Here is a 56,704-nt window from a genome sequence, read left to right on the forward strand (position 1 = left end):
CAGATGCTGACTGGGCTGGCCTCATCGCTGGCAAGCCAGCTCCCACAGGGTTTGCGCTGATCAGCAATGATGGATGCACCACCGAATACTGTGGGAGCGAGCCTGCTCGCGAAAGCGGTTTGTCTGCGCCGAAGATATTGGCTGACCCACCGCCATCGCTTGCAGGCAAGCTCCAACACGGATTGGAGCGGTTTTTCAGAACTTCTCGGCCACGCGCCGGTATGGATAATCGGGATCCCGGTACTTGCCCGGTTTCTGCCGTTTGGGCAGTTCGATTTTCTCGCGCTTAACATCCTCATACGGAATGCGGCTGAGCACATCGGTGATGATATTCAGCCGCGCACGGCGCTTGTCGTTGGAGTCGGCCACCAGCCATGGCGCGTGTTCGGTATCGGAGTGTTTGAACATTTCATCCCGCGCCCGTGAGTAGTCGTACCAGCGGCTGTAGGACTTCAAGTCCATGGGTGTCAGTTTCCAGGTCTTGCGACCGTCGTTGATTCGCGCCTCGAGCCGGCGGGTCTGCTCTTCGGGGCTGACTTCCAGCCAGTACTTGAGCAGGATCACTCCCGATTGGACGATGGCGTGCTCGACCAAGGGGATCGATTTGAGGAATTTGTCAGCCTGCTCCTCGGTGCAAAAACCCATCACCCGCTCGACACCGGCGCGGTTATACCAACTGCGATCGAAGATCACCACTTCGCCGGCCGCCGGTAGATGCGGCAGATAACGCTGTACATGCATCTGGCTTTTCTCGCGATCGGTCGGCGCCGGCAGCGCCACCACGCGAAAGACCCGCGGGCTGACACGCTCGGTCAGCGCCTTGATGGTCCCGCCCTTACCGGCGCCATCGCGGCCTTCGAAAACGATGCAGACCTTGACGCCTTTAGCGATCACCCATTCCTGCAACTTGACCAGTTCGACGTGCAGCTTGCGCAACTGGTCGAGGTAATCCTTGTTTTTCAGCTTCGGACTTTCAGGCGCCCTGACGGCCTTCTTTTTGTCTTTTGCCATGACCTTGGCCCTCTCCATTAAATGCAGAAACAGACTGTTGATTGACGGGATACACCAGACACGTGAGGTTAGTTCATGACGTGCTGTTTGCCATTGCCGGGTAAAAAGCAAAATTGCCATGTGTTTCCTTCGTTCTTTCTTGCGTCGCACTGTTCATTGCCCTGCCCTTGTCTGCCTGGAGTTTTCTTGATGTCCGCGTCCAAATCACTGCCCGCCGCCCTGCTAGGCCTGGCTCTCGCCTGCCCGGCGATGGCCGAGACCCAAGGCCTGGAACTGGGGCAAGTGCTGATTTCGGCCGAGGATCGAGACGGCGCCGATGCCGCTGTCGAAGAGGCCAAAACCCGTCTCGAGCAGGTCCCCGGCGGCACCAACGTGGTTGACATGCGTCAACCGTTGCAGGGTCGCGTGGCGAGCAATCAGGATGTGCTGGCGTATCAGCCGGGGGTTTATGCGCAGTCGGCGGGCAACGAAGGCGTGAAAATCTCGGTGCGTGGCTCGGGCATCAACCGCGCGCCGGGCGCCCATGCGTCGGGGCTGTACACCCTGCTCGATGGCCTGCCACTGACCGGCCCGGGCGGCACGCCGTATGAATTGCTTGAACCGCTGTGGGTCGATCACGTTGAAGTACTGCGCGGCGCCAACGGTTTTGATCGCGGCTCGCTGGCACTCGGCGGCGCCATCGATTACGTCAGCCACACCGGCTACAACGCGCCGAAACTGCAAGTGCGCTACGCCACCGGCAGCCACGGCTATCAGCAGCGTCAGGTCAGCTCCGGGCAAGCGCTCGGCGATTTCGATTACTACGTGTCGCTCACCGATTCCAACGCCGACGGCTATCAGGATCACACCGCCAGCGAGAGCAAAGGCCTGATCGCCAACTTCGGCTATCGTTTCAACCCGAACCTGGAAACGCGCTTCTACATCCGCTACCGCGAGACCGACAACGACCTCGCCGGCCGCGTGACCAAGCACTCCATCGAACACTCGCCTCGCGCGGCCAACCCGTCCTATGTGGCACGCGATGACAACCGCAAGCAGCCGGGCAGCACCTTCATCGGCAACAAGACCACCTATTACATCGACGACGATTCAAGCATTCAGACCGGCCTCGTCTACCATGACTACCCGATGGACCTGCGCGAAGGCCCGAACCGCTTGAAAGTCGCCTACACCGACGTCAGCGGTACGTTCGACTACAAACGCCGCGACACGATTTTCAGCATGGAAAGCCGCAGCAACGTCGGCCTGAGCGTGACCAAACACCTGCCCAACGATGGCGCCAGCGAATTTGTGCGCATTCCCACTGGCAACACCGCCAGCTACGCGCCGGGCACACGCATGCGTAACTTCACCTACCAGGGTTCGGACACCGTTCTGCACTTCGGCAACGACCTGGAAATTGCCGACGACCTCTGGCTGACCACCGGTCTCGCCGCCATCTACACCCGCCGCGAAAGCGCCGTGACCTATCCGCAGAGCGGCGGCAAAACCAGCATGAACGACTGGGATTACGCGCCACGCCTCGGCCTGCGTTACCAGATCAGCCCGGATCTGCAAGTGTTCGGCAACCTCAGCCGCTCGGTCGAGGCGCCGCATCCGTGGTCGCTGATCTACAGCTCCAACGTACGCTTCCCCGCCGGCAATGGCGCTGCGACCGGTACGCAGAAAGACCCGATCAAACTGCAGAACCAGACCGCGACCACGCTGGAGCTGGGCGGTCGTGGCGACAGCGTTGTTGGCGAATGGAGTCTGGCGTGGTACTACGCGCAGGTGCGGCATGAACTGCTGTCGGTGTTGCCGGATGCCAACGCCGTCACCCCGTACGAACTCAACGCCAGCCCGACCGTGCACCAAGGCATCGAAGCGAGCCTGAACAGCAAACTCTGGTCAGCGGCCGATGGCCGTCAGTTGAGTTTGCGTCAGGCGTATACCTTCAGCGACTTCCACTATCGCGATGACGATCGCTTCGGCGACAACCGCCTCCCCGGCCTGCCGATGCATTACTACCAGGGTGAGTTGCGTTATGACTGGCCGCAGGGTTTCTTCGCGGCGGTAAATACGCAGTTGGTGTCCAAGGTTGCCGTGGATTATGCCAACAGCTACTACGCCGATCCTTACGCACTGTTTGGCGCGACGCTGGGTTACAACGCGCCGAAAGGTGACTGGCAGGGTTGGGTGGATATGCGCAATTTGACCAACAAGCACTACGCGGCGACTGTGACGCCGGGGTATGACGACAAAGGGCTGGATGCCGCGCGGTCTACGCCGGGTGAAGGGATGGGGGTTTATGTCGGGGTGTCGTGGAGTTTGCTCTGAAGCCTTCCCCCTGCTAGCGATGGCGGATAGGCTGTGCCAACGAAGTTGACTGACCCACCGCAATCGCTGGCAAGCCAGCTCTCACAATGATCTGCGCTGTACCGCAACCTTGTGAGCGACCCAGAAACCTGTGGGAGCGGGCTTGCCCGCGAAGGCGTCAGTAGAACCAGCGTCGGTGTAACTGATCGACGCTTTGCTCTGTTTTAGACCGAGTCAGGGATGAACACCATGGATACCCAACCAGAAAACCTGCTGGAAAAAAGCCTCAAACTGGCCGCCGACGAACCGGCACATCGTCCCGAGTTTTTCAACACCCTGTTGAATTCAAACGTTTACATTCTCGGCACCGCCGGTGAGGCAGACGGCCACGTCAATCTCGAAGCCGGCAGCAACATCAGCATCGCCCATTGGCAAAAACCGGACGGCACCCCGGTCATCCCGTTTTTCTCGTCCCTGCAAACACTGCAACAGTCCATCGACAGCGAGCAGACCTACCTCGAAATACCCGCCCGATCGTTGTTCGAAATCACACTGGGTGCCCTGCTCTGTCTGAATCCGAAGTCGCCGTACGGCAAAGAGTTTTTCCCGCAAGAGGTGCACAATTTGCTCGCCGATGCCGTTGGCCAGACCGCCACGCAACGCACGGTCGAGAAAGAAACCAATGTGCTGCTAGGCCAGCCTGCCGAATACCCGTCACAAATGGTCCACTCGCTCACGCAACTACTTGCCAAACATTCCAATGTGAAGCGCGCGTTTCTGGCATTGATGCATGACACCTCGGTGGACGAAAAACCGCACTTGATCGTGGGTATCGAGGCGGACGGCGATATTGACCGTGTTATGCGTGAGGCGGGCAATGTTGCCGGGGATACCGCGCCGCAGGGCGAGCCGGTTGATTTGTGCCGGGTGTCCCAAGGTGAAGCTGGCCTGAGTGATTACTTTCTCAGGGAGACCACGCCGTTCTATGAGCGCAAGTGGGGCCATAAACTGCGTTCTTTTCTGGGGTTTGGTAAAGCATGATTGAACATACACCGGGACCTTGGGTTCTGGACAAGACCGCCGAGGTCACCGGAACCCAACCCTCTCCAATGCCCGCCGAGTCAGGAAATGAATGAACTTCACCGATGAAATGGCGGCCGCTTTTCCTGCGGGCAATCCGCTGCCCACACGCCTTCGCCAAGCACTTGAGTTGTTGGAAGAACATGGCTGCGTGCGCAGTCACCGCGATGGCACGCGCTACATGACGCTGCATCCGGACCCGGCACATAGCGATGTGGCGACAACCGCTTTTTACCTGCCAGTACCTGCCGACACCGCCCGCTGGACTAATAGCGATGATCCTGACGTAAACCAGCGCCTGACCCTGTTCCTCAGAACCGGTGGGGACGGCTCGTGGGCCGGGCTGTGGCTGGACGACATCGGGCAACAGCGATTCGTCCATCTGGGATCAGGGTCCGGGTCAACGATGCTTTGCGTCCTGACCGACACGATTGAAGACTTGTTGAGGCTGTTGGCTATCGGTTACGACGAACTCTGCTGGCCGGAGCAGTTTCAACTGACCCCGGATGAAGTACGCGAAGAAGAATACGCCGAAGACGATTACCCTCCTCCGCCTCTTCTGTTGCGAAGCCACGTCGCGCGAACGCTCGGGCTGAGCATACCCGCGCGCGCAGCGGAACTGGTCCGCGGTACAGAGTGCATGGATGTGAGCGAATCGAACGACCCCTTCTGGAACTGGCTCAAGCAGGTCAGTCGGCATTAATGGCGACACTGCTCGATCACTTCCACTCCAAACCAGTCCTCGCCCCTCCCAAGGAAGGCATGTTGTGAATGACGGCAAAACCGACAATCGAAACACCCTGAATCGCGCTTGGCCGCTGTTTTTGCTGCTGGTATCGACAGCTCTGCTTAACACGGGCTGCTCCCATCCCCCGCCACCGATCGAACGCGACCCATGCCTGGATGAAGGCCCACTCCACAGTGCCGCTTACGATGACTGCGTGGTTGACCGTAATGACGAACGCGCTGCTGCACTCAATGCCATTCTTGGCAATGGCCCAGATCTTTACCCGCAAATGCGCCTAGCCGAGCCGGGCGAGGACACTTTTCAGGAGTCCGACTATCCGGACACCCCCAGCCCCATGAGTTACCGGACTGCTCGCTCAATTTCCGCGACGGAGCAGCAGGCGCTACCGTTCAAGATGAAAGTCCGCTGGAATTACACCTCCAGGAAACTCCTGCCGAGACCTCGTGATCTTGTACGCATGAATGAGATGGAGGCCCTTTTACTGTCGGCCGCGGCGGATGACGGGCTCGCGAAGTGGATCTTCTACGCCCGAAGTGACACTGATTTCATGAACCAAATGCAGGCGCTGCTGGCACCGAGCGGACCTTATCCTGTCGAATGGAGCGGTCGTAAAGAGCCTGCGCGCAATGCCGAGAGGGCCAATAGTGCCGACCCGTCCGGAGAAATCCGCATTACCCCGAAACGGTGTTTGGAGTGAGAGACAGGGACACTTGTGGCGCTCTCTGCACTTACAGATCATTAAAGGAAAAATGCTCATGGGCATGAAAAAAATTATGCTGGCTGTATTGGCCGCAGCGGCGCTGGCGGGTTGTGGGGGTAACAAGGACAAGGCGCAGGCGTTCGTCGAGTCCAGTGGCATGACCAAGCAATACACCAGCATGGTCGAGACCGCGTCCAGCGGTTATGCCTCCCGCTACCCGATGCTCGAACACGAGCAAATTCGCAACGTCGTGCGAGAGAACATCGATCCTGACGACCTGAAGGGCATGGTCGTGGAAATCTATGCCAATCACTTCAACAACGAGGAGCTTGACCTGCTGACTCGCGCCAACCAGCATCCCGAGCAGGCGATGACGATCATCCTGAGTTCGAAAAAGGGCCGCGATCTGGCCGAAAAATTCATGGCCGTCCAGAGCACCCTCGCTAAAGATATGCGAGATGCAATGGCCGACAGCGATGAGGCGATCATCGATGCGCTGGATGATTTGAAGGATGAAGCGCAGGGCTAAAACGGTGCCATGGGCACTCGCCTCTTCGCGGGCTTGCCCGCGAAGTCGGAAACTCATTCAGCCTTACAACCAATGAAGTGTCGCTGAAAGAAAGGCGCGTGCCCCTCACCCGCGTTTCGGCAACTTCCAGTTCGGCCGAATGAAATGGCAGGTGTAGCCATTCGGAATGCGCTCAAGGTAATCCTGATGCTCCGGCTCCGCTTCCCAGAACGGCCCCGCCGGTTCGATTTCAGTCACCACGCGGCCCGGCCACAGTTTTGAGGCGTCGACATCGGCGGCGGTGTCCTCGGCAATATCGCGCTGCGCTTCGTTGAGGTAATAAATGGCCGAACGATAGCTCCGGCCAAGGTCGTTACCCTGCCGGTTGGGCGTGCTCGGGTCGTGGATCTGGAAAAAGAATTCAAGGATCTGTCGATAGCTGATCACCGCCGGGTCGAAGGTGATCTCGATGGCTTCGGCGTGGTTGCCGTGGTTGCGGTAGGTGGCGTTCGGCACATCACCGCCGGTGTAACCGACGCGGGTCTGCAACACACCGGGATAACGCCGCAGCAGATCCTGCATGCCCCAGAAGCAGCCGCCGGCGAGGATGGCGGTTTCGGTTTGAGTGGTCATGGCGTGTCGTTCCTCTTCGGGATGTTGGGTATAGCGATGGTTATGAGGGCGGGTTGGTGGATTCCAAGGGGCTGAGCCAATAGAACTACTGACGCGCTGAAACCTGATTGGCTTCCTCGAGCAAAGAACCCGTAATCCTTCGGCCGCTGTAATCACTGACAAAATAATTGATTCGGTTAGCCAGATGCTGAATCGATAACCAGCCCAAACCGTGGTAGTCACGCATTTCCTCGGCGTTGAGCTTGATCATGGACTGGTACCCCACAAAAGACGCTTCACATTCAACGAGGATGTAGACAGAACCATCTGCGACCTTGAAAAGTCGCCAGTAGCTGTCGTTGGTGTGATATTCCGCGGGGGTGAGTCGAACCAGTTCCATGATTGAATTCCGTGGGCTTTCTTTTGGTTTCGAGACCATAACATGGCTGCAAAGCCACGGTTTTAGATGAGACGCTTCTGGCCGGTTGCCGACGTCGACGACATTCAGATTCAGGTCAAAAGCGCTAAGCGTGCCATGGTCGCCCTCGAGGCTCACGCAGTGCGCGCATCCGGGCATCAGTGCCCGGCAACCGCAACCGCTCCAGCAACACGCGGCCCCGATCTGAACCCATGCACCCGCGCTCCGAAGGCAATGGCAAACCCTACGCTCACCAGCACCACCATCGCCCACGGAAAAGAGGCAACGCCCCAGCGGTCGAGCAACACCCCGCCGACCACCCCGCTGCCGGCAATCGCGCTGTTCCAAGCCACCACATTCAACGACAGCGCGACATCCGCGCCGTCACCGGCAGCATCCGCCAGTGCCGTCTGCAACAAAGTCGCCGCGCCGCCAAAACTCAATCCCCACACCGACACGCCGATGTAAATCACCTGCGGCACATGCCCCATAAATCCCAGCACCACGCAAACACCAGCGAAGGTAGCGAGGCTCACCAACACCGTTTTGCGCAACAGCGGCTCAACCAGTTTCGCGGTCAGCCAGATCCCCGCCAGCGCGGCGATGCCGAACACCAGCAACACCAGATCCACGCGATCGGCCAGCCCCGCCGGCGCCACAAACGGTGCGATGTAGGTGTAGAGAATGTTGTGCGCCAGCATCCAGCTGATCACCACCGCCAGCACCGGTCGGACGCCCGGCGTCGTCAGCACATCGCGCAGCGACAGGCGCTGATGCGCAGGCTGTGGTGGATAGTCGGGGACTTTCACCAGCACCCAGACGATCAAAATCAAGGTCAGCCCCGACATGATGCCGAACGTCGTACGCCAACCGACCAGCCCTCCCAGCCATGTGCCCAGCGGTACACCCAAAGACAGCGCGATGGGTGTACCGACCATGGCCAACGCCAACGCCTTGCCTTGTTGATCAGGCTCGACCATCCGCCGCGCATAACCAGCCAACAGACTCCACGCCAACCCTGCCGCCACCCCCGCAAAGAAACGCGCCACCAGCGTCACGCCATAGTGCGACGACAGCGCCGTGATCGAGTTGAACAGCAGAAAACCAACGATGGTCAGCAACAACACATTGCGCCGACGCCAGCCGCGCGTGGCAATGGTCATCGGGATCACCGCCAGCACCGAGCCCAGCGCATACGCGGTGACCATCTGCCCGGCCATCGAAGGCGAAATCGCCAGGCCTTCGCTGATCAGCGGCAACAGCCCGGCGGGCAGGGTTTCGGTGACGATGCAGATGAATCCGGTCATGGCCAGCGCAAGCAGCGCGCCGATGGGCAGGCGTTTGGGTGCCGCCGATAGAGTCAATGAAGGTGTCACGGGAAACTCCTTGAGAGCAGAATGTCAGACTTAAATACCGATCGATATAAAATACTGACGGCATCGGATGCACGTTGTCAACGACTTATGTATCGACTAGTATCCAAATCACTTTCCGAGGAGTCTTTGCTATGGCCAGAACCGGCCGCCCCCGCGCATTCAATCGCGACAACGCCGTCGACCAGGCCATGCAATTGTTCTGGCAACACGGCTACGACTCGACATCCCTTTCACTGTTGAAGGCTGAACTGGGCGGCGGCATTTCCGCACCGAGCTTCTACGCCGCGTTCGGCTCCAAAGAAGCCCTGTTCGACGAATGCGTGCAGCGCTACCTGACGACCTTCGCCCAAGTCACCGAATGCCTGTGGGACCAAACCCTGCCGCCGCGCCAAGCCATCGAAACCGCCCTGCGCCAGTCAGCACGCATGCAGTGCGACGACGGCCACCCGAAAGGCTGCATGGTCACCCTTGGCGTCATGAGCGCGCCGAGTCCGGAAAACGCCCACGTCGCTCAAGCCCTCACCCACTCCCGTGCACGAACCCGCGCCGGGATTGTTGCGTGTGTGGAGCGTGGAGTGCGTGAGGGTTTGTTAGCGGACGACACGAACGCAGCCGCCATGGCGACAGTGTTCGACAGTTTCCTGCAGGGGATTTCCATACTTGCTCGGGATGACACGCCGATTGAGAACATTGATGCGGCGATTACGCAGGTGATGCGGACGTGGGATGTGATGGCGAAGAGTTGACGTCTACATTGCCCCCACTTAATCTGCTCCCATCTCGCCCAAGGCAGTACGCGGTCCTAACCATCCAGGACACGCCAAACCCTTGGGCGTTTTCTTATCAAAAAAATGCACGCCTGAAGCGGATGATCTGCGAGCCTCACTCGTAAAACTTCCCAGCCAACAAAATCTCCGCGCACCGTTGCCAGACATTAGAAACGGTAGCATCCGCCTGAGCATTCCTCGAAGTAGCCATCGCCCAAGCAGCCGCAGCATCAAGAAACGTATCGACCGATCCATTTTCCCAGCCTAACGCACCCGCCTGATAAGCAGACGATGGTGTCGCCTTCTCCAGTGCCCGCTCACGGGAGAAATCAGCGCTCAGCGCCGCGACGAAATCGATGAACGATTGCTCATCGGTGACACGTTCCAGCAACTCATCAAGATCTACAGACATAGCCATCCTTGCGTTGAAAGATTAGTGCCGAGCAGCACGCGATAATCACAAGATGCCCCATCGCTAAGCGACCACCTCAACATAACTCGACTCCCCGCCACCCTCGGCCCCCGACAACCACCCCCACACAAACCGCAACGTCGTTTGCCCCGCCTCATCAACCCCCACCATGCCCCGCGACCAACCCGCGAGAATCTCGCCATCCGTGGTGATGCACTGATAAAGCAGCTCGATACTATCCGGCCCGGTCACCCGCCCAACCTGGTTGCCCATGCGAATATGCCCACCCGCATAAGTCCCCCAAACTGCCGCGCCTTCCACGAAGTAATGAAACACCGTGCGCGCATCGGACAAGCCCTGAGCGTTATTCGCCACGGAAAACCGGCGGTTGTTCAAACGCTCCGTGACTTGCGAAAAAGCAGATTCCATAAACACACATCCTTAGTCGAGAAGATCCATTCCAGCCTGCGGGCATCCTAATCCATTACCTCCGCGCAGCAAGGCTCTACAGCCGTTTTCTGCCAACCCAACCGCACAGCCACGTTTGACGGTCCTACCCGCCCCACCTAGTCTGCCCAAACACCCTGACAGCCAAAACCGAGTTCACGAGAGGCAAGATGAGCAACTTCCCAATCGTCGCCACCGTTCTCTCGATGATCCTCGGACTCTCCGTCACCCGCCTGCTGCTCGGCGCATTAACGGTGTTCCGCATCCGCCGCGTCGCCAAGCCAGACTGGGTGGCGCTGGTCTGGGCGGCGATGCTGTTTACCATGCAGCTGCAATTCTAGTGGGCCGTCAACGCACTGTCGGCGGTAAAACAGACCTTCTCTTTTCTCGAATTTCTACTGTTGGTGATGCTGACACTGTCGTTGTTCGTCACGGCGGCGTTGCTGCTGCCGAGCCGCAGTGAGGATGAGCAGAACGGGTTGCGCGTGTATTTCGAACAGGATGGGCGCTATGCATTGCTGTCGCTGTCCACGTATCTGTGCCTGGGGCTGATCGTCAATGTCACGTTGTTTGAGGCATCGCCGGTGGCGCTTTGGGGGTTGCTGGATGTGATCATGATTGTGTTGCCGATTGGCGCGTTTTTGGCTCGGTCGCGTAGAGTGTATGCGGGGATTACGCTGATTTATGTGCCGATTAATGTGATCGATACGCTGATTTCGCTGGCGAATTAAATCTCCCTGTAGCGAAGGGACTTGCTCCGATGGATCGCGAAACGGCTCTCGCTCCTCCAGTCCACAAAGACATCGCAAACACAGCGCGAACTGCCCTGTTGAAGCAATTCCAGAACTTTGTTTAAAGACACCCCAAGTTACGTCATTCCAACCTACAACGCCTTGCGCCGTTGCCTACGACTACGCCAGAATCCGCCGGCTTGTGCGCCGGGTGGGCGGGTTCTATCTTGGGTCGGTCACTGAATAGCAGTGATCGGGTTTGGTAGCCCGTGTATACAAGGTGCGCAATTTCACTATTGGCGAAAGTCTTCGCCTGGCTTTTATGGTGGTCATGCGCAGGGCGCTTTCGAGCGCGCCGGTTTTCCTTGTGTCCCGGTCTACCAACCTGTGCATGGCCGCCACCCACCGTTTGGTAGCGAGAGGGTGATGGCTCCTTTTTAAGCGACACAAGGGAGTTACATCATGTTCAAAATCACACCGAATCCGCCAGAAACCGACCCGATCGCGGGCGACGAATCCCCAGACGCCAAGAAATTCAACGAAGCCGTCGACCGCGCTCTCTCTCATTACCTCGGACCCGCTCCAGAAATCATGCTCACCCCGTACCAAACCAACACGATGTTTATCGCCAATCCAAAAACCAAGACTGAGGAATTGCTGGTGAATGCCAGTGAATCACTCGGCTCGGCTTCGGTGATGCTTGGGGATGTGATCAGTCTGGTTCAGGGACCGGCGCGCAAGACACTGCAAGGCATTGCGCAGGTGGTAATGCTTGGGGAGTTGGCGGTGAATCGGGCGTTGGATAACGTGGTGCCGACGGAGTAACGAAGTCCCCTCCATTGCGGCAGTTGATCTGTCGCCATGGAGGGATCAGCCGAAAAAACCAAAGGGGGGACGCTCCTACTTTCTGGCGAGTCTTCATACCTCTTTTACTTCGTCCTGCTAGCTCGCCCCTTCACTCCGTATGGTCCGTGCCCAGTCTTTTATGCCAAACTTCGACTAACGTAATTTCTACAAGGATGTTTGAGATGTCGGGAAAACCTGCAGCTCGTATTACCGATCCCACTTCCTGCCCTCTGCCTGGGCATGGGGTCAATCCAATAGCCTCTGGATCTCCAGATGTTTTCTTCGACGGCTTAGCTGCCGCACGACAAACAGACAAAAGCGCATGCGGAAGTGCAATTGTCGGAGACGTCGCCTCTACGGTTCTCATCAATGGCTTGCCTGCCGCAACCTTGGGTAGCACCGGCGCCCACGGCAACAATGTCATCGGCGGTTCCGGCACAATCGTAATCGGCAACTCCCACACGCCCGCTCCATTTACACCACCACTGCCATTAGTCCTGCCAAATACCTTTGGTCAATCCTTCAGCGTTCTTAACAGCGAAACGGGCGAGCCATTGGCGCTTAGGGATTATGTTGCCACCGTCGACGGAGTAACGATTACGGGCGTGACGGACGCGAGTGGCGTAGCTCATATAAAAGCCCCATCGAAAGACTCAAAAATCTCACTGCATATCAAGTTCAGTGCGCCGGCAAGAACGCTTGACGAACTATCGGAGGGGCAGTAATGGCCGAAAATTTTTCGACGAAAGCAACTGCTCAAAAAATAAAGCCCGGTGAGTTCATGTGCCCCATCCCCGTGAAAGTGGATGATCGGGCGGCGACACGGGAGGCCATTATTAAAAACATCCGTTCATCTGGAGGCACCTTTACTGAACGCTCTAGTTGGGGAGCAGCCAAGGCAAAGCCGGACATGGAGAAGGATTGGGATTATTCAATGATTGCTCTGCATCATGCAGGCCGCTCATACGAGTGTACTCCGGGCGGCGCCAAGCAAATGAAAGGTGTTCAATCTCATCACATGGGCAACGGATTTGATGATATTGGCTATCACTATGCGATTGCTTGTGACGGAACGGTTCTTGAAGGCCGTGACATCAGATTTTTAGGATCAAACGTTCATCTCTTCAATACAGGCGTAATCGGTATTGTGCTTCTGGAGAACTTGACTACCGCCGAGGAAGGCGGAGACATAGTAGCGAAAGGTAGGGAAACACTGGAGTACTTCGGGGTCAGCACAACAAACGTCATTCCTGCGACACAAATTGATTCGTTGCTGCGTTTGATCGATGTTTTAAAGGGAGTTTTTTTCATTAAGAACTTTGGTGGCCATCGTGAGTACCCTGGCCAAGTGAGCGAAGGGAAAATCTGCCCCGGCAATATTGGTATGGAGCTTGTCAGAAACATCCGTACCAAAACCGGACTTTTACCGCCACCGAAGCCAGGTGCGGAATGAAATATTTCATACTCGCTATTTTAACGTCGCTGCTACTCATTCTGAATATTGGCTTCTACAACGAAGTTTCTGATGCCGAGGTCAATAGAATATTTTTCATAAAAAAGCATCCAACATTTCGAGTGCAGTTTTTTAACATTCACGCCAATGATGGCAATCATCGACGCATAGAAAAACTAACGAGCGAACAGAGACAGGACATCATAGATTATTGCAAATACAGATTAGGTATCGACTCAGATGTTACGACCCAAGCCGATATCGAAACGTGTGCGAAGAGGTAGGACCAAAAAGGTGGATAATGAAGGGAAAATCTGGGACCAGATCACTTCAGATCATGGTGATCTGGCACTGTTACTCCCATCATCTACGATTTTAAAAGCTATTACACGACTGCGTTTTTGTTAAGACGCTGATACCTATCCTTCAACTCTTCCACCGACATTGACGGACGCTGAGTATGAACCATAGCGTGGCAATTCGGGCATAGGGGAACAAGGTCCTCTACCGGATCAATTTTATAGCGTTCATACCTTGTGCTAATGTCAACTCGATGATGTACATGTATATAGCCTTTACCAAAGTCACCGTACACCTTACCAAAGTTAAAACCACAAACAAAACAATCGCTACCGTACTTATCAATACAAGCTGCACGTGCTTCTGGATTCCTCTCGATAGCGGTAGCTCTGATATCCCAGCGTCTCCCTTCCTCAAAAATCTCTTCCTTTATAACTCTTTGAGAGTCGCATTCAAAAAGCGTCCAACGAGAGTTTTGACCTGAACTTTCCTTACCACCGACCTCTTTCCAAAGAGCCTCCGCATCTATTGATGTTAAACACGCAGATCGTTGATGCCCATAACCTTTAATTTGCTCAAGATCGCTTTCAAAAATATATGGGCCAACCACTTCAAAAACACAACAACGCTTGCTTTTAGAGGTAACTATAACGAGATCACCCTCACTCATCCTTTTATAAAGATTCCACAAACTTGGCCCACCAAAGTTTGAGTTCTTTAATTCTGGATATGATCTGGAAATCAAACCTCCTATTCGTCGGGAACCATCGATAGACGCACCACGCAAATCACCAATCTTACTCCACCCAATTGCAATTCGGCTTCGCTGCTTCATTTCCTCAATTGCGCCAGCACTATCCTCATGATGGGCTACAAGCCGCCAAACTTTCATTCGAACTCCTTTTTGACCTGCTTGGTATCTCGGATATTCGCAATTTGCTCTCAGCGCAATGCGTTGGAGCCCCTTCAACCTTTCTTCTTGAATACCTTACTCACGTAATACCTCAAACTCCACCGATCCTTCGGCCGCGGCTTATAGTGCGTTTTATTCCTCTGCCCCGGCTCCCCACCCGCCCCACTCGCCGTGTAGTAATAAAGCGCAATCGACCGCCGAGTGACGTGCTCCGGCGTAGTCAACGGCTCCGGATGCCCGTGATTGCTGTCCTTGTCCGTATTAAAAATCACACACCGGTTGTAAACCGGTAGCACTTTCTTCAGACACTTCTTCATCCCCACATCCCAAAGCTCCAGGTTGCCGCCGTACGCTTCCTGCCAGTCCTCGGTCAGGTAAATGATCACGTTCAGCCGTCGCTCAACGTTGAGTTTTTTGTTCAGCCGAAAATCAGAATGCACGCCGAGGAAGCCGCCGGTTTTGGTTTCGTGCAGGCCGCCGCCGGCGAAGTAAGGGTCGGGGATCAGCCCTTGGATGCCGGTGAGTTTTTCGAGGAATTCCAGCATGGGTGCGGAATTGAAGGTGTTGAAGACGTTCTTCAGGTACGGGCTGCAGGCGTTGGGGCTGATCTGGCGTTTGAGTTGGCCTTTGTAGCCGCGCTCGTAAGTCTGTTCGTTGTTGGTCGGTTCGACCGGGAAGTGTTCGCGGATGCTGGCGATGACGTCGGCTTGCAGGAAGTTGTCGATGACGATGTGCGGGAATGGTGTGGCTTGGGTGTATTCGCTGGTCAGCGATTCGCCGAAAGCGCTGGCGGCGTTTTGGTCGAAGTCGAGTTCCGGGGTCAGGGTGATGGGGAGTGTTTGTGTGTTGGCTTGCATTGCCGCTCCAATTAACTTGAATGCTTTCAGGTCATGTCAAACAGGGCCAAACGCTGAGTGCATCGCCGCTATTTGTTTGCTGACTACAGATGCGAGCAGGTTGCCATGTCGGCCATGGCCTGCCGAGTGTCCTTTTCTTAAACGCGGTGCGGCGCTGTAACGACATGTTTCTGACTGTCACAAACGCGTCATATTTCCTCTGCTAATCTCCTCGACGCCCTGCCCTACACCCCAGTCCTAGAGCCCCCAAACGAAGGTGCCGCCAAGGTGTTTCCGACTCCTGTTCGCCAGCAAATCATCCTGCGCTCCGACAACCTCCGTTCGGACGACTTCGGTGCACTGTTTTCCAGATTGTTTGGCAACCGCTATGCGGACAACCCGCCGCTGCCGTCGAACATCATTATCGGTGGCGTTTACGGGCGGCACGATGGCGTGAGCTTTCGGCGGATGCATTATCACGGTGATTTCACCGTCGCTTTCCCCGATCCACAGGATGAGATCACGTTCGTCATTCCCACTGCTGGCAAGATCGTTTTCAACCACGCTGCTGAGTCCATCGGTGTGTCGCACGTGGGGCTGGCAATCGATAAGGCAGATATCCGTTCGATGCACTTTCTGGATGATCACGCGCATCACGGCATGTCGATCAATCGTCTTCAGCTCACCGAGCGGCTGTCGGCGCTGTTGGATAAGCCGATTTTGCAGAAGATCGTCTTTCAACCCAGCGTTGATCTGAATTCTGCGGCGTTTCAGGGGATCAAGGCGTTGATCGATTTGGCGACGGGGACGGAGTTTGATCTGTTGATCAACAGCGGGACGTTGATGCCGTCGCGGTTGCGCGAGATGTTGGTTGATGCGGTGCTGGAGGCGTGGCCGCACAATTTTTCCGAGGCGTTGCAGCGGCCGGCGCCGATGGTTGCGCCAAGGCATGTGAAGCTGGCGGTGGAGTTTATTCAGGCGCATCCGGAGCAGTTGGTTAGCGGTGTGGATTTGGCGCGGTTGAGTCATGTGAGTCAGCGGGCGTTGCAGGAGGGGTTTCGGCGGTTTGTCGGGATGTCGATTGTGGCGTATCAGCGGCAGGTGCGGCTGGAGCGGGCTTATGAGGTTTTGAAGCAGCGGGGTTCGGGATCGGTGACTGAAGTGGCGTTGCGATTTGGGTTTAGTAATGTGGGGCGGTTTTGTCGGTATTTTCAGGGGGCTTATGGGGTGGGTCCGGCGGAGTTTCGGGCTCGGGGGTGATTGGGTAACAGGTTTGCAAGGTAACGTGTGGTGAGAAGATTTAGCTAAACGTCGCACCGCGCCGATGGGTCGCTAAGCGTGGGGATGGCACGCCGGCGCGGTTGATCGAGGAGTGGGCGCGGAGGCGTTTGACCGAGTTGGCCAGTTGATTTTGCGGTAACTGCTTTCCCCTCATCGGAACGCCGCCCGCCTATCCCTCTCCCCAAGGAGAGGGAACCGAGCCGGGGATATTGAAGATCTACACCGACCTGAGAGTCTTGCTTTGAATCCATAATCGCCTCGATCTTTCAGGTCGATGCATGACGCAAGACGCCTCGGTCAGTCCCGTCTCCCACAACTTCATATACAAGCGCAAGGGACACTCGCAGGTTTTGTGGTGGGGCTGCCCCTCATCGGAACGCCGCCCGCCCAGCCCTCTCCCGAGGGAGAGGGAGCCGATTGGTGGGCTTTTCAAAATCTGAGCTCGACTCGGTATGCCACGTCGGTGTAGCTCTTCCAATCCACACGGTCAGTCCCCTCTCCCTTCGGGAGAGGGTTAGGGTGAGGGGCTTTTGATTGGCTGCTATTGGATGGAATCAAATTTGTGGGAGCGAGCTTGCTCGCGAAAGCGGTGTGTCAGTCGATGTTGATGTTGACTGGTCTGGCGCTTTCGCGAGCAGGCTCGCTCCCACATTGGGTTTTGGGGTGTTTGTTGGATTGGGGGTCTTCCTTGACCCCGTTTTCTTTTAGAACGCGTAGCTGGCCTTGAGGCCGCCGTTGAAGCCGTGGCTGTCGCCGCCGCCATTGGCGCCCACTTCTGCGCCGAGGCTCAGAGCGCCGAGGCTGGCCATGAGGTTGACGCCGCCGCTGAACTGGTCGCGATTATCAAAAGCCGCGCGCTGTTCGATGTCGAGGCCCAGCAGGTGGCTTTGGCTGTCGACCTGGTTGTCGCCCAGTGTGCGTTCGTAACCCACTTGTACACCCGGCACCAGTTGCCATGCGCCCATCGTCACCGGGGCGAAACCTACGTTGAGGTTGGCGACGGCGCTGCGGCGGGTGGCGATGTTGTCGTCGACGTCGAGTGACAGCTCACTGCCCTTCTCTTTGAAGCCGTTGAGGTCGAGGTGGCTGACGCGGAAGCCCAGGCTCGGCTCGAAGGTCATGCCATTGATTGGGGCGCGGTAGCCGAGGGCGACGGTGGCGCCGCTGAGGTTGCCGTGGGTGTTGCCCTTCGCGGTGCCGAGGCCGCCGCCGAGGTCGCGTTTGCTGTCGTAGTCGACGTAGCCGGCGCTGGCATTGGCGTCGAGGAACAGGCCTTGTTCGAGGCTGGTGAAGCCGTAGCGGGCGCCGACGTTGAGGAAGGTGAAGTCGGTATCGGCTTCACCACCCGCGCCGCCGACGCTGCCCTTGCTGTAACCGAAGCCGCCGCGTGCGCTGAGTTGTTCGCTGAAGCGCTGGGTGATGCCGACCATCAGGCCTTGGCTGTGTTCGTTGCTGCTCTCGGCGTGGGCCGAGCCGTCGGTACCGAGGTAGCCGGCGAGCGCGGTGGTCCAGAGGCGATATTGGCCGACCTTGAGGTCGCTGCCGCTGGCGAACGGTGCGGCGGCTTGTTCGATCATCGCGTTTTGCCGCAGCAGGTAGCTGGCGGCGTCAGCGTGAACCTGGCCGCCGACCTGGGATTCGACACCGCCGAGGGTGCCGGCGTCGATGGCCGATTGCAGGTAATAGTTGTAGGCGCTGTAGGTGCCGGACAGGCTGGTGTTTTGCAATTGGCGGAGCAATTCGGCGCCGGCAGCGGCGTTGCCGATCAGCCCGGTCTGACCCGGCAGGCTGTTGTATTCGACCAGTTTGCCGCGCAGCACATAGATGGTTTCTTGCGACAGGCCGAGACCTTGTTTGAGGTAGCTGTCCATGCTGCCGTATTGCGCGGTGACTTCGTCGAGGCCGGCTTGCAGGTAGCTGGCCTGCACGCCGAGCAGCGGCTCGTAAATGGCGGCCATGCTCGGCGGCAGCGCTTTGAGAGTGGCGGCGACGCGGGCGGCGGTGTAGTCGTTGGTGGCGAGGTAGTTGGCCATGATGGTCGCATTATCGACACCGGCGATGCTCTGCAACACGGCGGCGGTCCAGCCGGTGCGGTCCTTGCCGGCGGTGCAGTGGAACAGTTGCGCGGCATCGACGCTGGCGAGTTCATTGAACAGCTTGTTGAACTGGCCGCGCATGCCGGCGTCACTGACGAAGGCGCGGTTGGTCTGTTCCATCATGGCGATGGCGTCGGCGGCGCTTTTGAAGGAGATGTTGGTGATGTTCGCGCCGGAGGTGGTAGATCCGATGATGTCGATGTTCTGGTAGGTCGCGCCACTCAGCATCGTGTCCGGGGTGGCGGCGATTTCGCTGGGGGTACGCAGGTCGTAGACGGCTTTGATGCCGAGGCTGTTGAGAGTCGCCAGGTCGGAGGCCGTCGGGGTTACCGCGTTGGCGCGGTAGAACACGCCAGCGCGCATCGTGCCGTCGTGGGCGGTGGAATACGCGGAGGTGGTGCCGGCGACATCGCGGAAATTGTCCATGCCCTGCAGGCGCGGCGTGTCGAGCAGCACAGGCTCGGCAGCGTGGGCGGCGGCGATGGACAGGCTCAGTACGGACAGCGAACACAGAAGACGTTGAAACACAGTGCAGCCTCATTGTTTAAGCGTTGGGCTGGTCACTATGGGTAGGCAAGTGATACTGAATATGACAGTTTCGGTTTAAATGGAAATGGCTGCGCGATCGGGCCGTGTGATGCGTGATCTGTCCATCCGCCAGAAGATAATGTCTCAAGGATTAACGAAAATGGACTTTCAGATTAGAACGGCAACCCGCGACGATGCGGCAGTGATTAGCGAACTCATCGTGACGACTTTGCATGAGTCCAATGGACGCGACTATTCGGCGCAAATCATTGAGCAAGTGCAGCGCAGCTTTTCACCGCAGGCGATTCTGGCATTGATGGCATGCAAAAGCTGTCGTGAAAACCATGTCGGACCCAACGCAGATATAGAACAACCTGTGGGAGCTGGCTTGCCAGCGATGAGGCCGGGTCAGGTGCAACTTCGCTGTTTGACACACCGCCATCGCTGGCAAGCCAGCTCCCACAGGATTGACGTATCAGCAAAGACTGCCCTGGTCGCGGCGCACGCCAGCCAGAATCTGCGCAATCGCAGGCCCATGCTTCAGTTGGTCTGGCTGACAACCTTGATGTCCGTTATCCCTACTCGCTCGGCATGTTCAAGAATCTGCTCGGGGGTCGAATCCGCTGTGGGCATGATCAAGCCGTTTTCCGCATCGCCCAGATGCAGTTCCAGCAGATGCATCGCGGCCTCGTGCTTGGCCAACTGCTGCTCCTTGAGTTCAAGCAGAAAAGTCCGAGGCTCGTCGTTGAATCGATATTCAATGTGATAGGTGTACATGATGTCATCCGCGTCAGAAGGAAAAGGCAACTGTCTATCCTGACGCAGTGGTCAGTTTTTAGTTCAAATTGAATCACCCCTCAGACCAATCTGGAATTCATGGCAAACTTTTTCCCCGCCGGGGCGTCCCTTTCTTAAACCCCTTACCGGCTGATCTCAGCCAAGGACTGGCGATGACCTTTTTCATTTTTCTTCTGGCCTGCGCGGCTGCGGCAACCACCGGCGTGATGTTCAAACCGGGGCCGTGGTACGAAGGGCTGAACAAACCCGGTTTCACCCCGCCCAATTGGGCGTTCCCCGTGGCCTGGACGATTATCTACCTGCTGCTGGCCTGGGCCGGTTATCGCTTGAGCCTGATCCCCGGCAGCCAGACCGTGCTGGCGCTATGGGCGGCGCAGATTGCGCTGAACACGTTGTGGACGCCGGTATTCTTCGGCGCGCATCAGGTGTTGGCGGCGATGGTGATTCTCACCGTGTTGTGGCTGGTGGTCGCGGCGATGGTGGTGCTGGCGGTACAACTGGACCTGATCACTGGCTTGATTCTGTTTCCTTATCTGGCGTGGCTGTGTGTTGCCGCTGCGTTGAATTTTTCCATCCTGATCAAGAACCGCTGATGACCAATGCCAATTGGGGTACTGAAACACCGTGGCCGCAAGGTGAGCGCGAGTTGGCGCAGGTGCGGGCCTTCAACAAAAAGCTCGCCTGGCTACCGCGTTTCAAGATCCGCAATCGCCTGACACCGCGCTTGATTCAGGCGCTGCTGCGCTTGAGCCAGGTGGCCGGCTCGGGCGCGTTGCGCAAGCTTGGCCTGACGGCTGAGCGCAAGCTGATTGCTAACGTGCCGGTGCGGATCATCCGCCCCAAGGGCCGGGCGAAAGGCGTGGTGCTGGATTTTCACGGCGGCGGCTGGGTGATCGGCAATGCGCAGATGGATGACAATTTCAACGCGGCCATCGTCGACGGCTGCGAGGTGACCGTGGTTTCGGTGGATTATCGATTGGCCGTGTCCACGCCCATCGAAGGCTTGTTGGAGGACTGCCTCAACGCCACTCGTTGGTTGTTACAAGAGGCTGAGTTCGCCGGCCTGCCCGTCGTGGTGGTCGGTGAATCGGCGGGTGGCCACCTGGCGGCGGCGACACTGTTGGCGCTGAAACAATGGCCCGATCTGCTGCAAAGAATCAGCGGCGCACTGCTGTATTACGGCGTCTACGACCTGACCGGCACGCCAAGCGTGCGCAGCGCGCCCGCCGATACGCTGGTGCTCGACGGTCCCGGCATGGTCGAGGCCTTGCGCCTGCTGACGCCGGAACTGACCGACGAGCAACGCCGCCAGCCACCGTTGTCACCGCTGTACGGCGACTTCAGCGGTTTCCCGCCGGCGCTGCTGTTTGCCGGCGAACTCGATCCGCTGCGCGACGACACTCTCGACATCGCCAGGCGCTGGTCGCAATCGGCGCCGGTCGAGATGCACCTGCTGCCATCCTCGCCTCACGGTTTTATTCACTTCCCCACGGCCATTGCTCAAGGTGTGCTGGCCTACAGTCGGAAGTGGATTTCGGCGCGCGTCGCGGCAGCTCTTCAGACCGTTTGAAAACCGGCTGCCCGCGCCAGCTGCCGATACGCCGTGACCAGTTGTTCCAGCGTAAACGCCAGATTGCGTCCGCTGGGATTAGGCAGCACCCAGACCGCCGCATTGCCGAACGTTTCGGCTTGACGCCCCCAGGCAATGAGCTTTTTCCCGGACAGCCCCGAATAAGCCGCTTTGCCAAGAAACGCCACATGGCGTGGCTTGTAGCGAACAATCTTCTGCTCAAAATCCACCGCAGCGGCGACAAATTCCTGCGCAGACACTTGATCCGCCCGCGCGGTTGGCCGGGCGACCACCGCCGTCAAACCGCACTGGTATTGCAGAATCGAGCGGTCGTTTTCCGGGCGGACTTCGTCGGGTGTGAACCCGGCCAGATGCAACGTGCGCCAGAACCGATTGCTGCGCCCGGCGAAATGATGTCCCTGCTCCGCCGCGAGCAGACCGGGATTGATCCCGCAAAAGACCACTGACAGATCCTCCGCAAGAATGTCTTCGAGGGCGTCCATGAGCGCGTTCAGCCGCAAATCACGCTGACGGCGTTGCGCACAATCGCGGTCAGTTCTTCGCGGGATTTGCCCGCCCGCGCGCGGATCGAAATGCTGTGCAGCAGCGAAGAAGCGATCACCGCCAGCGCGGCCAAATCGCTATCGGGCTTCAGTTCGCCAGCCTCGATTGCCTTTTGCAGGCGTGCTTCCAGCTCAGCATCCAACTGGCTGAGGCGTGCCGACAGCACATTGCGGATTTCCGGGTCTTCGACCGCTTCGGTGGTCGCCGTACCGATGGCAAAGCAGCCGCGAGGCTGGCCGTCGCCCGAGAAATAAATCGCCAATTGCCCTTCATAAAAACCGCCCAGCGCCTGGGCCAGCGTCAGGCTGCTGTCGGTCAGCGCGGCCTGCATGGCGGCGTGCGCGGTGTCCCAATATTGATCGAGAGCCTTGATGTACAGCGCGTGTTTATCGCCAAACGCGGCATACAGGCTCGGCCGGTTCATCCCTGCCGCCGTGGCGATGCTGTCCAGCGAAGCACCGGAATAACCGGTATTCCAGAACACACCGAGGGCCTGTTGCAGCGCCGTGTGCGGGTCATACGCACGAGGGCGGCCGCGGCCTTTTCCTTCTGTCGTTTTATTTTGTGCCATGTCGTACAAATTCCTTGCAAGGATGAGAAGTCGCTCATATTCTTACACCATCGCACAAAATTAAGGAACCAGAAATTCCTTGGTCAGCAGCTTTGTTATGGCGCAGCCCCAATGGGCTGTGGCAACGACGAACAGCGGTAAGGAGCGATCCTCCCCCACCGCGCACGGATTTGATTTTTCGCAGCCATTAATCACGTCGCGGCCACAGGCGATTGCCCCGGTCGGCCCGATGTCCCGTTTGCGCTTCAGCATTTTGGATAGAGCAGATCATGACCCAGCCAATTGATCTCACCGCAGCACATGCCAGCGCCCAGCCGATCGGTGATCTGACGGACGCCCCATCGAAAAAACCGCTCAAGCAAAGATTGCGACCACTGTTGATGGCAGGCGTGCCCGCGCTGTTCGCGGTCATCGGCTACAGCCAATACCGGGCGAACGAGCCTTTCGTTTCCACCGACAACGCCTATGCCCGCGTGGCCAAGGCATCGATCAATGCGCGGGTGTCCGGGCAAGTGGTCGAGATTGCGGTGAACGACAACCAACCCGTGCGCAAAGGCCAGGTGCTGTTTCGCCTCGACCCACAGCCGTTGCAGATTGCAGTCGACCGCGCCGAAGCTCAGTTAGGCAATGCTCGCCTGCGCATCGACGGCCTCAAGGCCGGCTATCGCCAGCAGCAGGCCGAACTGCAATCGGCGCGGGCGTCGGCGGATTACGATCAGAAGGAATTCGCCCGCAAAAAAACGCTGATCGCCAGCGAGTTCGTCTCGCGGGCGGCCTATGAGCGCGCCGACACCGATCAGAAAGTCTCGCGGCAACGCATCGCTTCGATCGAGCAACAGATCGCCAGCACCGTGGTCGCCCTCAGTGGTGATCCCGACATCGCCATCGACCGACATCCGACCGTGCGCGAAGCCAAGGCGCAGCTCGACGAAGCGCAGCTCTATCTGTCCTACGCCACAGTGACCGCACCGGCCGACGGCATCGTGGCCAAGGTCGACGACTTACAAGTGGGCAATTACGTCAGCAACGGCAGCGCGGCGTTCGCATTGATTTCCGATCACGAGACCTGGATCGAAGCCAACTTCCGCGAAACCCAGCTCACCCATATGCGCCCCGGTCAGACAGCGACGATCACGCTCGATACCTACCCCAATCGCCCCTTCAAGGCCCACGTGATCAGCATGAGCCCCGGCGCCGGCGCGGACTTCGCCCTGCTGCCGCCGGAAAACGCGACCGGCAATTGGGTGAAGGTCGTGCAGCGGGTGCCGGTGCGCCTCGAACTCGACGACGCCGACCCGGCCATGCCGCTGTTCTCTGGCACCAGTGCCACGGTTGAAGTCGACACCGGCCACCGCACGCCGTGGTGGTACCCATTCAAGTCGTTGCTCAGCGCGGGGTAATTCGTGATGAACGCCATTACACGCAACAACTTGGCCGATCTGCGCGCATTGCGCTTTGTGGCGCTGCTGGCGACCTATCTGCAATCGATGAATCTGCCGCTGCCCAATGCCGCACTGCGCCTGATACAAGGCAGTCTGTCGATGACCGACGATCAGGCCGGGTGGATTTTCACGGCTTACCTGGCCGCCAGCGCGATCACCTTGCCGATCGCTCAGTGGCTCGCCGCCGCCTTCGGTTTGAAGCGGGTTTATCAGATTGCCCTGGTGCTGTTTGCCCTCGGTCTGTGGCTCGGCACGTTGGCGAGCACGCCGCTCGAGTTCATCGCCGCGCGCACTTTGCAAGGCCTGGCCAGTGGCGTATTGGCGCCGCTGTCGATGGCGATTGCCATGGAAACCCTGCCCGCTGAAAAGCGTCCTGCGTTCGGCGCGAAATGGACGGCACTGGTGCTGTTCGGCATCGTCAGCGGGCCGAGCATCGGCGGCCTGATCTGCGAGTACTTTGACTGGCGGCCGATGTTCTACCTCAGCCTGCCGCTGATCGCGTATATCTTTCTGGTGGCGACGTTGCTGCTCGCCGAGAAAAAAGCCGAGCAGCGTCCGCCATACGATTTTTTCGGTTTCGGCACCTTCACCCTCGGCATGATCGGCCTGCAGATGCTCCTCGACCGTGGCGAGCGCCTGGACTGGTTCGACTCGCTGGAAATCTGGATTGAAGCGCTGGCTGGTGCGCTCGGCTTGTACTTGTTTGTCGTGCATCGGTGGACCGCCAAGGTTCACTTCGTCAGCAAGGCGTTGCTCGGCGATCGCAACTTCGTGCTGTCGACCGTAATGTTTTTCGCCCTCGGCTTCGTCCTGCTGTCGACCATGGCGCTGACCTCGCCGATGCTCGACGAAATCATGGGCTATCCGCCGGACACCACAGGGTTCCTGACCATTCCGCGTGGCATCGGCCTGGTCGGCGCGTTCCTGCTGATGGGGCGTGCGCCGGGCTGGATCGACACACGGATGTTTATCACCGCCGGTATCGCGCTGGTGGTCTACGCCAATTGGCTGATGCTCGGCTACTCGCCGCTGATGGACTGGACGCCCGTGGCGTGGAGCGGATTCCTTCAAGGCGTCGGCCTCGGCGCGCTGATGCCGGCCCTGAGCAAGGTCGCGTTCAGCACCCTCAATCCGGCATTGCGCCCGGAAGCCACCGGCCTGTTCAACCTGATGCGCGTCTATGGCAGCACCCTCGGTGTGGCGGTGGTGCAGATCTTTTTCTTCAACAACACCCAGGCCATGCACGTCGCGCTGGTCAGCCAGCTGACGCCCTACAGCACGGCGCTGTCGACCTCGCTATCGGCGCTGGAAGGTCTGAACCACCTGGTGACCCATCAAGCCGCGTTCGTCGCGGTGATGGGCCAGTTCAAGATTCTGATGCTGGTGATGCTCGCGGTGAGCCCGCTGGTGCTGTTGCTGCGCAAACCTGCTGCGGCCAACTGATCTTTGTGGAGTCTGCAAAATGAAAACGTCTACGCGCTTCACTCGTTCTGCAATCCCCGGTGCCTTCAGTGCGTTGGCCTTGATGGTGATGCTCTCGGCCTGCACCGTCGGCCCCGATTTCCAGCGCCCGGCCACCGGCTCCTCAGCGCACTACGATGAGCAAGCCGAGCAGTCGTCCGGTGCGCAACGCTTCGACATGGGCCAAGGAATCAACGGCGATTGGTGGACCACGCTGCGCTCGCCGAAACTCGATCAAGTGATGCGCCGCGCCATCGACGGCAACCTCGAACTGGTCGCCGCCGATGCGACCCTGCGCCAGGCGGCGGCCTCCGTTGCAGCGGCGGAAGGCGCGCTGTACCCGCAAGTGGATTTTGCGGCGGCGGGCGGTCGGCAACGCACTCACAACGGACCGCAGCCGAGCGTTGCCAATGTCTACGCCATCGGCCCACGGGTGACATTCGATCTGGATGCTTTCGGCGGCATCAAACGTGAAGTCGAAGGCCAGCAGGCGTTGGCTGATTTGCACAGACACCGCTACGAAGCGGCCTACCTCACATTGACCGGCGAAGTGGCCCGACAGGCGTTACTCATCGCCTCGGCCAACGCACAGATCGCGGCGGTGCAAACGCTACTGGCCAATGACACGAAAAACCTTGATCTGGTGCGCCGCGCCCAACAGAGCGGCAGCACCACGCGCATCGATGTGTCGCTGGCCGAAACCCGCCTCGCGCAGGATCGCACCCTGTTGCCGCCCCTCGCCCAACAGCGTGATGCGGCGCGGCATGCCTTGTCGATCCTCGCTGGCAAAGGCCCGGCCGACTGGATCGCGCCGGACTTCACCCTCAACGACTTTGCCCTGCCAACGACGCTGCCGGTCAGCCTGCCCTCGGAAACCGCGCGCACCCGCCCGGACATTCTCCAGGCCGAAGCCGAATTGCACATGGCCAGCGCGGCCGTGGGGCTGGCGACGGCCAATCTCTATCCGCGCATGGAACTGTCGGCCTCGTTGGCGCAAGCCGCTTCCGGCAATGGCGGTGCCGCGCTGTGGGGCTTTGCTGCCGGGCTGACCGCGCCAATCTTCAATGGCGGCACGCTAAAAGCCGAGCGTCAGGCCGCCGTCGATGGCTACAACGCCTCACTCGCGCGTTATCAGCAAACGGTGATTCAGTCGTTCGGCCAGGTCGCGGACAGCTTGCAGGCGATCCATCACGGCGCCGAACAAAGTCTTGCGCAGGACGATGCGTTGCGCGCCGCTGACAGCAGTTTGCGACTCAACCAACAGGCTTACGCCCAAGGCGAAAACAGCGTTCTGCAAGTGCTCGAAGCCGAACGTGCCTACGAGCAAGCGTTGCTCGGGCAGATTCAGGTGAAGACCACGCGCTATCTCGACACCGTGCAGTTGTTCGTCGCGCTGGGCGGCAATGCCGTCGGCGTTTTCGAGCAAAAAATTGCCACCCGTGCAGGCAAAGAACACACACCGCTGTAACCACCGACACTGGAGAAAAACCATGACCTACGAAGCCTTTCACGATGCGCTTCGCGACACCCGCTGGCCGCTGAACAACGGTGCAGGCTCGATGCCGGCCGTTGGCTTTGGCACGTTATTCCGCAATTTGAGCACCACCACCGAAGCGGTCAAATGCGCGCTGGAAGTGGGTTTCCGCCACTTCGACTGCGCCGAACGTTATCGCAACGAAGCGCAGATCGGCGTGGCGTTTCAGCAGGTTTTCGCTGCCGGCCGGATTCGTCGCGAAGACGTGTTCATCACCACCAAACTGTGGAACACCAACCACCGGCCCGAGCGCGTCAAGCCGGCCTTCGAGGCGAGCTGTCAGCGTCTGCAAACCGACTACATCGATTGCTACCTGATCCACACGCCGTTTGCTTTTCAGGCGGGAGATGATCAGGACCCACGGGACGTGTTCGGCCATGTCATCTACGATGGCGAGGTCACTTTGCTCGACACCTGGCGTGCGCTGGAAAGTCTGGTGGATGAAGGTCGCTGCAAGTCCATCGGTTTGTCGGACATTACTTTGGAAGCGCTGAAAGAGATCGTCGCACACGCCCGGATCAAACCGGCCGTGGTGCAGATCGAGTCGCACCCGTACCTGCCGGAATGGGACATGCTTGAGTTCTGCCAACAGCACGGCATCATCCTTCTGGCGTTCGCGCCGTTGGGCCACGGGATGGCGCCGAACGTGCTGGAGGATGTGGTGCTGAGCGGGATTGCCCGGCATGTGCGAAAGACCCCGGCGCAAGTGGCACTGGCGTGGGCGGTGCAGCGTGGCACGGCGTTTCTGACGACCTCGGCGACGCCAGCGCATATTCAGGAGAATTTTGAGATCGCGACATTGCCGCAGCGGGCGATGCGTGAGATCAAGGAAGACATCAGCACGCGGATCCGTTTCAATTCGGTGGTGGAAACCGGGGTGCCGGGGTTTATTGCGCGGCGTCCGGCTTGAGGTTGATGGTGTGACGCACAGCGCAACCCTCACCCCCCGCCCTCTCCCGGAGGGAGAGGGAGCCTGATTGGGGGATGTTCAAGTGATGTGAACATCCAGAATGCTTTGTCGAATCCATAATCGCCAAGGTCTTTCAGGTCGGCGGATAACGCGAGACACCCCGGTCAGTCCCCTCTCCCTCGGGGAGAGGGTTAGGGTGAGGGACGCTCATGCGTCGAATCCATAATCGCCAAGGCCTTTCAGGTCGGCGGACAGCGCAAGACACCCCGGTCAGTCCCCTCTCCCTCGGGGAGAGGGTTAGGGTGAGGGACGCTCATGCGTCGAATCCATAATCGCCAAGGCCTTTCAGGTCGGCGGATAACGCGAGACACCTCGGTCAGTCCCCTCTCCCTCCGGGAGAGGGTTAGGGTGAGGGGCCGCCATTAAAAGCGAACACCGACTCACCAACACCACACAACCCACCATAAGGCGGAACAACGATGGACGTTTTCCAGAGCATGCGTTTCTTCGTCGCCGTCGTGCAAAGCGGCAGCTTTACGGCGGCCGCCGAGTTGCTCGACACCACCACAACCAACGTGTCCAAAGCCGTGTCTGCCCTTGAAGCCCGCCTGCACACGCGCCTGATCAACCGCACCACCCGCCGCCTCGCCCTGACCGAAGCCGGCCTGCGCTACCTGCAACGCTGCGAACGCATACTCGACGATGTCCGCGAGGCCGACGAGGAAGCCGGCACCGCACAAACCCTGCCCGTGGGCCGCTTGAAAATCCACGCGATGTCAGCCATCGGCAACCACTACGTGATCGACGCCATCGCCCGCTATCGAGAAATTCATCCCACGGTGATGTTCGACCTGACCCTGACCAACCGCGTGCCCGATCTGCTCGAAGAAGGCTACGACATGTCCATCGTACTGGCCCGCGAACTGCCTGATTCCGGCTTCGTCGCGCAACGTCTGGGCATCACCTACAGCATTCTCTGCGCCTCGCCGGCCTACCTGGAAAAACGCGGCACACCACACTCGCCCGCTGCCCTGAACGAACATGAGTGCTTGCGCATCGTCAACACGGTGATGCCGGTGGAACACTGGACGTTCGAGGGGCCGCAAGGCCTGGAGACCATCACCATTCCGGTGTCACCCTTCCACATCAACACCGCCGACGGCATGACCATCGCGATCAGAAAAGGCATGGGCATCGGTATTCAGCCAATAGCATCGGCCGTGGATGGTCTACGGGCGGGGACGTTGGTGCGGGTGTTACCGGAGTACCGGCTGGAGGAGTTGAACCTGTTCGCGATCTATCCGTCGCGCAAGTTCGTTGATGCGAAAACCAAAACCTGGGTGGATTTTCTCAAGCAGTCGATCCCGGAGTTACTGGCATCGGATGAGCATATCGCGGGTGCAAGAAGAGACTGAGTGCAGCAGACAAGGAGTGTCGACCCTCCCTTCTCTGCAGTGAATCAACTGGAGCAGCCAGTGCCCATGACCTGGTATTGCAGAACATGGCGCTCGCCATGGGAGTCTTCATAAGTCATCTGAACCGGCACCGGCGCGCATTCATTGGCCGGCTCGGTGATCGAGATCACGTGCTCGATGTCGAGTTTGGTCGAGTAGGCATAGGTTTCGACCGGCAGGTTTTGCGTCGGCGCTGAATCCGCATAGGCCTGTGCGCCCAGACTGCCAAGCAGTAACGCCATTGCGATTTTCATTGTGTTCATGAGGTTCACCGTCTCGTTGAGTGGGCCGCTTCAGCGTGATTGCTGGCGGCTTGAGAACGATGCTAGGGAATGACGGTGGCGGGAAAAATCGGGCGCTGGGACAAACACTGTTGCCAAATCGGAGGTGAATGGCAGCATACGTATCAGCAGGGTTTGCGGCTGTGTGATCCGAAGTAAGGCGCAAGAACCCTCCTCGAACGGAGAGAAGTCTTTGAAGTGCAAACCCGCAAAGCCGCCATTCAATGGCAGAATCCCCTGACCCTGATGATTTCGGAGACCACAATGCTGCGCGTGTTTGAACAACGGCTCGACCCCTTCCCCCCCGACGAAGCGCCCCCTCCGCCCGTTGGCCTGATGCGGTTCCTGTGGGCCTGCACGCGCGGTGCACGCGGTTATATTCTCGCACTGGCGCTGCTCAGTGCCGGCGTGTCGATCTACGAAGCGTGGCTGTTTTCCTTTCTCGGCCAAGTCGTCGATCTGCTCTCGACATGGCAGGCCGGCGGCGGGGTCAACGCGCAAGAGAGTCGCATGCTGTGGGGCATCGGCATCGTGCTGTTCATCAGCATCGGGCTGGTGGCGCTGCGCACCATGGTCCAGCACCAGGTCCTCGCGATCAATCTGCCGTTGAGGCTGCGCTGGGACTTCCATCGACTGATGCTGCGGCAAAGCCTTTCATTCTTCTCCGATGAGTTCTCCGGGCGGGTCACGACCAAGGTCATGCAGACCGCATTGGCGGTGCGCGAAGTCTTGTTCACGCTCATCGAAATCGCCCCCGGCATCGGCGTTTACTTCATTGCGATCATCGCTCTGGCTGGCGGCTTTGCCTTGAAACTGATGCTGCCGTTCATTATCTGGGTCGCGTTGTTCGGGCTGGCCATGGTGTATTTTGTGCCGCGCCTGGGCCAAGTCGGCCAGGAACAGGCCGATGCGCGATCATCGATGACCGGGCGCATTGCCGACGCCTACACCAACATCACCACGGTGAAACTGTTCTCGCATTCCAAACGTGAAGCGCACTTCGCCCGCGCGGCGATGGAGGATTTCAAGCTCACCGGTTTCCGCCAGATGCGTCTGGTCAGTCAGTTCGAGATCGTCAATCAGGCGCTGGTGGTCGGGCTGATTATCGGCGCCGGCGGCTATGCCCTGTGGCTGTGGCATCTGGGCCAGGTCGGCACCGGCGCGGTGGCGGCGATCACCGCGATGGCGCTGCGCATCAACGGCATGTCGCACTGGATCATGTGGCAGATGACGTCGCTGTTCGAAAACATCGGCACCGTGCAGGACGGCATGGCCACCCTCACCCGCGGCCCTAAAGTGCAGGACACACCGAACGCCACTGTGTTGGTGCCGGCGGGCGGCGCGGTGACGTTCGACAAGGTCAATTTCAACTACAACGGCGAACGTCAGGTCCTCGACAATTTGAGTTTGAACATCCACGCCGGCGAGAAAATCGGCCTGGTCGGACGTTCTGGTGCGGGCAAGTCGACGCTGATCAACTTGCTGCTGCGCTTCTATGACGTCGACAGCGGCGAGATTCGCATCGACGGCCAGAACATCGCGCACGTGACCCAAGACAGTCTGCGCAGCGCCATCGGCATGGTCACCCAGGACACGTCCCTGCTGCACCGCTCGATACGCGACAACATCGCCTACGGCCGCCCGGACGCCACCGACGAAGATATCCGCCGCGCCGCCGCCAATGCGCAGGCCGACGGTTTCATCAGCCAACTCAGCGACAAGCAAGGTCACAGCGGCTACGACACACTGGTCGGCGAGCGCGGCATCAAGCTTTCGGGCGGCCAGCGCCAGCGCATCGCCATTGCGCGGGTGATGCTGAAGAACGCGCCGATCCTGCTGCTCGACGAAGCCACCAGTGCGCTGGACTCTGAAGTCGAAGTGGCCATTCAGGAAAGTCTTGATGAAATGATGCAGGGTAAGACCGTCATCGCTATTGCCCATCGCTTGTCTACGATTGCGGCGATGGATCGACTGATTGTCATGGATGAGGGGCGGATTATCGAGCAAGGGACTCATGCTGAATTGCTCAGCAGGAACGGCATCTATGCACGGCTCTGGCAGCATCAGAGTGGCGGGTTTCTGGGTGAGGATCAGGGCGTGGCGACGGCGATGGATCAGGCTTGAGGGGATTGATTCGGGAGCTGACTTCTTTGTCATCGACGATGACCATGGACGACGGTGTTTACAGCGTTCCTAACTGCGCAGGAAAGATGCTCCGGCGGCTCTTTCGAACTTTCTTTGCCCAAATGAACAAGTTAGTACTGGAGTCCGACGCACCGCTATTCATCGATTACGGATTCGGTGCAGCAAACGGTCGCGAGCGGACTTGCCGAAGCCCGCCTTCGACCGCTAACCATTCAGTTGCTGCAGCAAGCGATCTGCTAGACCGAACAATAACATTCAAGTATTGGCGCTCAACTCCTTTTCCAACTGTTCTACGAACTTTGAGCATTCACTAACAACTATCTCGACCGACTCAGCAGTCAAATCATGAAAATCACCAGCTTTCGTTTTACCGGCACGATGAACCAGATCGTGTCGAATCAATACACTTTTAAACACTTCTGTGAAAACAGGAAAATCAACCCCAAATGTCTCCCTGTACATACCACTTACTTTTGGTAAGTTATGGTACAGAACGCTTTTCATTGACTCAATTGCTTTCGCCTCTATCCCTTCATGCACCTTGAATAATTCAGCAATAACAAATTTTTCTTGACCATATTCAATGAAGCTCTCAACGAAGGCCCGGAGATTCCCCTTATTACCTTGAACGAGTGATATAAACCGGTCGCACAGATATGTCTCCAAAGAGGTAATAACATTCGCATAAAGCATGTACGCCATTTGTTTTTGCAAGCTTTTACCATCATCCAACTTAATACCATTGAGCTCAATGACATTTTGCATACTGCTTGTAAATGTCATAAAGACATCATGTTCTGATAATACCTTACCACCAGAGAACTTGTTTTCAATAAGTTCTAGTATGCGTTGCTCTATGAGCGAAGGTCGATTTAATTGCAATACGGATATCGTTACCTCTCCCTGTTCCGTTAACCCTTCCAAGTATCCGTTTTCATTTTGCTTTATGTGCTTTGAAAAATCATCATGCAACGGATTTAGTAGTAACGGCCGCCCGTCATCAGCAATAGGAAATCTCGCGCCCTTAATCATGTTGCATGCTCGACACGCTATAAGCATATTGCTTTTATCAAGAGCCAGATGCGGGTAGGTGGACTTTGGATAGAAGTGCTCGATATCCGCCATTAACGGATCGTAAAGTTTGACTCCGCAGTAAGCACACTGGTGCTTGAATTTCTCTAAAATCTCAGGCTTTAACGCTCTAAAGTTACGACTCATTTTATTATGCCTCTGGGAAAAAACGTTGGCAGATCTACTTTCGAAAACCTGTCCGACAACCTTAAAAGCCGCGTTAAAAATGCAGCAATTCATTTATGCAGCACAGCGCAATAAAAATCCGAAAGTCACCTATATGATTCTAGAGTTCTACATTATTTATAAAGTCATCCACATAGTAAATTTTTGTTTTTACTTGGAAGGCACGATAGATAATCTTGGCTTTCGCAACTGACTTTTTATCCCCGCAAATAAAATATGAGCACTTGGAAGCTATATATACATGCAATGCATCGGTAAACATGTTATTCAGGTTGTTTTTCTTTTCAATTTTTTCTTTAAAGACGGGAAAGAAATCGAGAATTCCGTAGGCGATCGTGAATTTATCCTCTTCACTAATCGTATCTATTGAACGACCGTCAACACTAAGAAAAGATTGAAAAATAGAGATAAAATTCCGCTCAATCTCCTCTGGCGTCGAAAGTAAGTAACTATATATTGGCCATTCTCTTATTTCTTCAGCGGCCGGGTGGTTTAATCTGACGACTTCAATGAGTGAGTTCCTAAAACCTCTCTGGAGCTTGTGATCTGCGAGGCCATTTTCCTGAAGGTGATCTACGAAGCTTTCAAGTAGCTCCGGAGACATTACTCCGTGGAAACGCTCTAAGAAAGGAACCAGAACATTTTCACCGGAAAGTTTGGCCACATCAACTATATAGGACTGAAACTCGAATTTGAAACCTTTCAGCTCCGGTGTGTTTTTTTGATCCGCCTCCATTGCCTCATACACTAATCCGGGTGGCATTTTATCCACGCAGAATCCTGAGCCATTTTTATGCTGACCTATACACCATTTCCCCGTAATTATTTCCAACTGCTCAAGGTCGTTCTTGATATAGCTCGCGTTAGAGCATCTCAACAAATCACTAATGTGAGCATGAGAGTATGGCGTCAAGTATCCCTTATTCCTTCCAGCGTTCAAATTCTCTACAAGACGAGAGCTTTTTCTGTCTTGAATGATGTCCTGAAAAATATTCCAGTCCGAGTATATTGCTTTTATATTGCCTGCATTGGTAGCCACCCAGCACTTCCTTGTATAATTTGATTTTTATTTATCATGAATCGGACTGATATAAAATCGATAGGCGTGAGTTTCTAATCACACTAATAATCAACTTGATAAATTCAGTATTTATATATTACCTTGTTCTCGGCGAGCCCCCTCAATAAAGATTTCAAAATTGATATCATACCTACGGACATGGCGATGTGCCAGCACCATCCGATTCTGACCGAAAACCTCATTCGTAAATGGCTGCTTTCGGCCAGAGGCAGGTATTCACAGCAATTCGAGAACACTCACCCGCGGAGCATCATGACGGCGGTCTATTGCCTAACAACGTCTTGATGAGTCCGGCACTTTCAACCCACCGGCACCGCAAACACCGCACTGGCCCGCGCAACGTTTCGCTCCCCGACATGCAAACTGACAGCAGCAAACGCCAGTTGCCGGCCTTTTTTTGAGTACTCCAGACGCACTTCCAGCCACTCATTCATTTTCACCGCGCCGAGATAATCCAGCGTCATGCTCGCCGTGATCAATGGCTGCGGAGGGTCGCTGGAAAACGCCATGGCATAACCCATCCCGACATCGGCCAATGTCGCCAATACACCACCATGCAAGGTGCCACGGCCATTGGCATGGCGTGAGTCAGTCAATAAACCCAGTTCCAGTTGCAACCCGCTGCCCCTGGCGTAGATCGGGCCCAGTAAATCCAGCAACGGACTGCTGCGGGTAAATGGGGCGAAACCTTCGGGAATTGCGCTGGCGTCCATGATTCCTCCTGGTGCCGGTGACTCACCGGCTTCATTGACCTGAACAGGAGGGTTTATGGGCAATCGCCTGATGGCGCAAGAACTATACGGATGCGGAATCTGCAGTGATAACCCGTCCCGAGCGATCAGCCCGTCGACGCCAGATCCGTGCGCTCCATCATCCGAACGCTGGCAAACGTCGATTCGTTGCGTGCCTGATCGAGCGTTGTTATCGGTTTGGTCACTGACGGCGGCGATACCAATTTACGGCTCATCTCAGAACCGGAGCGCTCGTCGCTCGGCGGCACGCCAAAGTGCTCGCGATAGCATTTGGAGAAATGCGGAGTGGAGACGAAACCGCAGACATATGCCAGCTCAACGATCGACAAGGACGTCTGCTTGAGTAGTTGCCGCGCTCGAATCAGCCGCAACCTCAAATAGTAACGCGACGGCGTGCATTGCAGGTATTTCTGAAACAGCCGCTCCAGCTGTCGCCGTGACAGGTCGACGTATTCGGCCAGATTATCCAGGTCGATCGGTTCCTCGAGATTGGCCTCCATCAACGCCACCACTTCTTGCAGTTTGGGCTGATGCGTACCGACCACGTGCTTGAGCGGCACGCGCTGCTGGTCCTGTTCGTTGCGGATGCGCTCGTAGACAAACATTTCGGAGATGGCGCTGGCCAGTTCACGACCATGATCACGAGCAATCAGGTGCAGCATCATGTCCAGCGGTGCGGTGCCGCCGGAGCTGGTGAAGCGGTTGCGGTCGAGGGTAAACAGACTGGTGCTGACATTGACGCGCGGAAAAGCCTCCTGCATGGCCGCGAGAAATTCCCAGTGCACGCTGCACTCGTAGCCGTCGAGCAACCCGGCTTTGGCGAGCGCCCAGCTACCGGTGCACACTCCGCCCAAGCGTTTCGATTGACGCGCCAACGCTTGTAGCCAAACCGTGTGTTCGCGGGTGATTGCGCTCTGGATGCCGACACCACCGCAGACGATAACCGTGTCCGCCACGGAGGGATTGCTCCACGATCCATCCGGGGTGATCGGCACACCGTCGCTGGCCCAGACCGCCGCGCCATTGGGGCTGAACGTATGCCAGCGATACAGCGTCCGCCCTGTCAGTTGATTGGCCATGCGCAATGGCTCGACGGCGGACGCCAGCGACATAAGCGTGAATTTATCCAACAGCAGAAAGCCAACGGATTGAGTCGTAGCGTCGGCCACGGTGGGGGTCGATGACATCATGTCCTCTTCAGAGTCGGGCTGCGACACAAGCGTCTGGCATTCCCCCGCGCGTTTCGCGAGGGGATTATCAGGTTCGGCGCAACCGCCTACCCCACCGACGTGACCCTCGCCGCTGGCGCAGGATGACGCGACGTCAAAAGACCAATAAAGGAAATCGCCAGCGCCAGGCCAATAGTTGTGGTGACCTCGGTGCGATGTTCCGGAGTGATCATCATCACCGCCAGCGCGGCGCAGATGAATACGATCACCAGCCACGTCAGCCAGGGAAACAGCCACATGCGAAAGGTCAGTTCGACGTTGCGCTGTTGCAAAATCCGCCGCATGCGCAACTGCGATACCGCGATGGCGAGGTACACCAGCAAGGCAATCGCGCCGGAACTGGCCAGCAGGAATTGAAACAGCCCGGCGGGCATGAAATAGCTCCACACGGTAATCGACGCACCGATCACCGTGCTGGCGATAACCGCGGCGCGCGGCACACCTTCCGAGGAGGTCGCCTTGAGCATCTTCGGCGCATCGCCACGGCGCCCGAGCGAATACAACATGCGCGAGGCAATGTAGATCGAGGAGTTCATGCAACTGGCCACGGCGATCAAGACGACGACGTCGACCATGAACTTGGCATGGGGAATGTTCATGATTTCCAGGGCGCGCTGATAAGAGCCGACCGAGGCCAGCAACGGATCATCCCAGGGCACCACGGAGATCACCACGAAGATCGACAGCAGGTAAAACACGCCGATACGCCAGATCACCGAGCGCGTGGCCTTGGCAATGTTGCGCGACGGGTCATTCGACTCGGCAGCGGCGATGGTCACCGCCTCAGTACCAATGAAACTGAACATGATGGTGATGAACGCGCCGACCACCGCCGACAATCCGTTGGGCGCGAACCCGCCGTGCTCGGCCATCAACCCGCTCAACCCACTGACTTCTCTGTCGGGAATCCAGCCCATCAACACGGCAAAACCAACGCCGATAAAACCAATGATCGCCACGACCTTGGCCATGGCGAACCAGAACTCGAATTCACCGTACTTGGACACGCTGAACAGGTTGGTCACTACCAGCGCAATGATCGAGCCCAACGCGAACAACCAGGCATCGACCTGCGGAAACCATTGGTTCAGCACATGCCCGGCGGCGAGCGCTTCGATAGGAATCACCAGAACCCAGAACCACCAGTAGAGCCAGCCAATGGTGAAGCCGGCCCAGCGCCCGATGGCCTGGTCGGCATAGGTCGAGAACGAGCCGGTGTCCGGATTGGCCACCGCCATCTCACCGAGCATGCGCATGACCAGCACGACGAGCAAACCCGAAAACAGATAAGCCAGCAGAACCGCTGGCCCCGCTGCGGCAATGGCGTGCCCTGAGCCTACGAACAATCCGGCGCCGATAATCCCGGCAATGGACAGCATGGTGACGTGACGAGGCTTGAAGCCCTGCGCCAATTGGCTACTCGAATCCATGGAGTTCGGGCTGATCATTGGTTTTTTTATTCTCTGCTAAACGACATTTAAGCAAGTTGACTGGGCAAACGAGCACGATCGTTGCCTGCTGAACCCCCCGAAAGAAGTCCTTCCAACCGCCGCAGTTCTTATCAACCCCATGATCTGGATGGGATTATTTTGACGTGAAGACGCGTCACCTTACCCGGCCTGCCGGATGACTCAGTAGCCTGATTGCGCCATGGTTGTGTCTGATATCGACATACCGAAACCAATTGGTCGCAATGAACACCAACAAGTCACCAAGTATCTGACGACAGATACCCCATCTCGCCCTCACCTTCCCGCACACCCCGGCAACGTAAAAACTACCCGCGCTCCACGCGGCGTGTTCACCTCCGCCCACAAACGCCCGCCATGGGTTTCGATGATCGACCTGCAGATCGACAACCCCATCCCCAGCCCGGTGGATTTGGTGGTGTAGAACGCGGTGAAGACCTCCTCCACCCGATCGCAGGCGAATCCCGGCCCGGAGTCGCTGACCATAATCTGCACGTCCTCACCGACAGACTCGCTGGTAATCAATAGCCGACGCTCGCCCTCTTCCATCACCGCCATGGCCTCCAGCCCATTGACGATCAGGTTGAGCAAAACCTGCTGCAACTCGATCCGGTCGGCCAGTACGGCGGGCAAATCTTTGACCAGTTGTGTGGTAACCACCGCTCCGTAGCGGGTCGCTTCACCACGGGTAAACCCGACCATCTCACCCACCACCGCGTTGAGGTCGACCGCTTGGCGTTGCGGTGGCGTCTTGCGGATCAATGCGCGGATACGGCCGAGCACGTCGGCCGCGCGGTTACCGTCATTGATGATGCGTCTGAGGCCTTGCTCGACTTCATCAGTGTTGGGCGGTTGCGCGCCGAGCCAGCGCAACGCCGCGTTGGCATTGGTCACGGTGGCGGCGATTGGCTGATTGACTTCATGGGCGATGGACGCTGCCAACTGGCCCATGGTCGCCACACGGTTGGCGTGGGCCAGTTCCGCTTGTACCTGGCGATAACGGCGTTCACCTTCGCGCACCTGTTCTTCGGCCTGTTTGCGTTCGCTGAGGTCGAGGACGAACGCCACGCCCTGCTGCTGGCTGGCCTCGAACGCCGCTAGACCGACGATAACCGGCAGGCGACTGCCATCCTTGCGGATGTATTCCTTCTCGAACGGCTGGGTGCGCCCCGTGCGGATCGCGGTCGCCAGTGCTGCTTCACTTTTCATGCGCAGTGGCGGCGGTGTCATGTCGCGCCAATGCACCCTGCCTGACAGCAGATCGTCACGCTCGTAACCGACCATGCGCAGAAACGCGTCATTGGCCTCAATGATTTCACCGTCGACATTCCAGACGATGATGCCGATGATGTTGGCGTCGACCAGCCGGCGAATTCTCGCCTCGCGCTCGGCGACATCACGATACAGCCGCGCGTTGTCCAGCGAGATCGCTGCTTGTGAAGCCACCAGTCGCAACACGGCAATGCGCGCCGGACTGAACACACCCGCAGACAGATTGTTCTCCAGGTACAGCGCCCCGGCAATCCGGCCCTGATTCATCAACGGCAGACACAGGATCGAGCGGGCGCCGCGTTGATGAATGTACAGATCAGCGGCAAATGCCGGATCGGCGACGGCATCGTCCAGGCACAGATTTTCACCGGTGCGCAGGGTCTGGTAGAGCACCGATTCGGCCAGCACTGACGAACTTACCGGTTCATGGCACAGCAACGTGCTGTCGTCACCGACACTGGTTTTCGCGGCAAGATACGGCGCCTCGCCTTCGGTCAGAATCAGCAGGCCATGCTCGGCACCGGCCTGTTCGATGGCGGTACGCATGACCATTTCGATCAGCCGCTCAAGCACGATCTCGCCTGAAACGGCCTGGGCCACCTTGAGCACCGTGACCAGATCCAGATGCTCGACCGGGGTGGCGATGGTCGCAGTCGGACCGGGGGCCGTTTCTTCATTGCGCAGATAACGGTGCTGTCGCTCCAGTTGCCGCACCTTGCCCTCAGCCCCCCAGCGCAAGTAACCGTAGCGCGCATCTTGCAGGTACAGGCGGGCGATTTTGCTCAGCCCACGGGCACTGTAGAACCGCGCTGCGAGTTCGTTGGCCAAGGCTTCGACATGCACAAAGCCGTTGTCCCTGGCCAACTGAGTCGCTTGCTCGTACAGCATCTCGGCTTCGATCAACTGCCCGCTGACCCGAGCGATTTCGGCAGCGACCAGCGCCGTCTGGCTGGCGAAGGTTTCCGCACACTGTTGCGCCCAGATTTGCAGTTGATCGTGGTGCTCGCCCAAGCGTTGCAGTCGGTCGGTATCGGCTTCGCCATGGGCAGCCAACGTTAACGCTGCGTAAAAGTGATATTCGGCCTCTTCAAAAAACGACGAGATCACCCACAACAGCTCCCGGGCCAGCGCCGCGCAGTCGGCGGCCGCTGCGTAATCCCCGGCCAGATAACGCGCCTGCAACTTGCGCACCCAGTACTTGCCGCGAGCCAAGGCCAGGTCCGGAGCGGCGAGGTTCGCCTCAAAGCGTGTCTCATCGAATGCTTCATCATTGAAACTGCCAAACACCGGGGTCTGCCCTCGCAACATGCGGATCAGTGCCCGTTGGCAGCTCATGAAACTGATCACCAGACCGAAGCGGATTCTTTGCGCGTAAGCCAGACCCGTTTCAGCCTGCATCTGCACTTCCGCCAGCGGCTCGCCAATGAACAGCAAGTCGGAAATCAGGCTGTTGCCAGCGTAGGCTGCATAGGGCAAATCGCCGGTGCGGTTGCCGGCGCTGAGCGCACGCCGCAGCAATTCGCGGCACTCGCGCACCGGGCGCATCCAGCGCACCACGAAGATCGAAAAGCACAGGTAGGTACGCGCTTCGTATTGCGCAAGGCCACGGCGGTCGACCAGATCGCAGCCCAAGCGGCCAAAGCGGTAACCACTGGCATAGTCGCCGAAGCGCCGCCCGGCGACTCGCACAACATTGGCGTAGAGCATGCAGGAAGCGTCGCAATTACCGTGCTCCAGGCTCAGGCTGACAGCTTTGCATATGGTCAGGCAGGCGAGGTTCGCATCGGACTGCAACGCCGGGGCCAACAGTTTGCCCAACGCATCCAGTGTTACCAGCGAGTCCGGATCCTCCATCAATGGCAGGTCGATCAACTGCTCGATGCTGCGTTCACCCAGCTGTTTCCAGATCAGTTGGTATTCGTCGCGCACTTGCTGATCGTCCGGGTGCGCCGTCCATTCGATGCCGACCTGACGCAAATAGGTCAGGCACACATTCACCGCGCGGTCACTGCGGTCGAGCAGCAGGCAGACATCCATCAACAAACAGGTGACTGCCGCCCGCTCTACCGTGGTCTCGACGCGCTCGGCCAGTGCAGTCAGGCGCGCATCGGCCAGCGCCAGTTGCCCGGTGAGGAATTCGCACTCGGCGCGGTTCAGTTCCAGAGCGAAACCCAGTTCATGGCGACTGTCATCACCGTGTTCACCGAGCAACGCCGCACCCGCGCCCAAGTAACTCAACGCTGAGGTGTAAGCGGTCGAAGCCTTGGCACGCTGACCAGCGAGCAGGTTGAATTCGGCCAGTTGTTCGCGTTCGGCCCGGGCGCTGATCAGGCTGGCGCCGCGATTGAGTTGGCCGACGATTTCGAAGATCGCGTCTTCACGCCCCTCCGCCGGCGTCTGCAAAGCGAGCAAACGGCCGATGCGCAGATGGGTTTGCGCACGTTCGGTTTCCGCGGTCAGTAAGTATGCCGCCTCGTGAATACGGTCGTGGGCAAACGCACAGGCGCCGTCGTGAAGCGCCACCAGTTCCTGGCGCACCGCCGGCCACAGCGCCGCGTGCACCCGCGCCGCCGGCAGGTCGAGCACGGTGGCCAGCGTGTCGATGCGTGCCACGTTGCCCAGGCAGGCCAATTGTTGCAAGGCCTGACGCGTGTCCAACGGCAGACGCGCCAGTTTGCCAACCATCAGATCGACCACGTTATCGGTGTAGCCCTTGGCGTTGATCAATGCCAGATCCCAGCGCCAACGGTTGAATTGGTGGTCGTAGATCAGCAGCTGTTCTTCGGCCAACGCATGAAGAAACTGGATGACGAAAAACGGATTGCCGCCGGTCTTTTCCAGCACCAGCCGCGCCAGGGCAACGATGCTCGCGGGTGGGCAGCGCAGGGATTCGGCGATCAGCTGTTCGATGTGCACGCCGGCCAGCGAGGTCAGGCGAATCTCGTCGATGCGCACGCCATCATTGCGCAGGGTCTTGAGTTTGCCGCTGAGCGGGTGGTCGGCATCGACCTCGTTATTGCGGTAAGCGCCCACCAGCAGCAGATGCCCAAGCTCCGAGCGGGTCAGCAGAACTTCCAGCAGATCGAGGGTTGCTGCGTCGAGCCATTGCAGATCATCGAGAAACAGCGTCAACGGATGTTCCGGGCGAGCGAACACGCCGATAAAACGCTGCAACACCCCCATGAAGCGCTGCTGCGCCTGCTGCGGTTCAAGCTCCGGCACCGCTGGCGGCTCACCGATAATCAACTTCAGTTCCGGGATCAGCTCGGTCATCAACCGTGCATTCGGTGACAGTGCCTGCAACAACGCCGCGCGCCAGTCAGCGAGCACCTCGCGACGCTTGCCCAGCAGCGTTCGCACCAATCCTTGAAAGGCCTGGACCAGCGTCGCATAGGGGATGTCGCGTTTGTACTGATCGAACTTGCCGGCGGCGAACAATCCCCGCGACGGCACCAGCACTTTGTGCAGTTCACTGACCACCGAGGACTTGCCAATGCCGGAGTAGCCTGACACCAGCACGAGCTTCGGCGAAGGGGTCTGCACCACCTGGGCGAAAGCGTCGAGCAGGGTTTGCACTTCGCGCTCACGACCGTAGAGTTTTTCCGGGATCAGCAAGCGATCGATCGCGCCTTGTTCGTTCAACGTGAACACATCGATCCGCCGCGCCCGACGCCAATCGTCCAGACAACGACGCAAGTCATGTTCGACGCCGACGGCGGTTTGATAGCGCGCTTCGGCGGTCTTGGCGAGCAGTTTCATGACCACCCGCGAGAGCATCAGCGGCACCGTGGCCACGCGTTCGCATGCAGGCATCGGTTGCCGCGCAATGTGGCAATGCACCCACTCCATCGGGTCGTTGGCGTTGAACGGCAGCGAGCCGGTGAGCATCTGGTACAGCGTCACACCAAAGGCATACAAATCACTGCGCGAATCGATCGAACGATTCATCCGACCGGTTTGTTCGGGCGCCATGTAGGCCAGGGTGCCGGCAATGGTTTCTGGCGGCGCGGGCGCCTGACGTTCGCGCGGCAGTCGCGAGGCCAGACCGAACCCCATCAAACGAGCCTGGCCGTCGTGGCAATTGACCAGAATGTGCTGCGGTTTGAGATCCTTGTGCACCAGCCCGCACAGGTGCAAACGGCCAAGCGCCACGGTTATGTTGATCGCGTGCAACAGGCAGGTTTCAGTGTCCAGCGGCGCGATCAGCAAACGCGACAGCGGCTCGCCGCCGGGGTCGTCGAATAGCAAGTGCGTGGTTCCGCCCGAACGTTCAAGGGCTTGCGGTTGCAGCGCCCATTCATTGTGCAGAGCGTCTTTGAGGTCGTATTCATGCGCCAGCCGGTCGAGGGTTGCAGGCAACGGCTGAGCGATTGCCGGACGCACTATCAGCACGCTGGCACTGCCCTCCCCCTGTCCTCGTTTGCGGGAGAACACCCGCTCGCCGTCGTCCCACAAAATCTGTTGTTTGCTGGCCATCGGAGTCGACACCGTCAGAAGGTTTCTGTCACGCGCGGTAGTTCAGTTCAACTTGTCCGCCGCGCCGGCTCGATGCCCAGCGATTCGGCGATACGCACCAGGTCGGCGACCGAACGTGCAGCGAGTTTCCTCATGACCTGCCCGCGATGGACTTTCACCGTCACTTCGCTGAGGTTGAGTTGCGCGGCGATCTGCTTGTTCATCAGGCCGCCAATGACGAAACCTAGCACTTCGCGCTCACGTGCCGTCAATGAGTCGTAGGCTTGGCGTAACGCCGCGCCGGATTGTTCGGCGAGCAGCCGCGCACTGTCACGGGCCAAGGCACTGGCCACCGCGTCGAGCATGTCCTGATCACGAAAAGGCTTGGCCAGGAAATCCACCGCGCCGGCCTTCATCGCCTTCACGCTCATGGCGATATCGCCGTGACCGGTCATGAACACGACGGGAATACGCAGGCCGTTTTTTTCCATCTGCTCTTGAAAGGTCAGGCCGCTTTCGCCGCGCAAGCGCACATCGAGCACCAGGCAACCGGGCGCGTCGCGTTTGGCCGAAGCGAGGAAGTCCCGGGACGTTTCGAAGGTCTGCACCTGCAGGCCGATCGAACGCAGCAAACCGTCGAGGGCCTGACGCATGGAGGCGTCATCGTCGACCACATAAACCACCGGTTCCCTCAGCACGGGCGGGCTTGCGCTGGGGCTGGAATGCGACCACAGGGTCATCGTGAGTCCTCGGCGAGATCGCAACGCGTGCGATGTGCAGGTGAATAAATCTAGTCCATGATGGCGAACGCAGCCAGAGGCCAGCCAAACGGTCGCGCAGCAGGCTAGCAGTCGGTGCGCATTGCCGACAGGCCAGAAACCCCTGAAAATCGGCCATGCCCTCCACCCTCCTTCTTCAGCCGTTTGAACAGGCAGGATTTCAATGTCCAGCATTCCCGAGCCGTCCTTCACCGCTACGCCTGAACTGCGCGACGTGGTGTTTATTGCCTACCCGCGAATGAGCCTGCTCGACCTCAGTGGCGCGCAAACGGTGTTCTGGGCTGCGAGCAGAACCTTGGCCGAAAGAGGCCAACCCGGTTATCGGTTGCACACCGCCAGCCTTGAGGGTGGTTTGGTCAATACCGTTGAAGGTTTGGCCGTGGACACCCGAGCGCTGCGCGAATTGGACATTGCCGCGCTGGACACCCTCGTCGTACCCGGCGCACCCGATATCTGCCAGACCCTCGACGAGCACGCCGAACTTACCGCGTGGTTGCGGCGTAATGCTCCTGTCGCGCGGCGGGTGGTGTCGGTGTGCAGCGGCGCTTTCCTGCTGGCTCAGGCCGGTTTGCTCGACGGTTGCCGCGCTGCCACGCACTGGGCCATGTGCGACACCCTGCGCGAGCGTTTCCCGGCGATCGAGGTGGATGCCGATGCGATCTTCATCCAGCAGGGCAAGGTCTGGACCTCGGCGGGAGTCACGGCCGGTATCGATCTGGCCCTGGCGCTGGTCGAGGTCGATTACGGCCGCGAGGTGGCGTTGCAGGTTGCCCGCGAGCTGGTGGTGTACCTCAAGCGCCCCGGTGGTCAGGCGCAATACAGCACGCTGCTGCAATCGCAGGTGCAGGACAGCCCGCAGTTCGACCCGTTGCACTTGTGGCTGATCGATCACCTCGACGATCCGAAACTGACTGTCGAGCGACTCGCCGAACAGGCGAAAATGAGCCTGCGCAATTTCACCCGGGTCTACAAACAGAGCACCGGGCGCACGCCGTCCAAAGCCATCGAACTGTTCCGCCTCGAAGCGGCCAGGCGCATGTTGGAGAACTCGGCGCACACCATCGACAAAGTTGCGCGCCTTTGCGGCTTCGGTGATGAAGAGCGGTTGCGCGCCTGCTTCCAGCGTCACCTGTCGATTTCACCGCGCGACTACCGCCGCCGCTTCAGCCGCGAAGGCTGATACCGATAACCGCTGACGCTCAAAAAGTCTCGACGGACTATACCTAGGTATAGTTTTGCGCCGGTGCCAACGGCGTATGGTGCAAGAACGACAGGAGTCGCCATGCGTGCCCATCCGGCCAGGGAGCCCTATGCAGCACAACGTTGTCATTGCCGTGGTTGACGACGACGAGGCCATTCGCAATGCACTCGCAGGGTTGCTTCGCGCCTTCGGTTATCAGGTCGCTACCTATCCGGGCGCGCGGGCCTTCCTTGAGTCAAAAGGCCCGGCACAGGCACGCTGCCTGATCTCCGATATCCAGATGCCGGGCATGAACGGCCCGCAACTGCACGCAGCATTGCGCGCGCAAGGCTGGCGCATCCCGGTGATTTTCGTCACCGCCCATCCCGATGAATTCCACACCCGCGTGCCCGGCGTTATCGCTTGCCTGCCCAAACCGTTCCCGCCCGAAGACTTGCTCAACTACATCGACACGGCCCTGAACCAGACACCTCCCGTGTAGAAGCTGCCCGATACCTTCGTATACCTCCCTTCGCCCCATGCGTAATCCGCACACACCGATGGACAACTGCGCGCGCAACACCCACGCCATAGCATTGATTTCGACAGCGGGCGATTAAGTGCCATGCAGTACGGCAAGCAGTTTGCGGCGGCCAGTGATCGTCACGCCAAGGTCGAAACGACCCGGGTTTATCCATCCATCAGCGTCAGGGAGCACATTATGAAACAGCAATTATTGGTGATCGGTGCAGGGTTCGGCGGGCTATGGAGCACGTTGAGCGCCGCGCGTTTGCTGGATATGCATGACCGCCACGATGTGGAAATCACACTGCTCGCGCCGCAAGCCGAACTGCGCATCCGTCCGCGTTTCTACGAACCCGATGTCCACAGCATGTACGCGCCGCTGGATGCGCTGCTCGCTGCCGTGGGTGTGCGTTTCGTCAAAGGCACCGCCGAGAGCATTGACGGCCAGGCACGGCGTGTCGGTTATCGCGATGAGGCCGGTCGTCCCGGCGAGCTGACTTACGATCGCCTGGTGCTGGCCAGCGGCAGTCAACTGGCGCGTCCGCCGGTGCCGGGCCTTAAAGAGCATGCGTTCGACGTCGACCAGATCGAATCGGCGGCACGTCTGGAGCGCCACCTGCACGCGCTGGCCAGCCAACCGGCCAGCGCTGCGCGCAACACCGTAGTGATCGCTGGCGGCGGTTTCACCGGTATCGAAACCGCGACCGAGATGCCGAGCCGTCTTCGCGCCATTCTCGGCGAAGAGCAAGACGTGCGAGTGATCATCGTTGATCGCAGCAAAGACATCGCCGCGACCATGGGCGACGGCATTCGCCCGTCCATCATCGAAGCATCAAAAGAACTGGGCATCGAATGGATCGTCGACGCCAGCGTTGCCGCCGTCGATGCCAACGGCGTCACCCTCGCCGACGGCCGCCACATCGAGAGCAATACCGTGATCTGGACCGTGGGTTTCCGCGCCAGCCCACTGACTGAACAGCTCAATGCCGAGCGCGATGGCCAGGGGCGTCTGCACGTCGACGGCAATCTCAAAGTGCAAGGGCTGGAGCACGTGTTCGCGGCCGGCGATGTCGCTCGCGCGGCCACCGACGACGTCGGCAATATCTCGGTGATGTCCTGCCAGCATGCGATCAGCCTCGGTCGTCACGCCGGCAATAACGCCGTCGCCGATCTGCTCGGCGTGGCACCGACCACCTACCGTCAGCCGAAGTACGTGACCTGCCTCGATTTGGGGGCCTGGGGCGCGGTGTACACCGAAGGTTGGGATCGCCAACTGAAGCTGGTGAAAGCCGAAGCCAAGGAACTGAAGACGCAAATCAACAGCGTGTGGATCTACCCGCCGGCCGCTGACCGTCGCACCGCTCTCGCCGCTGCCGATCCGATGATCCCGGTGGCCTGATCTCGCCCCCAGTGTCCAAGAACCGATGTCTTGCCTGAGAAAAAGGAGAACACCATGACCATGCATCTGGATTCCTTCACCGCCCACAACGCCACCCTGCAAACCCCGACCGAGGAGCTGGTGCCATCGCGCTACGCGCTGCGCCTCGGCAACATCGACGTGATGGTAATCAGCGACGGCGTCCTGCCGCTGCCGACCCAGACCATGTCGACCAACGCCGATCCCGCCGAGCGCGCTGCGTGGTTCAAAGAGATGTATCTGGGCCCCGACGCGTTCGACTGGGCACTCAATGTCCTGGTGGTGCGCAGCGGCGAGCAGGTCATCCTCGTCGACGCCGGACTTGGCGGCCAGTTCCCCGGTTTCCCCCGCGCCGGGCAGTTTCCCAAACGCCTCGCGGCGGCCGGCATCGACCTCGCAGACGTCACCGATATCGTCATCACCCACATGCACATGGACCACATCGGCGGCCTGCTCGTGGACACGGTGAAAAACCGCTTGCGCGACGACGTGCGCATCCACGTCACCGCCACCGAAGTCGACTTCTGGACTTCGCCGGATTTCACCAGCACCGACATGCCCGCGCCAGTGCCGGACGTGCTGCGCTCCACCGCCAATGCGTTCATCGAGCAATACCAAAGCAAACTGCACATCTTCGAAGACGAGTTCAAAGTCGCCCCCGGCGTGGTCGCCAGACTCACCGGAGGCCACACCCCGGGCCACTGCGTGGTCTATGTGACCTGCGGTGACGAACGCCTGACCTTCGCCGGCGATGCCCTGTTCCCGGTGGCCTTCGACCACCCGGACTGGCACAACGGTTTCGAGCACGACCCTGATGAAGCGGTGCGCGTGCGTGTGCGCCTGCTGCAGGACGCCGCCGCCAGCGGCGAACTGTTCGTCGCCACACACCTGCCCTTCCCGTCGGTCGGCCGCGTTGCCGTCAATGGCGAGGCGTTCCGCTGGATTCCGGCGATCTGGGATTACTGATTGAGCTAGCGCCACACCGCTTCGCCCGGCCTTGGTCGGGCGAAGTTGTTTTCGCCTGTTACAGATCCGTTCCGGGACAACCGCTACCTTTCCTCATTTACATGGAACGACAGTCGATCCTTGTTCTCTACCGCTGAACCTACAGCGGAGGGATTGACCATGATTGCCCCTGAAACCGGTATGAAACCGGGTGAGCGTTATCGCATTGAAAGCGTCGAGCGCGCACCGCAATTTTCTGGATTTTTCCTCGACGGCAAGTATTACCTGGGCCCCGAGTTGCAAACGGCCGTGGGCTGGCTCGAAGGGCAGAAGTTCCTGTATGACCAGCTCCATCCCAATGGCGAGCCGGTTTATCCGGACAGAATCGTTGGCACGATCACCGCGCGGACACTGGAGCTGACAGACGGCCTGCGTCTGAGCATCGAGGAAATGCCGTTTCAGGCAGAAGCCGTTACCCCATTGCGGACGTTTGCCGATGTGAACGTTGAAACCCGACCACTGGCGATATCGCAGCGGCATACAGCAGCAGGCTTGCGCCAGCCGATGCAACCTTCTGCGCTATTCGTTGCAGGCGCGGCATTACTGGTAGGGCTGTGCTTGTTGGCGATCAATCGTTCTGGCGGTCGAGTCAAATAGGCTTTACCCGACGCGGGCGGTGGCCGTTTTTTGTCATGGCCCGCGCTCAAAGGCCAAGCACAGCGCTTGCTTCACGCATGAAAATTTCCACAGTCTTCGGGCCGATGCCGTCGAATTCCGCCAGTCGCTTCTCAAACGCCGGGCGGTCAGCGCTGGCCTCGACCATCTGGCTGACCTTGCCCGCGTACTCGTCGTTAAGCTTGCGTGCCAAGGCATGCAGCCGCACGGCGGTGGTCTCGTCGTAACGCACGTAATGCGCCTCCCCGAGCATCGCGACCAGCTCACGATGACTGCACGCAGCCAGTTTGCGCGGCGTATCGCGCCCGTGTTTATCGGCAATCACCCGATAGGCTTCGGCGGCGATTTCGGCCTGTATCCGCTTGCCCATGAGGAAACTGGCAAGCAACCATTTGAACAGTGCAGCGTCATCGTTGTGCTTGAGCCGAATGTTCAAATCCTCGGCGCTGATCGTCTTGTTCACCGGTGACCTCCGGGGTTGAAATCGTGGGGATTTTTCATGTTCTGTCTGCGTGGCAGAGGCTTGATCTTTAGGTCACCACCGGTTCCAACCGTTCAAAGCAAAACCATTGCCGGCGGCCTGAAACAAACCCCGAAAATCCTTTGAATTTTTTTCGTCGGCAAAACTCATTTGCGTATGAGCGTAAGGAGGAACGCATGAGTAACGTCGACATCTTCGTCATCGAATACAAACTTCACGGCCAGCCAAAATCATTCGTCATCCGCGCAAAAACCATGCGCAATGCTGACGCATGGCATTGGGCGAGTTGCGACGCCGGCATCGCGCCGATTCCCAAACCCGGCAAACCACCGTTGAAAGTCATCTCCAAACCCCAAGCCGAGCGTTTCGGCATCACCGAGGTGAAATGGCGCGAAACGGCAACGGTGGACTGGATGGAGGCTTAGTCATGCTCAAGCAAATCGGTAACACACTGATCCGCCGTGACCACCGCGCGAGTTGCCATTGCGGCGCCGTGATTCTCGAAATCCGCTTGCCCGAAGGTTTGCCCACGCCCCATCGCTGCGACTGCTCGTTCTGCAAACGCCGAGGCGCGATTGTGGCGGCGGTGCCGGCGGCTGACCTGAAGGTGATCCGTGGTAAGTCTGCGTTGTTGAAGTACAGCTTTGGCCAGCAAGTGGCCGAGCACTTTTTCTGCGGTAACTGCGGCATCTACACCCACCACCGACGCAGCAGCAATCCGCAGGAGTTTGGTTTCAATGTTGGCTGTCTTGAAGGGGTCAATCCGTATGATCTGGGCGAGGTGCCGGTGGCGGATGGTGGGGAGTGGCACTCGCCGTGAGGGCAAATTACCGCTGGCGAACACATCAAGGTTTGCCAGCGGTTCAGTGGGCAAGATCGGCATTACCGAAAGAAGCCTGCCTTAATGCTCTTGCAGGTTTATAAGCTCACCGCCCTCCCTGCTCAGACGCTCCAGATAAGCACCGGCCTCCAGCAACTGATAAGGAAAGTACAGGCCTGCCGGCGTCGGCGCTCGACCGTCGAGCCCGAGCAATCGCTCCAGCAGCATCGCGATACTCAAACCCGTCAACGCTGCGGCACCTGCCGGGTGCACGAGGGCATGGCGGGTGTGCAACGGTCGCCCCTGGCGATCCTCGCCGACCATTTCGATGAGAATCTCGGTCGACATCGGCCGACCCGCGCGCCGTGATGAACTCACCCCGCTGGCGAGATTGAACTGAACATTCGCCGCATCGGTGGCAGCCGCCAGCCCAGTGACGTCGATGGATGAAAAACCAGTGGCTTGCATCGGCGTACCGTCCAGTGCACGGAAGCTGACGTTCTTGTCCGCCCCTTCGCGCCAAATGTAATCCTCCTCGCGCCGAGTCAGGGCGGCGGGCAGCATTTTGTTCAAGTGTTCAAAATCCCTGGCCACGGTCGGCCCACCGCCATCCTGCTCGTCGACCAACGCATCGATACGAATATCGCGCACCCGGGCAAAGGCCTCGGCAAGGTGCAACGTCGCCACGGTCGTTGCGCCCACCATCCACTCGTAACCCAGCACAATAGGCGCCGCGTCAGGGCGATGGATGTAGTTCGCGATTTGCGGCGCCATCTCGAAAATGCCAGAAGAAATGCTCAGGTGCGGCACCTTGCGCCGCTGCGCGAAACGCAGCCCGGCCAGGGAATGATCCATATAGAAAACCACCACGGCACTGACCGGACGATCGCCCAGCCCCAGGTCATCGGCGGCAGGGTCAATGACCACGCCCTGCGCCCCGCCCATTTCCTCGGCGGCTTGCTCAACCTTGGCCAGGTCTCGACCGCCTATCAATATAGGGACATCGGGATGGGCGGCGCGCAAAGCTTTGGCCGTATGGTGGCCAATGGCGCCGGAGCCGCCCATGAACAAAATGGGTTGAAGTGACATCGGTATCCCTCCTCGTCTTTTTGGGTTGCAACCTAGTGTTGGTGCGTGTCTGGGCGTGAGGGTTCCAGGCCATTGCCTGAGCTGTAGGGCGGGCCGACGAATGTCATTTTGAACGGCGCGTTGATGAGGCTTGTTTAGGAGTTTTTTGTGGTTGTTTAAAAGACACGTCGCGTTACCTGCTTAAGGCTACAACGTCTTGCGCCGTTGCCTACGACTACGCCAGAATCCGCCGGCTTGTGCGTCTGGGATGCAGGTTTTATCGTTTCCGGGTCACTGAAAAACAGTGATGGGGTTTGGTAGCCCGCTTCCATATGACGCATAACGTCACCGTGCGCAGATGCTTTTTCAGCATTTGTCTTATGGTGGCCATGCGCAGGGCGTCCTCGGGCGCGCCGGATTTTCCATATGGGCCGGTCTACCAACCTTCGTATGGCCACCACCTTTCGTTTGGTAGCGAAGGTGATGGTTCCTTAAGTCCCATATGGAGCTTCATCTATGTTCAAACCAACGCCGAATCCACCAGAAACCGATCCAGTCTCACCCTACAAATTCCCGGACTCCCGAACCCTCAACGACGCCGCCGAACGCGCCCTCGATTACTATCTAACGCCCACCCAACGCATCATGGGCAGCGACCAGAAACACGCCCCCATGTTTCTGGCCAACGCCGACTACGACAGCGAGTCCCTGCTGGTTAACGCCAGCGAGTCCCTAAGCTCAGCCACCGAAATGCTCTGCAACTTCGCCGCCCTTCTGGACCCAGGCCACCGCAAAACTGCGCTGGGCATTGCGCAAGTGGTGATGCTGGGGGAATTGGCGGTGAATCGAGCGCTGGATAAGGTTGTGCCGGTGGATTGAGGGGTGATCCCTTTGTAGCGGCGGTCAGGTATCCGCCACAGAGGGATCAAGAACGCTTAATGCGTCTGCTTTTGGCCAAGAGCCGACAGTCTCTGTCATTGCGAGCAGCTCATCAGCCGACAATGCCCTGGCCGGTGTCACCCCTTGGTCAGATCAACCAACGGCGTCTGCCGCACCTCAGTCTCGCGCCCATCCTGAATCTCGCTCACCTGCTTCAAGGCCTTGTCCACTGCCGCCTTATCCGCCAACAAGCTGTAGCTGATGCGGAACTGCTTGTGTTCCTTCGGCCCGATTGTCGGCACCAGGTTCAGTGGCCGCTGATAACGGCGGTTGTAAGAAAAACTTGTCCCCGGCTCCAGCCCCGTGACATATCCCTGGCCTTGGGTATCGGTGTTTTTCCACAGGGAAAACACCGGCAGTGTCTGCGTATTGAAGCCAACCGAAACGCCAAGGCTGCCGGCCTTGTTATGCAACACGGTCAACGTATCGCCCTTGGCATCGGCATACGGCACCACGTTGTAAACCGTTTCGTCGTAGTCCTTGGTCGGTGCGCGGTAGGTTTGCCATTCGGGCAGATCGCCCTTGGCTTTGTCGTTGAACGGCGACACTTGCTTCACCGGCGCGGCGAAACGAGCGCCCTGCTCCAGGAACGGGGTGCTGAAGTTACTGTGATACAGCGCCTGGTATTCCTTCGGATAGTCGCCGTTGTTGGTCAGGGTGTCGTTGAGGGCGAACACGACGCTGCCGGGTTCGGTGACCAGTTCCGTCGCGACGGAGAAGTCGACCTTCTTGAACGCCTGCTCTTTGAGTTCGCCGCGCAGGGTGATGGCGTACGGTGGTGTTTCATCGATGTGCAGAGTGACTTTGTTCGCAGGAATGTTGGCGGCTCGACCGTGCAGGGTCAGCAGTTCGCCGTTGTCGACGCCGGGGTGGCCGACCCATTCGTATCCGCAGCGGGTGACCAGCTCATTGAAACCTTCCAGCCAGCCCAGACCACCACGGCCATTGAGTTCGATGAAGGACGGATTGACCACTTCCTTGACCGGTGAGTCCCAGCCCATGCGCACATTGCCGACCGAGGCCTGCAAGACATTCATTCCTCGTGTCGGCACTACCGAGAGTTTCATCGTACCGTTATCGATGTCGACAATGCTGACGCCCTCTTGCCGACCGCCATGCAAGGTGCGCAGGGTAACGCTGAAGGGTTTGTCGGCTTTTATGCCGAGTTGCTGGCTGGTGATCTGCCAGTTCTGGGCGGCTTTGTCGGTGTCGAGCAGAACGTAATCCCAGGCCATGGCGTGGGAGGCAGCGGACAGTGCACTGAGGGCAACAACGAGTTTGAGCGGGGTCATGGCAGCAGCCTTTCTTGGAGTTGTGCGCTTTTTATAAACTGGGTGAAACGTTTCAGCAAGCTTAAATGGCAAGGCATCGCTGGTGTATGCCAAGAAAGATTTTGGATAACCCGGAAAATCGAATCGACACACTGTCGCAAATCCGCCGCTAGCTTCTCACGCTCTCTGGAAACCACCGCCACCGGCCCATTCGCCCACGGTCAGCAGATAGTGGCCGCTCAGGAACGTCCGCTTTCGGCCAGAAGCGACCGGTCTGCCTGATGAATAAATCCGTCCCCATTCCAGCCGGCAATGAGTTCCCCTTCCTTGAACCGTGAAGGCAATGTGATAGCATGCGTTCGCCCCCGGAGAGGGGGAATTTTTCTACATCCCGCAAGGAATATGCCCCCGTGAAAGACTTCGTCATCAGCGTCAACAACACCGTCCTCTATCTCTCCCTGGCGTTCATCTGGCTGGTCGCTATCGTCGCGATTTTCACCAGCGGGTTCCTCCCGGCGCTGGGTATCTTCGTGGCCGGCACCCTGTGCTGGTGCATCATTTCCGGCTTCTGGTTCGTCCAGTCGGCGACCTACGAAGAACTGCGCAAGCTAAACGCAAACAAAGGCTGAAACGTCAGGGTGGAGCCGTAAGTGCCCCGCCCTACCCTGAGCGCTTGGTTCCGTGCCGAGCGCTCTCGCCCACTGCGAATGACTCGCATAAATCGCATTCTCCGAAATCCTGAGATTCCCGCCATTGGTGAAGTGGAGGTTTCAGCGCCGTTGGGGCTGGAAGACTTGTTCTCGGCGGTGGTACGCCCGACCGATCGATTCAAATCCGAAAAGTCCCACCTGTTTCTGGATCGCATGCGATCCAAAGCGTGGCGTGAGATTTGGCCTGAGTTGACATTCGTCACGCAACAATAAGGTCCACGTCTAAACGGGGTCTGACCTTTATATCCACGGTTCTGCCTGAGGCAGTCATTCGCGAACAACTGCTCGCGGCGCTATGATCGCAACACCCGACCTCTTGAACACAAACCCTATGCCCACCTCAAAAACCCGCCCAACCCCCGCCCCGTTCCTCAACCCCGGCGAATCCGTGGTCTTGTTCGATGGCGTGTGCAAACTCTGCAATGGCTGGGCGCGTTTTTTGATTCGCCACGATCATCAACGTCGCGTACGTCTGGCAGCGGTGCAGTCGCCGGAGGGGCAGGCTTTGCTCGCATGGGCCGGCCTGCCCATCGACCAATTCGACACCATGGCCGTCATCCGCGACCGCCACTACTGGGAACGCTCAGACGCGTTCCTCGAAGTCATCAGCCAATTACCCGCCCGCTGGCAGCCATTGCGACTGCTGCGGGTATTCCCTCGCGGCTTGCGCGACTGGGCCTACGACCGCATCGCGCTTAACCGTTACCGACTGTTCGGCAAGTACGACACCTGCCTGCTGCCCACCCCGGATCATGAACAGCGCTTTCTGAAAGCAACGGCCTCTACGTCAGCAAGCTGAACAACTGCAGCGGCGTCATCTTCGTCACCATCATCAGCACGATGACAAACATCCCGGCAAACCCGAGCACCCCCATCCAGAACCACTGGCGGTACACACCTTGGTATTGCTCATCAAGGCTGCCCCCCGCCTCGCCCGCACTCGACGCCATCACATACAGGCGCTTCTGCAGGAGCAACACCGGCAACCACAGCGAGCCGACGCAGAAGAAGATGATCAGCGAGGTCAGCACCCACTCGTTGCTCATGCTCAGCCCCGACAGGCGCATCAACAGATAGCCGGTGATGATCTGCACGAAGCCGGCCGGCGTGGTGATCCACGTGTCGAAGCGCACGACCATGCGCGCGACGTGCGCTATCACTTGCGGATTGCCGGTGCGGCTGGCGGCGATCAGGTAGAGGTAGGAGCCCATGCCGAAGCCGAACAGGAAGATCGCGGCGATGATGTGCAGGTACTTCAGGCACAGATAGAGCATGTCAGCGCTGCCCGTCCGAGAAGTTCACGGCCAGGCTCAGGTTGTCAGGATCGTTGATCGCGGCCATGTATTCGGCGACGCTGATTTCGCCCACGCACGGTCGGGCACCGGCGGCCGGCACGTAGCCTGAGGCCATTTTTGTCGCCAGGGCCACGGCGGCGCAGCTGGGGATCTCCGGGCCTTTGTCGTTCAGGGCGGTGAGTTGCGCGGTCATCGACAGCGGTTTGCCGTCAACGCCAAGGCCCTGCACGTCGATGTACATCGCACTTTTGCCATCGCCGAAACGCTCGAAATGCGTGCCCAGGCGATGCAGTCTGCCGGCCCACAAGGCATGGTCGCGCACCAGTCCGACTTTCAGCGCCTGAGCCAACAGACCGTTGGCAACGCCGCCAAGTTTAAGCCCGGCGCCAGCCTTGAACTTCAGGGTCTGCGCGCCATAACGACCGGCAAAGATGTCCATGTCCGGCACATCAACGTTGGCCAGCAGACGAGTGCCCATCTGCGGCATTTTGCGCAAGGTCAGGTCCAGCCAGCCGGACACTTCATGCACCTTGCCGTTTTTCAGTTGCTTGATCGGTTTGCCGGCGTAAGCGAGTACACCTTCGATGGTCGACAAGCCCGGCATTTTCGCCGATGAAGAAATGCCGTGTTCGATCGAGTCGATGCGTGAAAAACGCTGACGCTGTTCATCGATGATTGCCGACGACAGCGTCGGCACCGAGCTGCAACCACTGAGGATCGCCACGCCGGCCTCTTTCGCCCGGGCATCGAGCACGTCGATGCCGTTGACGAACGTGCGGCAGTCCGCCAGATCGCAGTAGTTCACACCAGCGTCGATGCAGCTCTCGGCGACGGCGTAGGATTGCCCCTGAAACGGCCCGCCGGTGTGGACGACCAACTGAATGTTCAGCGCGCGCAACGCGGCTTTGAACTCCGCGCCCATGGCATCGCCGCACCAGCCTTCGCAGACGTTGCCCGATTGGCTGTTCAGCTCATCGAGTTTGCGCTGCAATTTGC

Annotated in this window: 54 protein-coding genes and 1 pseudogene (1 of these 55 running past the window's edge); 30 read left to right on the forward strand and 25 right to left on the reverse strand. The window is 58.6% G+C overall.

The window, feature by feature from the left end:
- Positions 1 to 195: 195 nt before the first annotated feature.
- Positions 196 to 1,011, reverse strand: a complete 816-nt coding sequence (gene ppk2, locus RMV17_RS15990; RefSeq protein ID WP_311881101.1) for a polyphosphate kinase 2 — start codon at positions 1,009 to 1,011, stop codon at positions 196 to 198.
- A 189-nt stretch (positions 1,012 to 1,200) separates the two neighbouring features.
- On the opposite strand from ppk2, the gene RMV17_RS15995 reads away from it, so the two are divergent.
- From RMV17_RS15995 to RMV17_RS16015, 5 genes are all read left to right on the forward strand, one after another.
- On the forward strand, positions 1,201 to 3,327 hold the full coding sequence (locus RMV17_RS15995; protein WP_311881102.1) for a TonB-dependent receptor domain-containing protein: 2,127 nt from the start codon (positions 1,201 to 1,203) through the stop codon (positions 3,325 to 3,327).
- Positions 3,328 to 3,555: 228 nt separating this feature from the next.
- Positions 3,556 to 4,347, forward strand: coding sequence for an enhanced serine sensitivity protein SseB (gene sseB, locus RMV17_RS16000; protein WP_311881104.1), 792 nt, complete (start codon positions 3,556 to 3,558; stop codon positions 4,345 to 4,347).
- A gap of 91 nt (positions 4,348 to 4,438) precedes the next feature.
- On the forward strand, positions 4,439 to 5,089 hold the full coding sequence (locus RMV17_RS16005) for a hypothetical protein (RefSeq protein ID WP_311881105.1): 651 nt from the start codon (positions 4,439 to 4,441) through the stop codon (positions 5,087 to 5,089).
- A 64-nt stretch (positions 5,090 to 5,153) separates the two neighbouring features.
- Positions 5,154 to 5,831 carry a DUF695 domain-containing protein gene (locus RMV17_RS16010; RefSeq protein ID WP_311881106.1) on the forward strand — a complete coding sequence of 226 codons (678 nt, stop codon included), beginning with the start codon at positions 5,154 to 5,156 and terminating at the stop codon, positions 5,829 to 5,831.
- Between the two features lie 64 nt (positions 5,832 to 5,895).
- Positions 5,896 to 6,363 carry a hypothetical protein gene (locus RMV17_RS16015; RefSeq protein WP_230669561.1) on the forward strand — a complete coding sequence of 156 codons (468 nt, stop codon included), beginning with the start codon at positions 5,896 to 5,898 and terminating at the stop codon, positions 6,361 to 6,363.
- A 105-nt stretch (positions 6,364 to 6,468) separates the two neighbouring features.
- Here the strand turns inward: RMV17_RS16015 and msrA are convergent, their stop codons facing one another.
- The 3 genes from msrA to RMV17_RS16030 all read right to left on the reverse strand — a co-directional run bounded on the left by msrA (position 6,469) and on the right by RMV17_RS16030 (position 8,748).
- A complete protein-coding gene (gene msrA, locus RMV17_RS16020; protein WP_034155403.1) occupies positions 6,469 to 6,975 on the reverse strand; it encodes a peptide-methionine (S)-S-oxide reductase MsrA in 507 nt (168 codons plus the stop codon).
- Positions 6,976 to 7,060: 85 nt separating this feature from the next.
- Complete coding sequence (locus RMV17_RS16025) at positions 7,061 to 7,354, reverse strand: hypothetical protein (protein WP_016987909.1); 294 nt, start codon at positions 7,352 to 7,354, stop codon at positions 7,061 to 7,063.
- A 176-nt stretch (positions 7,355 to 7,530) separates the two neighbouring features.
- Positions 7,531 to 8,748, reverse strand: coding sequence for an MFS transporter (locus tag RMV17_RS16030; RefSeq protein WP_311881109.1), 1,218 nt, complete (start codon positions 8,746 to 8,748; stop codon positions 7,531 to 7,533).
- Positions 8,749 to 8,879: 131 nt separating this feature from the next.
- Here RMV17_RS16030 and RMV17_RS16035 point away from each other — a divergent pair, with 131 nt between their 5' ends.
- Positions 8,880 to 9,494, forward strand: coding sequence for a TetR/AcrR family transcriptional regulator (locus tag RMV17_RS16035; RefSeq protein WP_311881111.1), 615 nt, complete (start codon positions 8,880 to 8,882; stop codon positions 9,492 to 9,494).
- 136 nt (positions 9,495 to 9,630) lie between these two features.
- Here the strand turns inward: RMV17_RS16035 and RMV17_RS16040 are convergent, their stop codons facing one another.
- Together RMV17_RS16040 and RMV17_RS16045 are read right to left on the reverse strand one after the other, a co-directional pair.
- Positions 9,631 to 9,927: a hypothetical protein gene (locus RMV17_RS16040; RefSeq protein ID WP_311881113.1), complete on the reverse strand. Its 297-nt coding sequence runs from the start codon at positions 9,925 to 9,927 to the stop codon at positions 9,631 to 9,633.
- A gap of 63 nt (positions 9,928 to 9,990) precedes the next feature.
- Positions 9,991 to 10,356, reverse strand: coding sequence for a hypothetical protein (locus RMV17_RS16045; protein ID WP_311881114.1), 366 nt, complete (start codon positions 10,354 to 10,356; stop codon positions 9,991 to 9,993).
- 188 nt (positions 10,357 to 10,544) lie between these two features.
- Here RMV17_RS16045 and RMV17_RS16050 point away from each other — a divergent pair.
- From RMV17_RS16050 to RMV17_RS16065, 4 genes and pseudogenes are all read left to right on the forward strand, one after another.
- Positions 10,545 to 11,105 (forward strand): annotated as a pseudogene (locus tag RMV17_RS16050) (hypothetical protein).
- Between the two features lie 462 nt (positions 11,106 to 11,567).
- The gene (locus RMV17_RS16055; RefSeq protein WP_034155408.1) at positions 11,568 to 11,930 is read left to right on the forward strand and encodes a DUF6124 family protein; all 363 of its coding nucleotides are present in this window, start codon (positions 11,568 to 11,570) and stop codon (positions 11,928 to 11,930) included.
- A gap of 203 nt (positions 11,931 to 12,133) precedes the next feature.
- Complete coding sequence (locus tag RMV17_RS16060; RefSeq protein ID WP_080762066.1) at positions 12,134 to 12,676, forward strand: PAAR domain-containing protein; 543 nt, start codon at positions 12,134 to 12,136, stop codon at positions 12,674 to 12,676.
- Complete coding sequence (locus RMV17_RS16065; RefSeq protein ID WP_311881115.1) at positions 12,676 to 13,404, forward strand: N-acetylmuramoyl-L-alanine amidase; 729 nt, start codon at positions 12,676 to 12,678, stop codon at positions 13,402 to 13,404. Before RMV17_RS16060 ends, RMV17_RS16065 begins: the two co-directional genes overlap by 1 nt.
- 385 nt (positions 13,405 to 13,789) lie before the next feature.
- Here the strand turns inward: RMV17_RS16065 and RMV17_RS16070 are convergent, their stop codons facing one another.
- Positions 13,790 to 14,596, reverse strand: a complete 807-nt coding sequence (locus RMV17_RS16070; protein ID WP_080762067.1) for an HNH endonuclease — start codon at positions 14,594 to 14,596, stop codon at positions 13,790 to 13,792.
- A 74-nt stretch (positions 14,597 to 14,670) separates the two neighbouring features.
- Complete coding sequence (locus tag RMV17_RS16075; protein ID WP_311881116.1) at positions 14,671 to 15,474, reverse strand: 2OG-Fe(II) oxygenase; 804 nt, start codon at positions 15,472 to 15,474, stop codon at positions 14,671 to 14,673.
- 267 nt (positions 15,475 to 15,741) lie between these two features.
- Here RMV17_RS16075 and RMV17_RS16080 point away from each other — a divergent pair, with 267 nt between their 5' ends.
- Positions 15,742 to 16,713, forward strand: coding sequence for an AraC family transcriptional regulator (locus RMV17_RS16080; protein ID WP_311881117.1), 972 nt, complete (start codon positions 15,742 to 15,744; stop codon positions 16,711 to 16,713).
- A 725-nt stretch (positions 16,714 to 17,438) separates the two neighbouring features.
- Here the strand turns inward: RMV17_RS16080 and RMV17_RS16090 are convergent.
- The gene (locus RMV17_RS16090) at positions 17,439 to 19,358 is read right to left on the reverse strand and encodes a tyrosine-protein phosphatase (protein ID WP_311881118.1); all 1,920 of its coding nucleotides are present in this window, start codon (positions 19,356 to 19,358) and stop codon (positions 17,439 to 17,441) included.
- Between the two features lie 540 nt (positions 19,359 to 19,898).
- The gene (locus RMV17_RS16095; RefSeq protein ID WP_311881119.1) at positions 19,899 to 20,165 is read right to left on the reverse strand and encodes a hypothetical protein; all 267 of its coding nucleotides are present in this window, start codon (positions 20,163 to 20,165) and stop codon (positions 19,899 to 19,901) included.
- Between the two features lie 143 nt (positions 20,166 to 20,308).
- Here RMV17_RS16095 and tspO point away from each other — a divergent pair, with 143 nt between their 5' ends.
- Together tspO and RMV17_RS16105 are read left to right on the forward strand one after the other, a co-directional pair.
- A complete protein-coding gene (gene tspO / locus RMV17_RS16100) occupies positions 20,309 to 20,749 on the forward strand; it encodes a tryptophan-rich sensory protein TspO (protein WP_311881121.1) in 441 nt (146 codons plus the stop codon).
- Positions 20,749 to 21,726 (forward strand): alpha/beta hydrolase, encoded by a 978-nt coding sequence (locus RMV17_RS16105; protein ID WP_311881123.1) that lies wholly within the window; start codon positions 20,749 to 20,751, stop codon positions 21,724 to 21,726. Before tspO ends, RMV17_RS16105 begins: the two co-directional genes overlap by 1 nt.
- On the opposite strand, the gene mug is transcribed toward RMV17_RS16105, so the two are convergent.
- Positions 21,714 to 22,229: a G/U mismatch-specific DNA glycosylase gene (gene mug, locus RMV17_RS16110; RefSeq protein ID WP_311881125.1), complete on the reverse strand. Its 516-nt coding sequence runs from the start codon at positions 22,227 to 22,229 to the stop codon at positions 21,714 to 21,716. The two genes, RMV17_RS16105 and mug, sit on opposite strands and share 13 nt — an antisense overlap.
- An 8-nt stretch (positions 22,230 to 22,237) precedes the next feature.
- On the reverse strand, positions 22,238 to 22,861 hold the full coding sequence (locus tag RMV17_RS16115; protein WP_311881127.1) for a TetR/AcrR family transcriptional regulator: 624 nt from the start codon (positions 22,859 to 22,861) through the stop codon (positions 22,238 to 22,240).
- Between the two features lie 269 nt (positions 22,862 to 23,130).
- Here RMV17_RS16115 and RMV17_RS16120 point away from each other — a divergent pair, with 269 nt between their 5' ends.
- From RMV17_RS16120 to RMV17_RS16140, 5 genes are all read left to right on the forward strand, one after another.
- The gene (locus tag RMV17_RS16120) at positions 23,131 to 24,261 is read left to right on the forward strand and encodes an HlyD family secretion protein (RefSeq protein WP_311881128.1); all 1,131 of its coding nucleotides are present in this window, start codon (positions 23,131 to 23,133) and stop codon (positions 24,259 to 24,261) included.
- Between the two features lie 6 nt (positions 24,262 to 24,267).
- The gene (locus RMV17_RS16125; protein WP_311881132.1) at positions 24,268 to 25,746 is read left to right on the forward strand and encodes a DHA2 family efflux MFS transporter permease subunit; all 1,479 of its coding nucleotides are present in this window, start codon (positions 24,268 to 24,270) and stop codon (positions 25,744 to 25,746) included.
- A gap of 19 nt (positions 25,747 to 25,765) precedes the next feature.
- Entirely contained in the window at positions 25,766 to 27,232 is a 1,467-nt protein-coding gene (locus tag RMV17_RS16130; protein ID WP_311881134.1) for an efflux transporter outer membrane subunit, read from the forward strand.
- A 22-nt stretch (positions 27,233 to 27,254) separates the two neighbouring features.
- On the forward strand, positions 27,255 to 28,208 hold the full coding sequence (locus RMV17_RS16135) for an aldo/keto reductase (protein WP_311881136.1): 954 nt from the start codon (positions 27,255 to 27,257) through the stop codon (positions 28,206 to 28,208).
- A 479-nt stretch (positions 28,209 to 28,687) separates the two neighbouring features.
- Positions 28,688 to 29,623, forward strand: coding sequence for a LysR family transcriptional regulator (locus RMV17_RS16140; protein WP_311881137.1), 936 nt, complete (start codon positions 28,688 to 28,690; stop codon positions 29,621 to 29,623).
- A gap of 44 nt (positions 29,624 to 29,667) precedes the next feature.
- On the opposite strand, the gene RMV17_RS16145 is transcribed toward RMV17_RS16140, so the two are convergent.
- A complete protein-coding gene (locus RMV17_RS16145) occupies positions 29,668 to 29,925 on the reverse strand; it encodes a DUF2790 domain-containing protein (RefSeq protein ID WP_311881139.1) in 258 nt (85 codons plus the stop codon).
- Between the two features lie 282 nt (positions 29,926 to 30,207).
- Here RMV17_RS16145 and RMV17_RS16150 point away from each other — a divergent pair, with 282 nt between their 5' ends.
- Positions 30,208 to 32,067, forward strand: coding sequence for an ABC transporter ATP-binding protein (locus tag RMV17_RS16150; protein WP_311887058.1), 1,860 nt, complete (start codon positions 30,208 to 30,210; stop codon positions 32,065 to 32,067).
- Positions 32,068 to 32,343: 276 nt separating this feature from the next.
- Here the strand turns inward: RMV17_RS16150 and RMV17_RS16155 are convergent, their stop codons facing one another.
- From RMV17_RS16155 to RMV17_RS16185, 7 genes are all read right to left on the reverse strand, one after another.
- Positions 32,344 to 33,306: an HNH endonuclease gene (locus RMV17_RS16155; protein ID WP_311881141.1), complete on the reverse strand. Its 963-nt coding sequence runs from the start codon at positions 33,304 to 33,306 to the stop codon at positions 32,344 to 32,346.
- A gap of 139 nt (positions 33,307 to 33,445) precedes the next feature.
- Positions 33,446 to 34,384 carry a hypothetical protein gene (locus RMV17_RS16160; RefSeq protein ID WP_311881142.1) on the reverse strand — a complete coding sequence of 313 codons (939 nt, stop codon included), beginning with the start codon at positions 34,382 to 34,384 and terminating at the stop codon, positions 33,446 to 33,448.
- A gap of 341 nt (positions 34,385 to 34,725) precedes the next feature.
- Complete coding sequence (locus RMV17_RS16165) at positions 34,726 to 35,139, reverse strand: PaaI family thioesterase (protein ID WP_311881144.1); 414 nt, start codon at positions 35,137 to 35,139, stop codon at positions 34,726 to 34,728.
- Positions 35,140 to 35,264: 125 nt separating this feature from the next.
- Positions 35,265 to 36,365 (reverse strand): GlxA family transcriptional regulator, encoded by a 1,101-nt coding sequence (locus RMV17_RS16170; RefSeq protein WP_311881145.1) that lies wholly within the window; start codon positions 36,363 to 36,365, stop codon positions 35,265 to 35,267.
- Between the two features lie 89 nt (positions 36,366 to 36,454).
- Positions 36,455 to 37,855 (reverse strand): GABA permease, encoded by a 1,401-nt coding sequence (gabP, locus tag RMV17_RS16175; RefSeq protein ID WP_311881146.1) that lies wholly within the window; start codon positions 37,853 to 37,855, stop codon positions 36,455 to 36,457.
- A 297-nt stretch (positions 37,856 to 38,152) separates the two neighbouring features.
- Entirely contained in the window at positions 38,153 to 43,624 is a 5,472-nt protein-coding gene (locus RMV17_RS16180; RefSeq protein ID WP_311881147.1) for an AAA family ATPase, read from the reverse strand.
- Positions 43,625 to 43,671: 47 nt separating this feature from the next.
- Positions 43,672 to 44,343 carry a response regulator transcription factor gene (locus RMV17_RS16185; RefSeq protein ID WP_034155425.1) on the reverse strand — a complete coding sequence of 224 codons (672 nt, stop codon included), beginning with the start codon at positions 44,341 to 44,343 and terminating at the stop codon, positions 43,672 to 43,674.
- Positions 44,344 to 44,545: 202 nt separating this feature from the next.
- On the opposite strand from RMV17_RS16185, the gene RMV17_RS16190 reads away from it, so the two are divergent.
- The 5 genes from RMV17_RS16190 to RMV17_RS16210 all read left to right on the forward strand — a co-directional run bounded on the left by RMV17_RS16190 (position 44,546) and on the right by RMV17_RS16210 (position 49,106).
- A complete protein-coding gene (locus RMV17_RS16190) occupies positions 44,546 to 45,562 on the forward strand; it encodes a GlxA family transcriptional regulator (protein WP_311881149.1) in 1,017 nt (338 codons plus the stop codon).
- Between the two features lie 130 nt (positions 45,563 to 45,692).
- Positions 45,693 to 46,064 carry a response regulator gene (locus RMV17_RS16195; RefSeq protein ID WP_311881151.1) on the forward strand — a complete coding sequence of 124 codons (372 nt, stop codon included), beginning with the start codon at positions 45,693 to 45,695 and terminating at the stop codon, positions 46,062 to 46,064.
- 219 nt (positions 46,065 to 46,283) lie between these two features.
- Positions 46,284 to 47,486: an NAD(P)/FAD-dependent oxidoreductase gene (locus RMV17_RS16200; protein ID WP_311881152.1), complete on the forward strand. Its 1,203-nt coding sequence runs from the start codon at positions 46,284 to 46,286 to the stop codon at positions 47,484 to 47,486.
- A 54-nt stretch (positions 47,487 to 47,540) separates the two neighbouring features.
- Positions 47,541 to 48,470, forward strand: a complete 930-nt coding sequence (locus RMV17_RS16205; RefSeq protein ID WP_108225425.1) for an MBL fold metallo-hydrolase — start codon at positions 47,541 to 47,543, stop codon at positions 48,468 to 48,470.
- A 159-nt stretch (positions 48,471 to 48,629) separates the two neighbouring features.
- A complete protein-coding gene (locus tag RMV17_RS16210) occupies positions 48,630 to 49,106 on the forward strand; it encodes a short chain dehydrogenase (RefSeq protein WP_311881154.1) in 477 nt (158 codons plus the stop codon).
- Between the two features lie 46 nt (positions 49,107 to 49,152).
- On the opposite strand, the gene RMV17_RS16215 is transcribed toward RMV17_RS16210, so the two are convergent.
- On the reverse strand, positions 49,153 to 49,587 hold the full coding sequence (locus tag RMV17_RS16215) for a DNA methylase (RefSeq protein WP_311881156.1): 435 nt from the start codon (positions 49,585 to 49,587) through the stop codon (positions 49,153 to 49,155).
- Positions 49,588 to 49,781: 194 nt separating this feature from the next.
- Between RMV17_RS16215 and RMV17_RS16220 the strand changes: the two genes are divergently transcribed.
- On the forward strand, positions 49,782 to 50,030 hold the full coding sequence (locus RMV17_RS16220) for a DUF6555 family protein (RefSeq protein ID WP_016984867.1): 249 nt from the start codon (positions 49,782 to 49,784) through the stop codon (positions 50,028 to 50,030).
- 2 nt (positions 50,031 to 50,032) lie between these two features.
- On the forward strand, positions 50,033 to 50,425 hold the full coding sequence (locus tag RMV17_RS16225) for a GFA family protein (RefSeq protein ID WP_311881157.1): 393 nt from the start codon (positions 50,033 to 50,035) through the stop codon (positions 50,423 to 50,425).
- Between the two features lie 81 nt (positions 50,426 to 50,506).
- Here RMV17_RS16225 and RMV17_RS16230 read toward each other — a convergent pair whose 3' ends face one another.
- On the reverse strand, positions 50,507 to 51,514 hold the full coding sequence (locus RMV17_RS16230) for an NAD(P)-dependent oxidoreductase (RefSeq protein ID WP_311881158.1): 1,008 nt from the start codon (positions 51,512 to 51,514) through the stop codon (positions 50,507 to 50,509).
- A gap of 495 nt (positions 51,515 to 52,009) precedes the next feature.
- Here RMV17_RS16230 and RMV17_RS16235 point away from each other — a divergent pair, with 495 nt between their 5' ends.
- A complete protein-coding gene (locus tag RMV17_RS16235) occupies positions 52,010 to 52,372 on the forward strand; it encodes a DUF6124 family protein (protein ID WP_077572544.1) in 363 nt (120 codons plus the stop codon).
- 137 nt (positions 52,373 to 52,509) lie between these two features.
- Here RMV17_RS16235 and RMV17_RS16240 read toward each other — a convergent pair whose 3' ends face one another.
- Positions 52,510 to 53,724: an aldose 1-epimerase family protein gene (locus tag RMV17_RS16240; RefSeq protein WP_311881160.1), complete on the reverse strand. Its 1,215-nt coding sequence runs from the start codon at positions 53,722 to 53,724 to the stop codon at positions 52,510 to 52,512.
- A 389-nt stretch (positions 53,725 to 54,113) separates the two neighbouring features.
- Here RMV17_RS16240 and RMV17_RS16245 point away from each other — a divergent pair, with 389 nt between their 5' ends.
- The 3 genes from RMV17_RS16245 (at position 54,114) to RMV17_RS16255 (ending at position 55,212) form a co-directional block, all read left to right on the forward strand.
- Positions 54,114 to 54,332 (forward strand): hypothetical protein, encoded by a 219-nt coding sequence (locus RMV17_RS16245; RefSeq protein ID WP_007916145.1) that lies wholly within the window; start codon positions 54,114 to 54,116, stop codon positions 54,330 to 54,332.
- Between the two features lie 78 nt (positions 54,333 to 54,410).
- Complete coding sequence (locus RMV17_RS16250) at positions 54,411 to 54,626, forward strand: nucleotidyltransferase family protein (RefSeq protein ID WP_311887059.1); 216 nt, start codon at positions 54,411 to 54,413, stop codon at positions 54,624 to 54,626.
- A gap of 118 nt (positions 54,627 to 54,744) precedes the next feature.
- Positions 54,745 to 55,212 (forward strand): thiol-disulfide oxidoreductase DCC family protein, encoded by a 468-nt coding sequence (locus RMV17_RS16255; protein WP_311881162.1) that lies wholly within the window; start codon positions 54,745 to 54,747, stop codon positions 55,210 to 55,212.
- Here RMV17_RS16255 and RMV17_RS16260 read toward each other — a convergent pair.
- A complete protein-coding gene (locus RMV17_RS16260; protein WP_311881164.1) occupies positions 55,196 to 55,687 on the reverse strand; it encodes a DUF2269 domain-containing protein in 492 nt (163 codons plus the stop codon). The two genes, RMV17_RS16255 and RMV17_RS16260, sit on opposite strands and share 17 nt — an antisense overlap.
- Before the next feature lies 1 nt (position 55,688).
- Positions 55,689 to 56,704 carry the 3' portion of a saccharopine dehydrogenase NADP-binding domain-containing protein gene (locus tag RMV17_RS16265; RefSeq protein ID WP_311881166.1) on the reverse strand. The gene runs 112 nt beyond the window's last position, so the window shows 1,016 of its 1,128 coding nt (coding positions 113-1,128); its start codon lies beyond the right edge, outside the window; the stop codon is at positions 55,689 to 55,691.

Origin of the sequence: Pseudomonas sp. VD-NE ins (assembly GCF_031882575.1) — a bacterium.
Taxonomy (GTDB): Bacteria; Pseudomonadota; Gammaproteobacteria; order Pseudomonadales; family Pseudomonadaceae; genus Aquipseudomonas; species Aquipseudomonas fluorescens_BZ.

Excerpts from the sequence above, each read along its gene's own strand:
- RMV17_RS16055 (WP_034155408.1), top strand. The coding sequence starts at position 11,568 with ATGTTCAAAATCACACCGAATCCGCCAGAAACCGACCCGATCGCGGGC.
- RMV17_RS16165 (WP_311881144.1), bottom strand. The coding sequence starts at position 35,139 with ATGGACGCCAGCGCAATTCCCGAAGGTTTCGCCCCATTTACCCGCAGC.
- RMV17_RS16200 (WP_311881152.1), top strand. The coding sequence starts at position 46,284 with ATGAAACAGCAATTATTGGTGATCGGTGCAGGGTTCGGCGGGCTATGG.
- RMV17_RS16005 (WP_311881105.1), top strand. The coding sequence starts at position 4,439 with ATGAACTTCACCGATGAAATGGCGGCCGCTTTTCCTGCGGGCAATCCG.
- RMV17_RS16015 (WP_230669561.1), top strand. The coding sequence starts at position 5,896 with ATGAAAAAAATTATGCTGGCTGTATTGGCCGCAGCGGCGCTGGCGGGT.
- RMV17_RS16255 (WP_311881162.1), top strand. The coding sequence starts at position 54,745 with ATGCCCACCTCAAAAACCCGCCCAACCCCCGCCCCGTTCCTCAACCCC.
- RMV17_RS16260 (WP_311881164.1), bottom strand. The coding sequence starts at position 55,687 with ATGCTCTATCTGTGCCTGAAGTACCTGCACATCATCGCCGCGATCTTC.
- RMV17_RS16180 (WP_311881147.1), bottom strand. The coding sequence starts at position 43,624 with ATGGCCAGCAAACAACAGATTTTGTGGGACGACGGCGAGCGGGTGTTC.
- RMV17_RS16240 (WP_311881160.1), bottom strand. The coding sequence starts at position 53,724 with ATGACCCCGCTCAAACTCGTTGTTGCCCTCAGTGCACTGTCCGCTGCC.
- RMV17_RS16115 (WP_311881127.1), bottom strand. The coding sequence starts at position 22,861 with ATGGCACAAAATAAAACGACAGAAGGAAAAGGCCGCGGCCGCCCTCGT.
- RMV17_RS16250 (WP_311887059.1), top strand. The coding sequence starts at position 54,411 with ATGACTCGCATAAATCGCATTCTCCGAAATCCTGAGATTCCCGCCATT.
- ppk2 (WP_311881101.1), bottom strand. The coding sequence starts at position 1,011 with ATGGCAAAAGACAAAAAGAAGGCCGTCAGGGCGCCTGAAAGTCCGAAG.
- sseB (WP_311881104.1), top strand. The coding sequence starts at position 3,556 with ATGGATACCCAACCAGAAAACCTGCTGGAAAAAAGCCTCAAACTGGCC.
- RMV17_RS16210 (WP_311881154.1), top strand. The coding sequence starts at position 48,630 with ATGATTGCCCCTGAAACCGGTATGAAACCGGGTGAGCGTTATCGCATT.
- tspO (WP_311881121.1), top strand. The coding sequence starts at position 20,309 with ATGACCTTTTTCATTTTTCTTCTGGCCTGCGCGGCTGCGGCAACCACC.
- RMV17_RS16125 (WP_311881132.1), top strand. The coding sequence starts at position 24,268 with ATGAACGCCATTACACGCAACAACTTGGCCGATCTGCGCGCATTGCGC.
- RMV17_RS16135 (WP_311881136.1), top strand. The coding sequence starts at position 27,255 with ATGACCTACGAAGCCTTTCACGATGCGCTTCGCGACACCCGCTGGCCG.
- RMV17_RS16035 (WP_311881111.1), top strand. The coding sequence starts at position 8,880 with ATGGCCAGAACCGGCCGCCCCCGCGCATTCAATCGCGACAACGCCGTC.
- RMV17_RS16060 (WP_080762066.1), top strand. The coding sequence starts at position 12,134 with ATGTCGGGAAAACCTGCAGCTCGTATTACCGATCCCACTTCCTGCCCT.
- RMV17_RS16075 (WP_311881116.1), bottom strand. The coding sequence starts at position 15,474 with ATGCAAGCCAACACACAAACACTCCCCATCACCCTGACCCCGGAACTC.
- RMV17_RS16205 (WP_108225425.1), top strand. The coding sequence starts at position 47,541 with ATGACCATGCATCTGGATTCCTTCACCGCCCACAACGCCACCCTGCAA.
- mug (WP_311881125.1), bottom strand. The coding sequence starts at position 22,229 with ATGGACGCCCTCGAAGACATTCTTGCGGAGGATCTGTCAGTGGTCTTT.
- RMV17_RS16185 (WP_034155425.1), bottom strand. The coding sequence starts at position 44,343 with ATGACCCTGTGGTCGCATTCCAGCCCCAGCGCAAGCCCGCCCGTGCTG.
- gabP (WP_311881146.1), bottom strand. The coding sequence starts at position 37,855 with ATGATCAGCCCGAACTCCATGGATTCGAGTAGCCAATTGGCGCAGGGC.
- RMV17_RS16105 (WP_311881123.1), top strand. The coding sequence starts at position 20,749 with ATGACCAATGCCAATTGGGGTACTGAAACACCGTGGCCGCAAGGTGAG.
- RMV17_RS16120 (WP_311881128.1), top strand. The coding sequence starts at position 23,131 with ATGACCCAGCCAATTGATCTCACCGCAGCACATGCCAGCGCCCAGCCG.
- RMV17_RS16145 (WP_311881139.1), bottom strand. The coding sequence starts at position 29,925 with ATGAACACAATGAAAATCGCAATGGCGTTACTGCTTGGCAGTCTGGGC.
- RMV17_RS16040 (WP_311881113.1), bottom strand. The coding sequence starts at position 9,927 with ATGTCTGTAGATCTTGATGAGTTGCTGGAACGTGTCACCGATGAGCAA.
- RMV17_RS16025 (WP_016987909.1), bottom strand. The coding sequence starts at position 7,354 with ATGGAACTGGTTCGACTCACCCCCGCGGAATATCACACCAACGACAGC.
- RMV17_RS16150 (WP_311887058.1), top strand. The coding sequence starts at position 30,208 with ATGCTGCGCGTGTTTGAACAACGGCTCGACCCCTTCCCCCCCGACGAA.
- RMV17_RS16130 (WP_311881134.1), top strand. The coding sequence starts at position 25,766 with ATGAAAACGTCTACGCGCTTCACTCGTTCTGCAATCCCCGGTGCCTTC.
- RMV17_RS16170 (WP_311881145.1), bottom strand. The coding sequence starts at position 36,365 with ATGTCATCGACCCCCACCGTGGCCGACGCTACGACTCAATCCGTTGGC.
- RMV17_RS15995 (WP_311881102.1), top strand. The coding sequence starts at position 1,201 with ATGTCCGCGTCCAAATCACTGCCCGCCGCCCTGCTAGGCCTGGCTCTC.
- RMV17_RS16230 (WP_311881158.1), bottom strand. The coding sequence starts at position 51,514 with ATGTCACTTCAACCCATTTTGTTCATGGGCGGCTCCGGCGCCATTGGC.
- RMV17_RS16220 (WP_016984867.1), top strand. The coding sequence starts at position 49,782 with ATGAGTAACGTCGACATCTTCGTCATCGAATACAAACTTCACGGCCAG.
- RMV17_RS16140 (WP_311881137.1), top strand. The coding sequence starts at position 28,688 with ATGGACGTTTTCCAGAGCATGCGTTTCTTCGTCGCCGTCGTGCAAAGC.
- RMV17_RS16235 (WP_077572544.1), top strand. The coding sequence starts at position 52,010 with ATGTTCAAACCAACGCCGAATCCACCAGAAACCGATCCAGTCTCACCC.
- RMV17_RS16155 (WP_311881141.1), bottom strand. The coding sequence starts at position 33,306 with ATGAGTCGTAACTTTAGAGCGTTAAAGCCTGAGATTTTAGAGAAATTC.
- RMV17_RS16045 (WP_311881114.1), bottom strand. The coding sequence starts at position 10,356 with ATGGAATCTGCTTTTTCGCAAGTCACGGAGCGTTTGAACAACCGCCGG.
- RMV17_RS16065 (WP_311881115.1), top strand. The coding sequence starts at position 12,676 with ATGGCCGAAAATTTTTCGACGAAAGCAACTGCTCAAAAAATAAAGCCC.
- msrA (WP_034155403.1), bottom strand. The coding sequence starts at position 6,975 with ATGACCACTCAAACCGAAACCGCCATCCTCGCCGGCGGCTGCTTCTGG.
- RMV17_RS16070 (WP_080762067.1), bottom strand. The coding sequence starts at position 14,596 with ATGAAAGTTTGGCGGCTTGTAGCCCATCATGAGGATAGTGCTGGCGCA.
- RMV17_RS16225 (WP_311881157.1), top strand. The coding sequence starts at position 50,033 with ATGCTCAAGCAAATCGGTAACACACTGATCCGCCGTGACCACCGCGCG.
- RMV17_RS16195 (WP_311881151.1), top strand. The coding sequence starts at position 45,693 with ATGCAGCACAACGTTGTCATTGCCGTGGTTGACGACGACGAGGCCATT.
- RMV17_RS16190 (WP_311881149.1), top strand. The coding sequence starts at position 44,546 with ATGTCCAGCATTCCCGAGCCGTCCTTCACCGCTACGCCTGAACTGCGC.